This window comes from Chryseobacterium sp. CH21, from assembly GCF_004119445.1.
Taxonomy (GTDB): domain Bacteria; phylum Bacteroidota; class Bacteroidia; order Flavobacteriales; family Weeksellaceae; genus Chryseobacterium.
The window spans coordinates 1-57671 of sequence record NZ_QICI01000055.1; the positions used below are offsets into that span (position 1 = coordinate 1).

60 protein-coding genes (1 of these 60 running past the window's edge) are annotated in these 57671 nt (G+C 35.4%); 40 read left to right on the forward strand and 20 right to left on the reverse strand.

The window, feature by feature from the left end; all coding sequences use genetic code 11:
• Positions 1–111 precede the first annotated feature (111 nt).
• Positions 112–978, reverse strand: coding sequence for a T9SS type A sorting domain-containing protein (locus BOQ62_RS11840; RefSeq protein ID WP_129039723.1), 867 nt, complete (start codon positions 976–978; stop codon positions 112–114).
• Positions 979–1185: 207 nt separating this feature from the next.
• On the opposite strand from BOQ62_RS11840, the gene BOQ62_RS11845 reads away from it, so the two are divergent.
• A complete protein-coding gene (locus BOQ62_RS11845; protein ID WP_129039725.1) occupies positions 1186–3180 on the forward strand; it encodes a S9 family peptidase in 1995 nt (664 codons plus the stop codon).
• A 131-nt stretch (positions 3181–3311) separates the two neighbouring features.
• Complete coding sequence (locus tag BOQ62_RS11850; RefSeq protein ID WP_317127378.1) at positions 3312–3797, forward strand: DNA-deoxyinosine glycosylase; 486 nt, start codon at positions 3312–3314, stop codon at positions 3795–3797.
• 197 nt (positions 3798–3994) lie between these two features.
• Here the strand turns inward: BOQ62_RS11850 and BOQ62_RS11855 are convergent, their stop codons facing one another.
• From BOQ62_RS11855 to BOQ62_RS11880, 6 genes are all read right to left on the reverse strand, one after another.
• Complete coding sequence (locus tag BOQ62_RS11855) at positions 3995–4864, reverse strand: phosphotransferase enzyme family protein (protein WP_228414001.1); 870 nt, start codon at positions 4862–4864, stop codon at positions 3995–3997.
• Between the two features lie 174 nt (positions 4865–5038).
• Positions 5039–5953 carry a sugar phosphate nucleotidyltransferase gene (locus tag BOQ62_RS11860; protein WP_129039727.1) on the reverse strand — a complete coding sequence of 305 codons (915 nt, stop codon included), beginning with the start codon at positions 5951–5953 and terminating at the stop codon, positions 5039–5041.
• A complete protein-coding gene (locus tag BOQ62_RS11865; RefSeq protein WP_129039729.1) occupies positions 5943–7340 on the reverse strand; it encodes a Gfo/Idh/MocA family protein in 1398 nt (465 codons plus the stop codon). The genes BOQ62_RS11860 and BOQ62_RS11865 overlap by 11 nt, the downstream gene beginning before the upstream one ends.
• A gap of 281 nt (positions 7341–7621) precedes the next feature.
• Complete coding sequence (locus BOQ62_RS11870) at positions 7622–9157, reverse strand: peptidase M61 (protein WP_164976737.1); 1536 nt, start codon at positions 9155–9157, stop codon at positions 7622–7624.
• A gap of 53 nt (positions 9158–9210) precedes the next feature.
• A complete protein-coding gene (locus BOQ62_RS11875; RefSeq protein WP_105704470.1) occupies positions 9211–9903 on the reverse strand; it encodes an AIM24 family protein in 693 nt (230 codons plus the stop codon).
• A gap of 36 nt (positions 9904–9939) precedes the next feature.
• Positions 9940–10632 carry a hypothetical protein gene (locus BOQ62_RS11880; protein ID WP_129039733.1) on the reverse strand — a complete coding sequence of 231 codons (693 nt, stop codon included), beginning with the start codon at positions 10630–10632 and terminating at the stop codon, positions 9940–9942.
• A 174-nt stretch (positions 10633–10806) separates the two neighbouring features.
• Between BOQ62_RS11880 and queA the strand changes: the two genes are divergently transcribed.
• From queA to BOQ62_RS11910, 6 genes are all read left to right on the forward strand, one after another.
• On the forward strand, positions 10807–11856 hold the full coding sequence (gene queA / locus BOQ62_RS11885) for a tRNA preQ1(34) S-adenosylmethionine ribosyltransferase-isomerase QueA (protein WP_121488378.1): 1050 nt from the start codon (positions 10807–10809) through the stop codon (positions 11854–11856).
• 40 nt (positions 11857–11896) lie between these two features.
• Complete coding sequence (locus tag BOQ62_RS11890; protein ID WP_129039735.1) at positions 11897–12244, forward strand: four helix bundle protein; 348 nt, start codon at positions 11897–11899, stop codon at positions 12242–12244.
• Between the two features lie 34 nt (positions 12245–12278).
• Complete coding sequence (gene rlmN / locus BOQ62_RS11895) at positions 12279–13313, forward strand: 23S rRNA (adenine(2503)-C(2))-methyltransferase RlmN (protein WP_105704467.1); 1035 nt, start codon at positions 12279–12281, stop codon at positions 13311–13313.
• A gap of 74 nt (positions 13314–13387) precedes the next feature.
• Positions 13388–14338, forward strand: a complete 951-nt coding sequence (locus tag BOQ62_RS11900) for a sterol desaturase family protein (protein ID WP_129039737.1) — start codon at positions 13388–13390, stop codon at positions 14336–14338.
• Between the two features lie 289 nt (positions 14339–14627).
• Positions 14628–15539, forward strand: coding sequence for a hypothetical protein (locus BOQ62_RS11905; RefSeq protein ID WP_129039739.1), 912 nt, complete (start codon positions 14628–14630; stop codon positions 15537–15539).
• A gap of 73 nt (positions 15540–15612) precedes the next feature.
• Positions 15613–16590 (forward strand): polyprenyl synthetase family protein, encoded by a 978-nt coding sequence (locus BOQ62_RS11910; protein ID WP_129039741.1) that lies wholly within the window; start codon positions 15613–15615, stop codon positions 16588–16590.
• Between the two features lies 1 nt (position 16591).
• On the opposite strand, the gene BOQ62_RS11915 is transcribed toward BOQ62_RS11910, so the two are convergent.
• Complete coding sequence (locus BOQ62_RS11915; RefSeq protein ID WP_129039743.1) at positions 16592–16885, reverse strand: hypothetical protein; 294 nt, start codon at positions 16883–16885, stop codon at positions 16592–16594.
• 136 nt (positions 16886–17021) lie between these two features.
• Here BOQ62_RS11915 and BOQ62_RS11920 point away from each other — a divergent pair, with 136 nt between their 5' ends.
• Positions 17022–19454 (forward strand): thiamine pyrophosphate-dependent enzyme, encoded by a 2433-nt coding sequence (locus tag BOQ62_RS11920; protein ID WP_129039745.1) that lies wholly within the window; start codon positions 17022–17024, stop codon positions 19452–19454.
• A gap of 112 nt (positions 19455–19566) precedes the next feature.
• Positions 19567–20304: a methyltransferase domain-containing protein gene (locus BOQ62_RS11925; RefSeq protein ID WP_129039746.1), complete on the forward strand. Its 738-nt coding sequence runs from the start codon at positions 19567–19569 to the stop codon at positions 20302–20304.
• A gap of 44 nt (positions 20305–20348) precedes the next feature.
• Here the strand turns inward: BOQ62_RS11925 and BOQ62_RS11930 are convergent, their stop codons facing one another.
• Together BOQ62_RS11930 and BOQ62_RS11935 are read right to left on the reverse strand one after the other, a co-directional pair.
• The gene (locus tag BOQ62_RS11930; protein WP_129039748.1) at positions 20349–20765 is read right to left on the reverse strand and encodes a carboxymuconolactone decarboxylase family protein; all 417 of its coding nucleotides are present in this window, start codon (positions 20763–20765) and stop codon (positions 20349–20351) included.
• Positions 20766–20891: 126 nt separating this feature from the next.
• On the reverse strand, positions 20892–21284 hold the full coding sequence (locus BOQ62_RS11935) for a winged helix-turn-helix transcriptional regulator (protein WP_129039750.1): 393 nt from the start codon (positions 21282–21284) through the stop codon (positions 20892–20894).
• Positions 21285–21451: 167 nt separating this feature from the next.
• On the opposite strand from BOQ62_RS11935, the gene BOQ62_RS11940 reads away from it, so the two are divergent.
• Positions 21452–22531, forward strand: a complete 1080-nt coding sequence (locus BOQ62_RS11940; protein WP_129039752.1) for an NADH:flavin oxidoreductase — start codon at positions 21452–21454, stop codon at positions 22529–22531.
• A 207-nt stretch (positions 22532–22738) separates the two neighbouring features.
• Here the strand turns inward: BOQ62_RS11940 and BOQ62_RS22495 are convergent, their stop codons facing one another.
• Together BOQ62_RS22495 and BOQ62_RS11945 are read right to left on the reverse strand one after the other, a co-directional pair.
• Positions 22739–22903: a bacteriocin-like protein gene (locus BOQ62_RS22495; RefSeq protein WP_157885757.1), complete on the reverse strand. Its 165-nt coding sequence runs from the start codon at positions 22901–22903 to the stop codon at positions 22739–22741.
• 198 nt (positions 22904–23101) lie between these two features.
• Positions 23102–24304, reverse strand: coding sequence for an aminopeptidase C (locus BOQ62_RS11945; protein ID WP_129039754.1), 1203 nt, complete (start codon positions 24302–24304; stop codon positions 23102–23104).
• 196 nt (positions 24305–24500) lie between these two features.
• Between BOQ62_RS11945 and BOQ62_RS11950 the strand changes: the two genes are divergently transcribed.
• The 21 genes from BOQ62_RS11950 to BOQ62_RS23225 all read left to right on the forward strand — a co-directional run bounded on the left by BOQ62_RS11950 (position 24501) and on the right by BOQ62_RS23225 (position 45458).
• On the forward strand, positions 24501–25019 hold the full coding sequence (locus BOQ62_RS11950; RefSeq protein ID WP_129039756.1) for an RNA polymerase sigma factor: 519 nt from the start codon (positions 24501–24503) through the stop codon (positions 25017–25019).
• Positions 25020–25031: 12 nt separating this feature from the next.
• A complete protein-coding gene (locus BOQ62_RS11955; RefSeq protein ID WP_129039758.1) occupies positions 25032–25844 on the forward strand; it encodes a hypothetical protein in 813 nt (270 codons plus the stop codon).
• Positions 25845–25906: 62 nt separating this feature from the next.
• Positions 25907–26884, forward strand: a complete 978-nt coding sequence (locus tag BOQ62_RS11960) for a vWA domain-containing protein (protein ID WP_129039760.1) — start codon at positions 25907–25909, stop codon at positions 26882–26884.
• On the forward strand, positions 26884–27345 hold the full coding sequence (locus BOQ62_RS11965; RefSeq protein WP_129039762.1) for a T9SS type A sorting domain-containing protein: 462 nt from the start codon (positions 26884–26886) through the stop codon (positions 27343–27345). The genes BOQ62_RS11960 and BOQ62_RS11965 overlap by 1 nt, the downstream gene beginning before the upstream one ends.
• A gap of 65 nt (positions 27346–27410) precedes the next feature.
• The gene (locus BOQ62_RS11970; RefSeq protein WP_129039764.1) at positions 27411–30179 is read left to right on the forward strand and encodes a hypothetical protein; all 2769 of its coding nucleotides are present in this window, start codon (positions 27411–27413) and stop codon (positions 30177–30179) included.
• A gap of 3 nt (positions 30180–30182) precedes the next feature.
• Positions 30183–32132 (forward strand): hypothetical protein, encoded by a 1950-nt coding sequence (locus BOQ62_RS11975; RefSeq protein ID WP_129039766.1) that lies wholly within the window; start codon positions 30183–30185, stop codon positions 32130–32132.
• An 80-nt stretch (positions 32133–32212) separates the two neighbouring features.
• The gene (locus BOQ62_RS11980) at positions 32213–34705 is read left to right on the forward strand and encodes a TonB-dependent receptor plug domain-containing protein (RefSeq protein WP_228414022.1); all 2493 of its coding nucleotides are present in this window, start codon (positions 32213–32215) and stop codon (positions 34703–34705) included.
• A 131-nt stretch (positions 34706–34836) separates the two neighbouring features.
• On the forward strand, positions 34837–35340 hold the full coding sequence (locus tag BOQ62_RS11985) for a GbsR/MarR family transcriptional regulator (RefSeq protein ID WP_129039770.1): 504 nt from the start codon (positions 34837–34839) through the stop codon (positions 35338–35340).
• Positions 35341–35411: 71 nt separating this feature from the next.
• Entirely contained in the window at positions 35412–35843 is a 432-nt protein-coding gene (locus BOQ62_RS11990) for a hypothetical protein (protein ID WP_129039772.1), read from the forward strand.
• Positions 35840–36046: a hypothetical protein gene (locus BOQ62_RS11995; RefSeq protein WP_129039774.1), complete on the forward strand. Its 207-nt coding sequence runs from the start codon at positions 35840–35842 to the stop codon at positions 36044–36046. Before BOQ62_RS11990 ends, BOQ62_RS11995 begins: the two co-directional genes overlap by 4 nt.
• Before the next feature lie 427 nt (positions 36047–36473).
• Positions 36474–36884, forward strand: coding sequence for a hypothetical protein (locus BOQ62_RS12000; protein WP_129039776.1), 411 nt, complete (start codon positions 36474–36476; stop codon positions 36882–36884).
• Positions 36885–36940: 56 nt separating this feature from the next.
• Positions 36941–37885 (forward strand): hypothetical protein, encoded by a 945-nt coding sequence (locus BOQ62_RS12005; RefSeq protein WP_129039778.1) that lies wholly within the window; start codon positions 36941–36943, stop codon positions 37883–37885.
• The gene (locus BOQ62_RS12010; RefSeq protein ID WP_129039780.1) at positions 37878–38540 is read left to right on the forward strand and encodes a class I SAM-dependent methyltransferase; all 663 of its coding nucleotides are present in this window, start codon (positions 37878–37880) and stop codon (positions 38538–38540) included. The genes BOQ62_RS12005 and BOQ62_RS12010 overlap by 8 nt, the downstream gene beginning before the upstream one ends.
• Before the next feature lie 132 nt (positions 38541–38672).
• On the forward strand, positions 38673–39047 hold the full coding sequence (locus tag BOQ62_RS12015) for a hypothetical protein (RefSeq protein ID WP_129039782.1): 375 nt from the start codon (positions 38673–38675) through the stop codon (positions 39045–39047).
• A 46-nt stretch (positions 39048–39093) separates the two neighbouring features.
• Entirely contained in the window at positions 39094–39570 is a 477-nt protein-coding gene (locus BOQ62_RS12020; protein ID WP_129039784.1) for an SRPBCC family protein, read from the forward strand.
• Between the two features lie 17 nt (positions 39571–39587).
• Positions 39588–40292, forward strand: coding sequence for a YqjF family protein (locus tag BOQ62_RS12025; protein ID WP_129039786.1), 705 nt, complete (start codon positions 39588–39590; stop codon positions 40290–40292).
• A 110-nt stretch (positions 40293–40402) separates the two neighbouring features.
• Complete coding sequence (locus tag BOQ62_RS12030) at positions 40403–41302, forward strand: TIGR01777 family oxidoreductase (RefSeq protein WP_129039788.1); 900 nt, start codon at positions 40403–40405, stop codon at positions 41300–41302.
• A 49-nt stretch (positions 41303–41351) separates the two neighbouring features.
• A complete protein-coding gene (locus tag BOQ62_RS12035) occupies positions 41352–42797 on the forward strand; it encodes an alpha-L-fucosidase (protein ID WP_129039790.1) in 1446 nt (481 codons plus the stop codon).
• Positions 42797–43141, forward strand: coding sequence for a hypothetical protein (locus BOQ62_RS23215; protein ID WP_228414003.1), 345 nt, complete (start codon positions 42797–42799; stop codon positions 43139–43141). Before BOQ62_RS12035 ends, BOQ62_RS23215 begins: the two co-directional genes overlap by 1 nt.
• A gap of 11 nt (positions 43142–43152) precedes the next feature.
• Complete coding sequence (locus tag BOQ62_RS23220) at positions 43153–43899, forward strand: glycoside hydrolase family 3 protein (protein ID WP_262708331.1); 747 nt, start codon at positions 43153–43155, stop codon at positions 43897–43899.
• Positions 43845–45458: a beta-glucosidase gene (locus BOQ62_RS23225; protein WP_228414005.1), complete on the forward strand. Its 1614-nt coding sequence runs from the start codon at positions 43845–43847 to the stop codon at positions 45456–45458. The genes BOQ62_RS23220 and BOQ62_RS23225 overlap by 55 nt, the downstream gene beginning before the upstream one ends.
• A 55-nt stretch (positions 45459–45513) precedes the next feature.
• Here the strand turns inward: BOQ62_RS23225 and BOQ62_RS12045 are convergent, their stop codons facing one another.
• Together BOQ62_RS12045 and BOQ62_RS23230 are read right to left on the reverse strand one after the other, a co-directional pair.
• A complete protein-coding gene (locus BOQ62_RS12045) occupies positions 45514–46395 on the reverse strand; it encodes a hypothetical protein (RefSeq protein WP_129039792.1) in 882 nt (293 codons plus the stop codon).
• A 336-nt stretch (positions 46396–46731) separates the two neighbouring features.
• Complete coding sequence (locus BOQ62_RS23230; RefSeq protein WP_228414006.1) at positions 46732–46917, reverse strand: hypothetical protein; 186 nt, start codon at positions 46915–46917, stop codon at positions 46732–46734.
• Between the two features lie 176 nt (positions 46918–47093).
• Between BOQ62_RS23230 and BOQ62_RS12055 the strand changes: the two genes are divergently transcribed.
• The 4 genes from BOQ62_RS12055 to BOQ62_RS12065 all read left to right on the forward strand — a co-directional run bounded on the left by BOQ62_RS12055 (position 47094) and on the right by BOQ62_RS12065 (position 50012).
• Positions 47094–47357, forward strand: a complete 264-nt coding sequence (locus BOQ62_RS12055; RefSeq protein WP_129039794.1) for a hypothetical protein — start codon at positions 47094–47096, stop codon at positions 47355–47357.
• 228 nt (positions 47358–47585) lie between these two features.
• Positions 47586–48974, forward strand: coding sequence for a dihydrolipoyl dehydrogenase (gene lpdA / locus BOQ62_RS12060; protein WP_129039796.1), 1389 nt, complete (start codon positions 47586–47588; stop codon positions 48972–48974).
• 256 nt (positions 48975–49230) lie between these two features.
• Positions 49231–49485: a patatin-like phospholipase family protein gene (locus tag BOQ62_RS23235; RefSeq protein ID WP_228414007.1), complete on the forward strand. Its 255-nt coding sequence runs from the start codon at positions 49231–49233 to the stop codon at positions 49483–49485.
• Complete coding sequence (locus tag BOQ62_RS12065) at positions 49425–50012, forward strand: patatin-like phospholipase family protein (protein WP_262708332.1); 588 nt, start codon at positions 49425–49427, stop codon at positions 50010–50012. The genes BOQ62_RS23235 and BOQ62_RS12065 overlap by 61 nt, the downstream gene beginning before the upstream one ends.
• Positions 50013–50165: 153 nt before the next feature.
• On the opposite strand, the gene BOQ62_RS12070 is transcribed toward BOQ62_RS12065, so the two are convergent.
• Positions 50166–50603 carry a hypothetical protein gene (locus tag BOQ62_RS12070; protein WP_129039798.1) on the reverse strand — a complete coding sequence of 146 codons (438 nt, stop codon included), beginning with the start codon at positions 50601–50603 and terminating at the stop codon, positions 50166–50168.
• A 442-nt stretch (positions 50604–51045) separates the two neighbouring features.
• On the opposite strand from BOQ62_RS12070, the gene BOQ62_RS23240 reads away from it, so the two are divergent.
• From BOQ62_RS23240 to BOQ62_RS12080, 3 genes are all read left to right on the forward strand, one after another.
• Positions 51046–51450 carry a hypothetical protein gene (locus BOQ62_RS23240; RefSeq protein WP_228414011.1) on the forward strand — a complete coding sequence of 135 codons (405 nt, stop codon included), beginning with the start codon at positions 51046–51048 and terminating at the stop codon, positions 51448–51450.
• Entirely contained in the window at positions 51434–52981 is a 1548-nt protein-coding gene (locus BOQ62_RS12075; RefSeq protein WP_228414013.1) for an SPFH domain-containing protein, read from the forward strand. The genes BOQ62_RS23240 and BOQ62_RS12075 overlap by 17 nt, the downstream gene beginning before the upstream one ends.
• Positions 52982–53192: 211 nt before the next feature.
• Positions 53193–53462: a hypothetical protein gene (locus tag BOQ62_RS12080; RefSeq protein WP_129039800.1), complete on the forward strand. Its 270-nt coding sequence runs from the start codon at positions 53193–53195 to the stop codon at positions 53460–53462.
• A 39-nt stretch (positions 53463–53501) separates the two neighbouring features.
• Here BOQ62_RS12080 and BOQ62_RS12085 read toward each other — a convergent pair whose 3' ends face one another.
• The 5 genes from BOQ62_RS12085 to BOQ62_RS23245 form a co-directional block, all read right to left on the reverse strand.
• Positions 53502–54197, reverse strand: a complete 696-nt coding sequence (locus BOQ62_RS12085; RefSeq protein ID WP_129039802.1) for an ABC transporter ATP-binding protein — start codon at positions 54195–54197, stop codon at positions 53502–53504.
• Between the two features lie 79 nt (positions 54198–54276).
• Positions 54277–54837, reverse strand: a complete 561-nt coding sequence (locus tag BOQ62_RS12090) for a hypothetical protein (protein WP_129039804.1) — start codon at positions 54835–54837, stop codon at positions 54277–54279.
• Between the two features lie 381 nt (positions 54838–55218).
• Positions 55219–55914, reverse strand: coding sequence for a LytR/AlgR family response regulator transcription factor (locus BOQ62_RS12095; protein ID WP_129039806.1), 696 nt, complete (start codon positions 55912–55914; stop codon positions 55219–55221).
• Complete coding sequence (locus BOQ62_RS12100) at positions 55907–56644, reverse strand: sensor histidine kinase (protein ID WP_228414015.1); 738 nt, start codon at positions 56642–56644, stop codon at positions 55907–55909. Before BOQ62_RS12100 ends, BOQ62_RS12095 begins: the two co-directional genes overlap by 8 nt.
• A gap of 89 nt (positions 56645–56733) precedes the next feature.
• On the reverse strand, positions 56734–56970 hold the full coding sequence (locus BOQ62_RS23245; protein ID WP_228414017.1) for a hypothetical protein: 237 nt from the start codon (positions 56968–56970) through the stop codon (positions 56734–56736).
• A 182-nt stretch (positions 56971–57152) separates the two neighbouring features.
• Between BOQ62_RS23245 and BOQ62_RS12105 the strand changes: the two genes are divergently transcribed.
• Positions 57153–57671, forward strand: partial view of an acyltransferase family protein gene (locus BOQ62_RS12105; RefSeq protein ID WP_129039808.1) — the 5' portion only. The gene runs 597 nt beyond the window's last position; 519 of the gene's 1116 nt are visible here — the first part of the coding sequence; its start codon is at positions 57153–57155; the stop codon falls past the right edge of the window.

Sequence of the window (57671 nt, forward strand, 5' to 3'; positions counted from 1 at the left end):
AGTTCAATGCATTCTAATTTGAAAGCAATGCTAAATTTTTCTTTTCTATACATAAAAAATGCCCCTAAAAAGCGTCTAACTTTTTGGGGGCAGTCCAATTGAGCGGATTTTTTATTTTTTGATGAATTTCAATACAACTAAATCTCCCTGTTTATCTTTCAGTTTTAGAAAATAATTTCCGGAAGTAAGTTGATTAATTGCAATTTCCTTTGCAAATTGACTCTTTAAAATAATTCTTCCATTGATATCTATAATTTCATAGTCCTGAAAATTCCGGTCAGTATTCACCTTTAAAATATCTGAAACAGGATTCGGGTAAACTTTGATCAAAACAGTATTATTTTTAGGCATTGTTTCATGAGTTGCTAAAAATAAGCATGACGGTGGAGTTGTTATTGCTCCGTCTGTAAAATCATAATATAATGTACTTCCCATCGGGATTAAATTAGTACTGATGGTGGCGGGAATATTCTCAAAAGGAGTACAATTGTTAAAACGTACATTGGCGCTTTCAAAATTTCTGGTAGCCTTATACCATGATTCGCATCCTGCAGGCTGCATTACAACTCCCGGCCAGAATGTATCTATTGCAAATCCGTCAATTGAATTGGGACTCACCATGTCAACCATTACACAGCTTCCGGTAGTCCATGTAGATGGGATTTTAAAGTAAATAGTAGCCGTAGGAATACTCCCTGTATAATACTTTTTACTGATTACAGCTGAAGAATTTCCCTGTCCGTTCACCAGAAAGGCCTTGATTTCCTTATTCTGATCAATAGCAATCTGTACATTATTGATTGCCGAGGCCGAACTCAGTGTTGGGCTGCTTCCGTCCGTCGTATAGTAAATAGTCCCATTTCCTGAAATAGTAGCCTGATAAGCATTATAATAATGATTGGGAAAAGGACTTATCATTAGCTGTGAAAAAATAAATGAGGATATAAAAAATGAAGAAAAAAGTAGTAATTTTTTCATATAAATGGATATTAGTTTATTTCTTGTAAAATTAATAAAAATGCATCCATAAATAAGGTATTTATTTTTCAATTTTAAGAAACTTAAATGTTAATTCTTTCGTCCGTTTTTATTTTAAATATTAACTTTGGCAATCTTTGAATTTAATAAAAGGGTTTCATGGAATTTAAGTGATTTCATAAATCCGTTAAAAATGAATATCAACATATGAAACTTAAGTACAGTCTGCTGGCTTTGGCAGCTCCGCTTTTAATGAATGCACAACAAGTAATGACGCCTGAAATTCTTTGGACTTTGAAAAAAGTTGGAGTACAGGCAGTTTCACCAGATCAGGGTTCCCTTATCTATAAAGTAGGACAGGTAGATCTGAAAACAGAAAAAACAAAAAACGAGAACTATTTCTTAAATGTTCTTAATAATCAGTCTTCCAAAATTGATTTCGGAAAAAAGGCTCTTATTCAGTGGGATAAAAACGGAATTTATGCTCAGGAAGGTGACAAAATCTATCTTTCTAAAGACGCCGGAAAAACCTGGACAGAATTCTATACCATTGGTGAAGCAGACAATATCGTAATTTCTCCGGATGGGAAGAAAATTGCTTTCAGTAAGCAGGTGCTGGTAGAAAAAGTAATGGGTAAAGATAAATTCAGTGATACTCCTAAAACCACAGCTCAGGTATATACAGACCTGAACCACAGACACTGGGATTATTTCAATGAAGGAAAATACAACCATGTATTTGTTGTAAACACAGCCGATAAAGTAGAAGGAGCTAAAGACCTTCTGGAAGGGAAAACATGGGATTCTCCTCAGAGACCTTTCGGTGGTGCTGAAGACTTTATCTGGAGCCCGGATTCTGCACAGCTTTTATATGTTACAAAACCTAAAAGCGGGAAAGAATACGCAACTAGTACCAATACAGATATCTTTGCTTACGATCTGGCATCCGGTACAACCAAAAACCTTACAGAATCCAACAAAGGATATGATCTCAACCCAAAATTCAGCCCGGACGGAAAATCTTTAATCTGGCAGAGCATGGCCAGAGACGGATATGAAGCAGATAAAAATGATGTGAAAATCTTAGACTGGAAGTCAGGGAAGACTACTAATCTTACATCAGGCTGGGATGAAAGTGTGTCTGGAGATGTTCTTTGGGGTGCAGATTCAAAAACAATCTACTTCACAGCAGCATTCAGAGGTACAAAACAGCTTTTTGCACTGGATTCAAAATCTGCAAAAGTACAGCAGATCACAAAAGGAGATTTTGACGTCAACGAAATCTTCACAGATAATAAAACTTCACTTTTAGTAGGAAGAACAGACGTAAACCATGCTACAGAATTATTCTCTGTAAACGTTAAGAACGGAGAAATGAAGCAGGTAACTGAAGCTAACAAAGATGCTTATGCAAAAATGGCTCAGGGGAAATCTGAACTTAAAATGGTAAAAACTTCAGATGGTAAAGAAATGGGAGTTTGGTTCCATTATCCACCGAACTTTGATCCGAACAAAAAATATCCTACTTTGGTATATTGTCAGGGAGGTCCACAGTCTGCACTTACTCAGTATTTCAGTGTAAGATGGAACTTTGCCTTAATGACTGCTAACGATTATATCGTAGTGGCTCCAAACAGAAGAGGGATGCCAGGCTGGGGAACAAAATGGAATGAAGAGATTTCAAGAGACTGGGGCGGACAGCCGATGAGAGATTATCTGGCAGCAACAGATTTTGCGAAAACTTTACCCTATGTAGATGGTGACAGAGTAGCCGCTGTAGGAGCTAGTTACGGAGGGTACAGTGTATTTATGCTGGCAGGAATCCATGAAAATAGATTCAAGACCTTCATTGCTCACGATGGATTATTTGATATGAAATCCTGGTACTTGACTACTGAAGAACTTTGGTTTGCTAATTGGGATCTTGGTTCTCCATGGGAAAAACCACTTCCAAAAGCGTATACAGAATTCAATCCAAGCAACTTTGTAGAAAAATGGAACAAGCCGATTATGATTGTTCAGGGAGGAATTGATTTCCGTGTTCCTTACGAGCAAGGGCAGGAAGCTTTTCAGGCTGCAAAATTAAGAGGATTAAAATCTAAACTGGTGTACTTCCCGAACGAAAATCACTGGGTACTTCATCCACAAAACGGATTGGTATGGCAGAGAGAATTCTTCGATTGGCTGAAGGAAACTTTATAAGACACAAAACAATTTATGATCAATAGAAACGGGCTCTAGCCCGTTTTTTTTATAAGGAATAATCTGACTAACTTCTAACAACCCTCTTTCAGCTTCCTAATCTGCAAGCAATAAAATCTCTATATTTGAATATGCAAAACCGTATTTCTTCATTTCCACCTCTTATTGATCCCCAATCTGAAATTTTAATTTTAGGATCCATACCCGGAGTGAAATCATTAGAAAAGCAACAGTATTATGGCCATCCTCAAAATAAATTCTGGAAAATTATTTTTGAATTGCTGAACGAAGAATTCACAGATGATTACACTCAAAGAATAGAAATCATCAGGAAACATCATATTGCACTCTGGGATGTCATTGATTCCTGTGAGAGAAAAGGAAGCCTGGATTCTGAAATCAGAAACGAAGAAGCCAATCAGATTGCTGAATTACTGGAAGAACACCCAAATGTAAAAGCTATTTTTTGCAATGGTGGAAAATCTCACAAAAACTTACAGAAATTGCTAGGGAAAAATTATAGACTACCTATTTTTTATTGCCTTCTACAAGCCCGCTTCATACCGTTTCGTTTGAAAGGAAATTGGAAGAATGGAAGAGAATTCTGGAGTTTTTGAAGTGAAAAAGTTTGAGAGTCGGAGGGTATTAGAGTTTTAGAGTGGTTAAGAGATTTAGAGTTACGAGTTTTCGGGATGCGGGTTTGAGGGTGAAATTTTAGATTTTTTTATGAAAAGACAAACTACGCACTTTATTTATCCATCCACCTTGTCATTCCGCAGGAATTTATGCGCTTATAAACCAAACTCTCCGACCCTCAAACTCTCCGACTCTCAAACTCATTAGCTCCCAAGTATTCCCTCAATCCCTTCAACAGTTCCAGCTGATTTTTTGTTCTATCAAGGTTGTGCTCAGGATGTGTGATAGAATAGTAAGTACTTCCATTTAGATAATCCGTTAAAAAACGAAGTTCTTGTATATAAATGGTGACTTGTGCTGCATAATCAAGACTCTCAGATTCTTCCGGAGTCAATTTTTCTTTTAGATAAAATAAAAATCCTTCTTTTACAACCTTATACATTTCGGGATTGAAATTGTTTTTTGCACTTCCGTCATCCTCATGGGCTGCATTGGTATAGGACTGGATCATTGTTCCAAAATCATATAAAATTGTAGAAATCATCATGGTATCCAGATCAATCACAGCCAACGGTTGATGATTCTGATCGAAGAGAATATTGCTGATTTTTACATCGGCATGAATAATTCTTTTAGGAATCTGATTGGTTTTTTCCATTTCAATCCATTGATCAGGCAAGGATAAAAGCTGGTTGGTGATTTCTATTTCTATATTTGCATTTTCTTTTAAATGGGGAGCAGCATCTTTTAATGCATTTTTATAATCAGCAACCCTTTTCTCAAAATTAAGGAAATTAGGAAGAGAATCTTCAATGGCAGGCAGTTTTTCAGTATTAATGGTGGTCAGGAAATAACTGAAGGTTTTAGCCGCTTCAAAAGCCACCTGTAAAGATGGAGCGGAAAGAAAGGTGATACTGTTTTCTACGAAACTCAACATGCGCCACGGCTGGCCATTTGCATCTTCTATCAAAAGCCTATTGTTTTGAGAGGGGATAGGCTGAATAATTTGAAACTGATAATCATTTGCTTTGAGAATTTCATTAATCATTAAATGATTATTGACAATCACCTCCGGCTGTTTGAAAACATGGTTGTTGATTTCTGCAGAATAAACTTTTTTGCCTGATCTTTATCTTCCAAAAATAGGTTGTATTGATCAATCCGTCAGTAATAGGAGTGAGTTCATAATGATCTGTACCAATAAACTCATTAATAATATCATTTAATTCCATAAATCTTCCGGATATCTGTTGTTCTTAATCTCTGAAGTCAGAAAACCAATAATTTCCTTTTTGTCATCGGCATAAGTAACTCCCATCCATTGGGAGGGAGAGGCTTTTACCTTTACTTTTACTCTGTTTTCGTCCATCATTTTTTGTACTGCGGAAGGAATATAATATTCTTGATCAGGCAGCGGATCAGATTCAAGGAAATCATAAAAATAGGCTTCAAGATAACAGAAAATATGAGGATGAAAAATAAAAAAATTCATGGATACCAATGTTTCAGGATCCAGTTTTATATTCTCTCCGTTTTTAATATAAATGATGGAGCTATTTATTCTTTGAATAGAAGTTTGTTCCTCAACTTTGATCAGATAATTTTCAGCATCCAATGTACAAATTCCCCTTGCAACAGCACCGTTTCCACTTAATGTTGTTCCTACAGGATAGGCAATCATTCCTAATTGTATGTCTGAAATATGATGATGGTTAATCTCATGGGCTGCCAGCTGATAGGCTTCTTTTCCATAGAAATCATCCGCATTAATCATCACAAAAGGCTCCTGTATCGAATATTTAGCACAAAGAACAGCATGAGCAGTTCCCCAAGGTTTTTCACGGTCAGGATAATCAAAACCCTCTAATGATATAGGAATACTGTCTATCTCCTGATATACCCAATGAAGTTCAAAATCTTTAGCTTTTGAAATACCGTTGAGCCTTTCAATATAACTTTCTGGAATCAGTTTGTTGACAATAATAACAACTTTTTGAAAACCGGCTTCCAAAGCATCAAAGATAGAATACTCCAGAATCGGAGAACCGTTATTAAGTATTCCGTCTACCTGCTTGAGTCCTTTATACCTGCTTCCTAATCCACCTGCTAATATGAGTAATGTCTTTTTAGAACTCATCGGTCATTCCAAATACGGGTTTACGGGTTTTCCATTTTCCATTGGTGAAGTCAGGAATATCAACCACCTGACCGCCTTTGGCAATAGACTCTTCACTCAGTGGCGTAATGGAATACCATAAAGCAAGATCATACACATCCATTGGGAATTCTATATTTCGTTTGATACATTCTATAAAAGTATTCATCACAAAGAAATCCATTCCTCCATGTCCGGCTCCTGCAGCAGTATTTTCAAATTTCTTCCACATGGGGTGGTCATATTCTTTCATCCATTTTTCTGTATTGTCCCAGCGGTGGGTATGGTTCATTGTTTTTTCAAAATAAATATTACCCTGGTTGAATTCTCCCCATCCGAAATCCTGCCACAATCCTTCAGTTCCCTGAACTCTGAAGCCCAGGTCGTAAGGTCTCTGTAAGCTTGTATCATGAGTAAGAAGAATGGTTTCTCCGTTAGCACATGCTATTTGAGTCGTTACGATATCTCCCTGATTGAATTTTACTTTAGCACTTGGATGGTTTTCTCCGCCTTTTGGATGTTCAACAATATACTTATGAAGTCCTACAGATTTTGATGAGAATGAAGAAAGCCTTGTTAAACGATTTCCTCTGTTGATATCCATCATCATAGCCACAGGGCCTAAACCATGCGTAGGATAAAGCTCGCCATTACGCTTTACATAATGCTCAGTTCTCCATTTCGCTTCACTGAATCCTTTTTCTCCAAACTCAGCACCGGAATTATAAGGAGTAACCCCGTCATTGAAAAGGACTCCTCTCAGATCATGCTGATAGCCGCCTCTTCCGTGTACTAATTCCCCGAACATCCCTTTGCGGACCATATTCAGGATGGCCATAATATCTCTTCGGTAGCACACGTTTTCCATCATAAATATAGGAACTTTTGTTTCCTCGTATACTCTTACAAATTCCCAGCAGTCCTCAAGTTTGATGGCTCCGGAAACTTCCATGCCTACGATTTTTTTAGCACGCATTGCTTCTACGCCCTGTGTAAGGTGCCATTCCCATGGAGTAGCAATCACAACAGCGTCTATTGTTTTTAATTTGAGAAGATTTCGATAATCATATTCTCCATTGGAAAACTCCTGAGCAGCAGGTTTATTATTGTCTTTTAAGATTTTTTGAGACGCGGCAAGCATTCTTTTCTCCGGATCTGCAAATGCTACAATCTCTACATCATTACGTTTTGCCAGTAATTTTACATGTTCCTGACCACGAAGACCTACGCCGATAAAACCGACACGAACCTTTTTATCTGTTTTAAAATCATGAGAATAGGCAAATAATGAATTGGGTAAAACCAGTGCCCCAAAGCTCGCTAAAGCTGCTGTCTTAAGAAAGTTTCTGCGGGAGTTACTATTGTCCATCTATTTTTTTCTTAAATATATAAAAACTTTTGTAAATCCCGATGAGGTGAGAGAAATTGGGTGGGAGAGATGCTGGTTTGAGTGTTTGAGAGCGAGAATGAGAGACAAAATTTCGAGATTTGGGTTCGGGTTTTGGGATATGAGTAGTGAAAGTGCAGATTCCTTCGGAACGGATAAACGATGTGCTTTATTTATCCATTCACTTTGTCATTCCGCAGGAATCTAGATATGGTATCTAATACTTGAAAAATAGAGATTTCTTTGCCCTTTCGCCTAAAAATTTATTGGTTGATCCATGCTTTTCTTAGAGCCAGCTGTTGGGAGTCTGGATTAGTTAAAACAGTTACTTTTCCGGTGGCTTCATCATAGTTGAAACCAGCTTTTTTCAGGTATTCTTTCAAGGGAAGAGGTTGGGTACCTTCTATATAATCTTTGAAAAATGTACGTATTTCCGGATGGGTCATTTTAGCAATTTCATCGAAAAGATCATCGTCATTAAAATATTTACCTGCTCCGTATTTTTTCATAAGCATCTGCATCAGATCCTGAGTTCCCATTTTTCCGTTAGAAAGTTCTCGTAGCCTTATATCCAGACATAATCCAAGCAATGCCCCTTTCATATAAAAATTCATATACTGATCCTGTCTTTCCATAGATTTTTTACTCATTTCCGTAAAAGACAGCGTGTTGTCAAATGCTTTCATTTCTTTGATCTTTTCTTCCAGACTTTTTTCAAAATCCTCCAGGCCGATCATTCTTTGTTTAATGGGCATATGGATGGTAGCATACTCTGTCATCCCTTCATATAGCCAAAGATGTTTAGACATGACAGGATTCAGGAAATCATAATGCTGAATTTCTCCTGAATGAATATTGAGTGGTGTCACAACATGGAAAAATTCATGGGAAGCAACTCTGTTCAAAGCATTCGGCAGAAACTTCATACTTCCGGAACGGTACAGACATACTGTAGAGTGGGAGTGTTCCAGCCCGTCACCTAAATATCCATTCTCATTGGAAGATTCATAATAAATCAGAAAAGCATATTTGTTGACTGGTAATGTTCCGCCAAGATAATCCTGCTGATTTTTCAGGATATTTTCTATTTCGTGGGCAATCGTTTTGGAATAATGTCTTTCCTTCTTGTTGTAGAATGAAACAAGTACTTTGGTATGCCCTATTTTGAGCCATGTGGTATCGGGAACAGAATATAAAACAGGAGAATCTACCAATTCACGATAGTCCTTTGCCCAAACCATATCCGTAATATTATTTTTCTGTTGATAATCTAAGGCCGAAGAAGCATAGAAATCCTTGTTTTTTGTAATAGTAATCTGATAGGGAATATCTTTCATTTCTTCAAAATATCCTACTAAAGAATTATAATTGATGACAAAAACGCTGTCTTTTATAAACGTGCTGCCGGCAGATCGGGCTTCATTAGATTCTTTTTCCAGAGAGTCCCATCCGTCAGCTACCTGGTATGAAATTTTCTTTACACGGTTAAGATCATGCACCATCCAGCTGTTTTTGTCCAGACGTTCGGTCATGATTTTCTTACCGTTTTTATCAGTGGCTGTGAAATCAGAAACATACTGGCCGAAATTCATAGCCTGATAAAACCCGGGTACCAGTTTTGGAATGATAAATTTGCCCTGTTTAAGATTATTCTTTGGGGGCGAAAAAGATACCCGGACTTCATCATTAGACATATGAAGAAGATCTATAGAATATTCGTATTTTTTCTTTGAAGTCTTTGCCATCATTATGGTAGGTAGTAAGATGATCACAAAAAATAGCTTGATAAGAGTATTCATAAGCTGCATTATTTATTACGAATATTTTAAATCATTTCTAAATTGGGTCTGTTTTATTTTTCCATGTAATACACTTCTTCATAAGGCTGAATCAGTACCCATCCATGTCCTGAGAACTTCATCTGGAATTCTTCACCACTTCCTCTTCCGATAAGACTTTTGAATGAAACATTGGTTTTGAGTTCCGGGCTTAGATTTCCGGACCATGCAACAGTAGCATTAGGATCTGTAAATACTGGAGTGTCAGGAGTTACTAGTAAAGTTAAAGGATCTCCATGAGTGGTAATAGCAATATGCCCTGTTCCTGAAAGTTTTACCTGGAAAAGTCCGCCAGACATCATTCCTGCAATACTTTTCAGCATAGTGATATCACTTTTTACACTTTGTTCGTGAGCAAGAACGTCATTTCCGTTCACGCATACAGATTCATTATTCAGATATAGAATACGGACTTTCTTTCCGGAATCTGCTACATAAAGTTTTCCGGAACCTTCCGCTTTCATCAGCTTAGCTCCTTCACCACTGATTGCTTTCTTCAAAAGATTTCCAATTCCTCCGGACAACATTCCCTGTCTTTCAAAATTGATATTACCCACATAGCTCACCATACTTCCTCTTTTCGTCCATACTGCCTGATTATTAAGATTGATTTCCAGAAGGTGTTTGGTTTCCAGTTCAAAATAATCTCTTTGTTGTGGATTCTCTTTTGTTTCATTGATAAATGCTTCTATCGAATATTTACTCATAATGATAATTTTTAATTTGTTGTTTTTATAGTGTAGTTATTTTAGTTTGTCGAGTTTATACTCTCTTTTGTTACTTTTAGGATTCAGATCTACAAATTCATACTCTTCAAAGTGGGCAAGTTTTGCTTGGAATATTTCAGTTGCTTTTTCTACTGACCAGGTTTTAGGATAATGAAAGCCTTCAAACTCTGCATTGAAGATCTGTGCTTTGAATTCATGGGAAAACTCATTATCACCCGCATAGGTTAATGCTATTTTACCCGTCCATGAAATATCATACCGATTACCTTCTTTTTTTGAAAACCGGATGTGATGACCGGCACAGCTGTCATGTCCCAGCAGGTAAATATTGAAGGCAAGATCGTCATCATCAAAATGATTTTCAGAAGGAAGATCGTTACTGAAAAGATCATTTCTCACAACAGCATCGAAGTCCAGTTTTTCATCAAGGTTGTTAATTCTGATTCCTCTTTGCCCACCCCAATAATTTGAAGATAAAGTACAGGCATGGTAATTTCCCCATACTATTTTGGAATCCCAGTCAGGTAGTTCTTCCTCTTCTTCCTCATTGTTTTCCTCATCATTAGCATAATAATTTTCGGTTTTTAAATGAAAATCAAACCAGATAAATCCATATTCGTCAATTCGTCCACTCCAGTTGAATGTTTCAATTGTATGACCGTTAGGGTACGGATTATCAATAAAGTATATTTTGCCTGCAGTTTCCATGTGGGATTTATTTTTTCCAAAAATAGTCTTTTTAAACCTTGAAACTCCCCGTAAAATCACGGTTTTATATTTGATTGTAAATAATACTTGACAAAGGGGTATTCAATGTTGTATATTTGCACTCCGAAAATTACACCTTGTAATTTCAATAATTTTTAAACCGTAATTTAAAAAATGAAAACATCAGATTTTAATTTTGATCTTCCTGCGGAATTATTAGCAGAACACCCATCAGAGCACAGAGACGAAGCCAGATTAATGGTACTTGATAGAAAAACACAAACTATCGAGCATAAATTATTCAAGGATGTTGTGGATTATTTTGATGAAAATGATTTGTTCATCTTCAACAATACTAAAGTTTTCCCTGCACGTCTTTACGGAAATAAAGAAAAAACAGGTGCTAAAATTGAAGTTTTCTTATTAAGAGAACTTGATAAAGAAACGAGAGTTTGGGATGTTTTAGTAGATCCTGCAAGAAAAATCAGAATTGGTAACAAATTATTCTTCACGGAAGATGAGTCTTTGGTAGCAGAAGTTATCGATAATACTACTTCAAGAGGAAGAACATTAAGATTCTTATTCGATGGTTCTTACGACGAATTCAGAACGAAGCTAAAAGAATTGGGAGAAACTCCACTTCCAAAATACATCAAAAGAGCAGTAGAACCAGAAGATGCAGAAAGATATCAGACCATCTATGCAAAAGTAGAAGGAGCAGTAGCTGCACCTACAGCAGGGCTTCACTTCTCTAAGCATTTGATGAAGAGATTAGAGATCAAAGGGATCAATTTTGCTGAAGTTACGCTTCACGTAGGATTGGGAACATTCAACCCAATTGAGGTAGAAGATCTTTCTAAGCACAAAATGGAGTCTGAAGAGATCATCATTGATGAGAAAAATGCAGAGCTTATCAACAGAGCAGTAGATTCTCACAGAAGAGTTTGTGCAGTAGGTACTACAACGATGAGAGCATTGGAAACTTCTGTTTCTTCAAACAAAAAGATTTCTGCTTTCAACGGATGGACTAATAAATTCATTTATCCGCCTCACGATTTCGGAGTTGCTACTTCAATGATCACCAACTTCCACACACCGAAGTCTACATTATTGATGATGATTGCTGCATTTGCAGGAAGAGATTTCGTAATGCATGCTTATGAAGAAGCCGTAAAAGAAAAGTATAAATTCTATTCTTACGGTGACGCAATGTTAATTCTATAAAAAAGTAAAAAGAGCCAAGCTAAAGGTAATACAAGTAGAAATGAGACAAAATGATTTACTTATAAGAACTTTTACATTTGGAGTTAATTGTCTTAAGTTTTTAAGAACACTTCCAAATGATTCTGAAAGTAAATTAATAAGATTCCAGCTCGGAAAATCAGCTACTTCAATAGGCGCTAATTATGAAGAATCCCAAGCCGGATCTTCTAAAGCTGACTTTAAAAATAAAGTGAAAATTGCTTTAAGAGAAGCAAGAGAAAGTCATTTTTGGCTTCGTGTTTTAGAAGAATTAGATGGTTATGATTCTGAAGAATTTAAATTCTTATTGAATGAAAGTAACGAGTTGAAAAACATTTTGGCTGCAATAGTTAATAATACTAAACTTTAAAAACTTTTTACTTTTAACTTGGCTCTTTAATATTATGAAAGATATCCGTATATTATCACTAGACCAGCTTAAAGACTACTTTGTATCTTTAGGAGAAAAGCCGTTTCGTGCGAAACAGGTCTATGACTGGTTATGGAGTAAAAACCTCCATTCGATTGACGAAATGACGAATCTTTCGAAATCACTTCGTGAAAAAATTTCAGAAGAATATACCATTAACCCTGTTTCCGTAGACCTTCTTCAAAAAAGCTCTGACGGAACCATCAAAAACGGTGTGAAGCTTCATGACGGACTGATGGTGGAATCTGTTCTTATTCCTACAGAAACAAGAACAACAGCTTGTGTTTCTTCACAGGTAGGATGCTCATTAAACTGCGAATTCTGTGCAACAGCCAAACTGAAAAGGATGAGAAACCTTGAAGTTGCTGAGATTGTAGATCAGGTTGCCCTGATTGACAGCCAGAGTAGAATGTATTTTGAAAGACCGCTTTCCAATATCGTTTTCATGGGTATGGGAGAGCCAATGATGAACTACAAAAACGTAGTAGAAGCCATCAGGAAAATTACCCAGCCGGAAGGATTGGGAATGTCTCCAAGACGAATTACCGTTTCTACATCCGGTATTCCTAAAATGATCAAAATGCTTGCAGATGATGAACTGCGTGTGAAGCTGGCTTTATCCCTTCATTCAGCTATCGAATCCAAGCGTAATGAGATTATGCCTTTCTCTGATAAATTCCCGTTAACGGATATTATGGAGTCTCTTCAGTACTGGTATCAAAAGACAGGTTCTGTGATTACTTTTGAATACTGTGTATGGAAAGGAATCAATGATGGAGACGAAGATATTAAAGCCTTAATCAAATACTGCAAACAGGTTCCTTCTAAAGTAAACCTTATTCAATACAACCCAATTGGGGATGGAAAGTATGACCAATGCAACAAACAGGCGGAAGAAAATTATATCCGTCAGCTTGAAAATGCAGGCATTACGGTAATGGTCAGAAGAAGCCGTGGAGGTGATATTGATGCTGCCTGCGGACAATTAGCCAATAAAGCAACAGATTAAAATTTCCTTAAAAAAAGCCTAAAGCTTTCTTAAAAAATAGGTTAAAACCCTACCTTTGCACAAATTATTTTGTGATGATGGATTTTCTAATGAGCGAGGACGGGCTGGAAAATGTGTATGCATGGGCTATTCCGTTGCATGCTACTGTTATTTTAGCTGAAATGATTTACAGCCACGTTTCAGAAGCTAAGCTATATAGTGGGAAAGACCTTGCCACCAATGTTTATCTGGCATTGATGAATTTTGGCCTTGACCTTATCATGAAGGCATTTGCCATGGGCGTAATGTTTTTCTTTTACAATCACAGACTTTTTTCTTGGGATTTGAGCGTATGGTATCTGCTGGCATGTTTTATCATCACAGATTTTGCCTATTATGTCCTGCATTATGTAGATCACCGTTCCAGAGCATTCTGGGCAGTACATATCACGCACCACAGTTCAGAATATTTTAACCTTACAACAGGGTTCAGAAGCCCTGTATTGCAACCACTTTACAGGTACCTGTATTTTTCGCCACTTGCGTTTTTAGGATTTAATCCATGGCATATTATGGTGGCATACGCCATCGGACAAGTGTATGGAACATGGGTGCATACACAGACTGTGAAGAGTATGGGATTTTTAGAATATATTCTGGTAACTCCTTCACATCACCGTGTACATCATGCATGTAATGTGAAATATCTGGATAAAAATATGGGAATGTGTCTGATTATCTGGGATAAAATATTCGGAACCTTCCAGAAAGAAGATCCCAATATCCCTGTGAAATACGGAATCTATCCTAAAATGCCTGATAACAGACCAGATACTGTTCTCTTTTATGAATGGAGAAAAATCTGGAAAGACCTAAAGCAACCAGGATTAAAGTTCACAGACAGAGTTAATTATATCTTCAACTCACCGGGCTGGAGACATGACGGAACCGGAAAAACGGTAAGGCAATATCAGAAAGAGTATTTTGCAAAGCAAGCGAAAAAGAATGAACAACAGCAAAATCAGAAAGAGCAGAAATCTGCTTAACTTCTGATTTAAAATCAATAGAAATCTAAGTGAAAAACGGGCCAAAAAGCCCGTTTTTCTGTTTTTAAAATGGATATTCCCTTTTCAAAGACTGCATACAATATTTAGATTCCTGCGGACTGACAAAGTGATGGATAGATAAAACGCTTAATTAGTCCATTCCGCAGGAACCTAAACTTTCACTCACCAACTCGCATCCCGAAACCCCGAAATCTAGTATCCAATAACCACACTCAACCTCTCCAACCCTCAAACACAACAAACAGCTCAGAATAAAACCCTACTTTTGTTGTATGAAAAAATCCTTCTTATTGTTTCTCTTTTCGTATTTCAATCTGCAATTTCCCAGCAGGCTGACTTTCTGAAAATAAAAAGATACAGAGTTAATTATTTGGATGATAAGATTGAAGAAACCTCAGGACTGAATATTTTAAACGGTAAACTGTATACACTCAATGATAGTGGAAATCCGGCTGAACTTTTTGAAATTGATAAAAAGAGTGGGGAAATTATCAGAACACTGAAAACCAATTTGATCAATACAGATTGGGAAGCTTTGACCAATGATGGCGAAAATTTTTACATCGGAGACTTTGGAAACAATACCGGAACAAGAAAGGATCTCCTGATTTATAAAGTTCCTTACGAACGTCTTGATATGTCTAATGGAACTAAGATTCCTGGTTCAGAAAGAGCTTTAGATGGAACAAAAATTCTTTTTTATTATCCTGAACAGACTGAATTTATTTCTAAAAATACAAAAAATGACTTCGATGCAGAAGCCATGATTTATTTGAATGGAAAACTGCATATATTTACCAAAGAATGGGCTTCAAAAGCAACTTCTCATTATATTGTAGATCCTCAAATATCAGAACTGCAAAAAGCCGAAAAAACAGAAGCCTATAAAACAGGTTTTGTGGTTACGGATGCTTCTTACTTTGATAAAAAGCTTTATTTGATAGGGTATACCAAGAAAACAGAAGTCTTTTTGGATGTGTTTACAGAAACAGAACCTGGAATATTTTTTAAAGAAAAACCTAAGCATTATTATTTAGGAACAGCACTTTCATTGGCTCAGATTGAAGGTATAAGTGTAGATGAAACCGGAATTTATATCTCTGGAGAAAAGTTCCGATCTCCATTAGGAACTACAAAACCTTCTTTTTATTTTATCCCGAAAGATCAACTCCAGGATTAATTTTATCTTAAAATTGAGCGAAAAAAATTATCTTTGTGAGAATTAATAATTATTCACCCAGCATTCGCAGATTGTGGCAAATACAGTAGAAGAGATTAAACGACCGATCAATGATGAAATGAAACTTTTTGAACAGAAGTTTTATGAATCAATGCAGAGTAAAGTAGCTTTATTGGATAAAGTAACCCGTTTTATTGTTACCACCAAAGGAAAGCAGATGCGTCCTATGTTTGTGTTTCTTTGTGCCAAACTAGTGGGTGAGGTAACGGAAAAAACGTATCGTGGTGCTTCTATGATCGAACTGATTCACACCGCAACTCTTGTGCATGATGATGTAGTAGATGAAAGTTTCAAACGTCGTAATTTTTTCTCAATCAATGCATTGTGGAAAAATAAGATCGCTGTTTTGGTGGGAGACTATCTTTTGTCAAAATCCGTTTTATTATCTACAGACCACAAAGATTATGACCTGCTTGGGGTAATTTCCAGAACCATTCGTGAAATGTCTGAAGGAGAACTTCTTCAGTTGGAAAAAGCCAGAAAACTGGATATCACAGAAGATGTTTATTATGAAATTATCCGTCAGAAAACAGCCACTTTGATTGCTGCCTGCTGTGAAATAGGTGTTCTGTCTAACAACGCAGATGAAGCTCTTGCCAAAAAGATGATGGATTTCGGAACCTTTACAGGAATGGCATTTCAGATCAAGGATGACCTTTTTGATTACTTAAGTTCAAACGTGATCGGTAAGCCTGTAGGAATTGATATTAAAGAACAGAAAATGACCCTGCCTTTAATTCATACCTTAAAGATAGCCGATGAGAAAGACAGAAAGTATTATTTCGATACCATAAAACGTTATAATAACAATCCTAAACGTGTAAAAGAGCTTATTGAATTTGTCAAAAACTCCGGTGGATTGGAATATGCTATTACAGTCATGAAAGACTTCCAGCAGAAAGCGAAAAATATTCTGAATGAATTTCCGGATTCTGAAGCAAGAAAATCGTTACATATTATGCTGGATTACGTAATTGAGCGAAAATTTTAAATTAAATAATTTTCAGGGTTACAATAATAACAGCTAGGACTATACAAAATAAAGCGATTAAAAATAAATAATCCGCAATGTTCTCAAATGTGGATTCCCGCTTTATATTTCTCGTTCTGATCGCCAGAAAAGAAAAGAAGCAGCTGCATGCAAAAAGAATACAGGCAAAACCTGCAAATTCGTCCAAATGCGTATTCTGACTGATTTTAGAGATTTTCAATGACGTAATAATAATCAATGAAAATCCCAAAAGATTGCTGGAAGCGTTCAAAATGTGAGGTGACTTTTTTTCCATCATTACAATTTTTATCAAAATAAAGCACAATTTTTTTTATTATCAAATTTTTAAAAAAGATTATTAAAAATTAAAATTAATTTAAAAAGTGTATATTAGCAAAATACTTGAAGATTAAAAACTTTTTTACTTAGCTATGCAAACAACCTATATTGAAACACAGCAAATATCCTTTCAAGATTTTAAAAATCAAATACTTGAAGACTACAGGTTAGGAAGGATCTCTCGTGAAATGTCTTATCTCGGAAGGAGAGAAGTACTCACGGGAAAAGCTAAATTCGGAATTTTTGGGGATGGAAAAGAACTTCCTCAGCTTGCAATGGCGAAAGTTTTCAGAAATGGAGACTTCCGTTCAGGATATTACAGGGATCAGACTTTTGCATTGGCAATAGATGCCCTAACAGTAGAAAGTTTCTTTGCACAAATGTATGCTGATACAAGCGTGGAAAGAGAGCCTGCTTCAGCGGGAAGACAAATGAACGGGCATTTCGCAACAAGAAGTTTAAATGAAGACGGAAGCTGGAAAGATTTGACAGCTCAGAAAAATATTTCTTCCGATATTTCTCCAACAGCAGGACAGATGCCGAGATTATTAGGATTGGCTCAGGCTTCTACTATTTATAAAAGCGTACAATTTGACGGTTCTGAAAAATTCTCAAGAGAAGGAAACGAAATTGCTTTCGGAACCATTGGAGATGCTTCTACAGCAGAAGGGCACTTCTGGGAAACGTTGAATGCAGCTTGTGCGCTTCAGGTTCCTATGATTGTTTCTATCTGGGATGACGGATACGGAATTTCAGTTCCTACTAAAAATCAAAGAGCAAAAGGAGACATCAGCGAAATGTTGAGCGGTTTCCAAAGAAAAGAAGGAGAAAATCAGGGATGTGAGATTATTCAGGTGAAAGCTTGGGATTATCCTGCATTATTAGATGCTTATGCTAAAGCAGAACATTTTGCAAGAACAGAAAGTGTGCCGGTAGTAGTGCATGTGATAGATGTTACCCAGCCTCAGGGGCATTCTACATCCGGGTCTCACGAAAGATATAAAAATGAAGAGCGTCTGGCTTGGGAAGCTGAGTATGACGGGCTGGCAAAATTCAAAGAGTGGATTCTTAACTATTCTATCGAAATTGAAGGAAAAGAAGAAGTAATTGCCACTACTGAAGAGCTGGAAGCAATAGATGACGAAGCCAAAAAGATTGCAAAAGCAGGCCAAAAAACAGCTTGGGAAAACTATCAGAAAGCTATTTCAGAACTTATTCAGTCTATTTTACCTTTAGTGGAAAATCTTAAAGGTCAAAATGCTGAAGTGGAAACTTATATTGCTCAATTCAACAAATTGGTTTCAAAAGCTAAAAAAGATATCTTCCATTTGGTAAGAAAAGCTTTATTGGCAACAAGAGGAACAAACTCTGCAGAAAGAACTCAATTGATGCAGAAATACAATGAAGTGGCTGCGGTTGAAAAAGACAACTATTCTTCTCACTTATACTCTCAATCTGAATGGAAGGCTGAAAATATTCAGGAAATCAAACCTGTATATTCTGACAGCTCTGAAGATGTAGACGGAAGAGTAGTGATCAGAAACAATTTTGACAAAATTTTTGAAAAATATCCTGAAACCCTGATCTTTGGAGAAGATACCGGAAATATCGGTGACGTAAACCAGGGATTGGAAGGAATGCAGGAAAAATACGGTGCTCTACGTATCGCTGATACAGGAATCCGTGAAGCAACGATTCTTGGACAGGGAATTGGTATGGCAATGAGAGGTTTAAGACCCATCGCTGAAATCCAATATTTAGATTATGTTCTTTACTGTTTACAGGGAATGAGTGATGATCTGGCAACAGTACATTACAGAACCAAAGGAGGTCAGAAAGCTCCATTGATCATCAGAACAAGAGGTCACAGACTGGAAGGAATCTGGCATTCAGGCTCTCCAATGGCAGGAATTCTTAACCTTTCAAAAGGTATTTTGGTATTGGTTCCAAGAAGTTTAACGAAAGCAGCTGGGTTCTACAACACAATGCTTCAGGCTGACGAACCTGCAATTATTGTAGAATGTCTGAACGGATACAGATTAAAAGAGAAACAACCGGATAACTTAGGTGAATTCACAGTTCCTGTAGGAAAAATTGAAGTAACCAAGGAAGGAAAAGACGTTACTTTGGTAACTTACGGTTCTACATGGAGAATTGTAACGGAAGCTGCTAACGAATTGGAGAAATTAGGAATTTCCGCAGAAGTAATTGATATTCAATCATTAATTCCTTTCGATTTATCGCACGAAATTGCTGAAAGTGTTAAGAAAACCAACAGATTAGTAGTCATTGACGAAGATGTGGAAGGTGGAACTACCGGATTCATCTTACAGCAGATTCTTGAAAAGCAAAAAGCATTCAGATATCTGGATTCAGATCCGTTGACGATCTCCGCTAATGATCACAGACCTGCTTATGCAAGTGATGGTGACTATTTCAGTAAGCCTTCTACAGATGATATGGTAGAAAAAATCTACGCCATGTTTAATGAAACAAATCCTCAGAAATATCCGGCGATATTCTAATTGGGATTTTAGATAAATTTAAAACCGCTTCCTTTTGGGAGCGGTTTTGTTTTTTAGAAATAGACATAAAGTTGTAAATTTGAGAATTGGTCGCCTTTTTTAAAACTATTAAATGAAAATCACCCAACTCGTAATTCTTTTCAATTATAAAAAAATAGCACTTGGGATTTTGATCTCGTTATTTCTTTTTATACTCTCTATTCAAACGGATTCAAGCATGTGGATCATCTTCTTAAGAAGCTTTGGGTGTATTATTATTTTAAATATATTGGCTTCTATTGCAGCTTCTTATATTCTTTATGATAAATCAGGCTTATATGAACTGAATAATTTGCAGGAGTTTGTAAACTGGAATAAAGTTGAAAATGTAGTTATAATTCATGCAAGCTTTGATCCTTTATCAGAGAAGATGCAAAAAAAATATCCCGATATCAACTTTACAGTTTGTGATATTTTCGGAAACAGACATGAACATGAAAGTGGAATTGAGGTTTCAAAGAAAATGTTTCCTCCCAATCCCAAAGAAATACGAATTTCACCGGATAATTTACCTTTTGAAAATGAATCTCAGGATATTATTCTGGCAGTCACAGCACTTCATGAAATACTTGATCATCAGAAAAGAGTCTTGTTTTTTAAAGAAGCTAAAAGGATTTTAAAAAAAGGAGGTTTGATTATTATATCTGAACAGTTTAGAGATGTTACTAATTTTATATTCTTTAATATCGGGGCATTTCATTTTTTAAGTCAGAAACAATGGGAAGAATCAATTTCACCAGCAGAAATGGAAATAATAGAAAATATGAAAATCACTCCTTTTGGTAATATGTTAATTTTAAAGAAAAATTAGTATCAAAATTTTTTTACTGTCGTTTTCTGCTGGTGCTGTATATTTTAATCCTCTTCTACCAAAGTAATCCTCAATTTATTCAAAGCATTCATTAAAGTAATACTTGCTGTAAGTTCTACAATTTCACGCTCTGTAAATTGGTCTATTAGTTTTGCTTTGGTACTTTTCCAATCCCCTTTGCTGTAAATAATAGATTCTGCCCACTCCAAAACAAGCTTTTGTTGATCATTAAAGACATTCGTGTGTTTCCAGCCCGGGAGTCTATTGATGACATCTTGTTCAAAGCCAAAATCGGAGAGTTCCTTAGCATGATAGTTGCAGCAATAGGCACAACCATTGATTTGAGAAACACGAAGCTCCACCAAAGCTATCAGCTTTTCATCAATACCTGATTTTCTAATGCTGTGATGAGCTTTATACAGATTTCCAATGGTTTCTTTTGCAATTTCTTTGTAATTCATAATGAATATTTTTCTGCAAATTTGCGCCAGAAATAGTTTTGAACCTATATACTTACTTTTTCGTTCTATACTTACCTTTTGGAAAGTAACCTTATATGATATTGTATTTTTAAAAGCAAAAGGCCGTCAAACATTGACAGCCTTTTTATTTTTTACATCCTCATTCAAAAAAACACAATCTTTATCTTCATGTTGCCCTTTTACCTGATATTTAGCTTCCCATTCTTCCAGTAAATAAAGAATAGGCAACAAAGCCAATCCCTTTTCTGTAAGTGAATATTCTACTCTTGGAGGAAGTTCTTTAAACTCTTCACGGATAACCAGTCCATCGGTTTCCATTTCCCTCAGCTGATCGGTCAGTACCTTTCTGGAAATGACATTAATGCGTACTGCCAGTTCCCCAAAACGTAACTTCCTGTCTTTGATGACAAGAACAATAATAGGCTTCCATTTGCTTCCTAAAGCGGCCATTGCCTTGCCCAGAGGACAGCTGTATTGCATTAATTCATTCTTTTTCATAAGGAGAAATTTATTTTAAATAACAGTAAGGAACATAAGTTTCATACGTTACTTTGATGTTACTAATGTAAGTTACTGCGAAGTTACCACTATTTTTTTAATAAAAGATACAAAAATGAACTATTATTAGTTACTTTGTGTAACAATTATAAAATATAAATTTAAATATGAGTACATCATCATTATTTAAACCGTTTCAATACAAGAATTTACAGCTTAAAAATAGAATTGTAATGGCTCCTATGACCAGAGCACAGTCTGACAATGGAGTTCCTACACAGAACATCGCAGATTATTATGGAAGAAGAGCCGCTTCAGAAGTGGGATTGATTCTTTCTGAAGGAACAGTGATCAATAGACCGGGATCAAAAAATATGCAGAATATTCCTGATTTCTATGGAACAGAAGCTTTAAGCGGATGGAAAAACGTTATTGATACCGTTCATCAGAATGGAGGTAAAATGGCTCCTCAGATCTGGCACGTGGGAGATACAAGAATGTCTGAAGAATATCCATTAGTTCAAATGGAAAAGGCTTCCACAATGACGATTGAAGATATTCAGGATACCATCGCACAATTTGCAGCATCTGCAAAAGCAGCGAAAGATCTTGGTTTCGACTGTATCGAAATTCATGGAGCTCACGGATATCTTATCGATCAGTTTTTCTGGGAAGTAACCAATACAAGAACTGACGAATACGGCGGTAAAACATTAAAAGAAAGAAGCCGATTTGCAGTAGAAGTAGTAAAAGCGATCAGAGCAGCAGTAGGAGAGGATTTCACTATCATTATCCGCCTTTCACAATGGAAACAGCAGGATTATAAAACCAGACTGGCATTTACTCCAAACGAAATGGAAGACTGGTTGTTACCATTAAAAGAAGCTGGTGTAGATATTTTCCACTGTTCACAGCGTCGTTTCTGGGAGCCGGAATTTGAAGGTTCTGACTTAAATTTTGCAGGATGGGCTAAAAAAATTACCGGACAGCCAACCATTACAGTAGGTTCTGTTGGCTTAAACGGAGATTTCCTGAATGCTTTTGCAGGACAGGGAACAGAGAAAAAAGATCTTACAGAACTGATCAGAAGACTTGACAATGAAGAATTTGATCTTGTTGCAGTAGGAAGAGCCATCTTACAGGATCACCAGTGGGTACAGAAGATCAAAGACGGCAATACAGAAGCTCTTCTTGATTTTCAGCTGAAAGTATGGGCGTTTTATTTTAATATCAATAATGAATTGTAAATTCCGTTTCGCTGTGGTTTTTTAACAGCATAATTTATTCATTTGCGAAAAGGAATTGATCATTCAATCTGGTATTAAATCAGCATAATTCAATTTATTTTATATTTAATTTTCACCTATTTATTAAAGAACCCGATTTCAGAATTTCTGAAATCGGGTTTTTGTTGGCTTTTTTATAAACAATTTCTAAAAGCTTTGAATTTCATTTTATAAGAATCTGCATCCGGTTGCAGCAGGTTCGCATGACCAGTAGGCAGGAACACCATTTTCAGCTTTGTGGCGGCAGGCAACTGTGTCACCTTCACATTGTGGCGCATTTCCTCCGATGATGTTCTTTAATGTTGATTTTGTTAATTTCTTTAGATTTTTCATGTTAATTAGTTTGTTGATTTATACAAATATAATATTTTTTGGAAATGAAACAATACTTTGCACTTAAATGTGAAATATATTATTTTAAATAGTATATTCTTCTAAAAACAAACCCGCTTCAGGAATTTCCGGAAGCGGGCTTTAACAGATTTAAATATCTAAAACTGCCTTTCAACAGGCAGAAATGAATTCTTTATCTTATAAACCAATATTCTTAGTTGGTTTCAATTGTTTTAAGATGCTTTTTGGGATTGCATTTTTGTGAACAAGAATTGCTGTTGATTTATACTCCACATAAGGTCTTGTTACATAAATATATCCGGCGAAATCATTGGTTACTCCCCAAGAATTTTTCACCATATAATATTCTTTTCCTGTCTGGTCTTTTGCCAAACCTACGATGTGCATACCATGGTCATCCGTTGTAGAAAGGTTGTTAAGCGCTTTCTGACGCATATCTTCAGTGATGGTTTTATCCTTTTTAGGCTCGGTAAACAAAGTCTGCTTGTTCTCTGCAGTAATTTGATCAAGATTCATGTCCGGAACGTAAGCTACTCCGTTTTTATAAGAAAAATAAGGCTCAGAAACATCGGTTGCCCAACCTACAGAATATCCTTTAGTTACAGCATTGTCAATGATTACAGTAAGATCTTTCATCGGAACATTCCAGTCAGAATCGTGGCTCCAGTTATCAGGAATCGGAACTACAAATTTCTCAAAATAAGCATAATCTTTATAAGAAGATAATTCTACGTAATCTTCAGGATTGATTCCTACTACTTCTTTAGCAAATGTTTTCGGAGTATAGTTTTTCCCTTCATACGTGAAATTGGCAGGTACTTTTCCTAAATATTCATCAAGAATAGCATCTACAGAATCCATCCAGTTATCTGTCAGTTTTCCTTTCGAAGAAGCCTGAACAAGACTGTCAAGAACCGGCTTTAGTTTCCCTTGCATTTCCTTGAAGTTGTTCGTAGTTTGCCCGGACTTTAGTCCAGTATAAACATCCTGAGGAACTGCTCCATACTTTTTGTACATGTTGATTACATCGTGAAGTTCTCCTCCGTCTCCCCAGCTGATAGCACCATTATTCAAAACGTATAATTTTGCTTTATCGTAGTAAGAGTTTCTTGCTGTAAAGATTTCAGCAAGATCTACAGGCTTTTTGCCCATTCTCTGCATTTCAGATTCAAGGAAAGAGTTTCCTGAGTAGCTCCAGCAAGTTCCTGATGAACCCTGGTTCTTTACAGAAGTTGCGCCAACGTCTTTTAACGTTGTGAACTGAAAATTAGCATTTTGTGATTGGTTGTTTTTTAACTTGTTGATTAAGTCATCTTGGGCAAACATCATACTTCCTGCAGACAAAACAAAAAGTAATGATGCAATTTTGGCATTTTTCATTACTATAAAAGATTATTTATATTAATAGTCGTTGATAATAGAGATTTGTTACATAGGGAAAAGTTAAATTTGAAATTAAAAAAAATGCTGAAAAACTGATTTTTAAATTTATTTTTTCTCCATTTTACTAAAAAAGCTGATCATGTTTCCAACCCTTTTAAAAGTTTCTGCATCTATAATAGTATAACTCCTGACTATGGAACAAGAATTATTATTGGAATGCCAGCGTAGCAACCGCAATGCCCAGCGGAAAGTTTACGAGAAAATGGCGGGCAGGCTCTACGCAGTCTGCAGACGCTATTTGAAAAACGATGAAGATATAGAAGAAGTATTAGCCGATACCTTCTACAAAATCTTTACGAAAATTACCCAGCTTCAGAATGCAGATATCTTTGAAGCATGGGCAAGAAAAATTGCGGTAAACGAATGTCTGCAGAAATTAAGAACCAATAAAGGACTGTTTATTTCCCTGGAAGAAAACTTTATTGATCATTCTGAAGGAACTACAGAAAGCCTTTCCCTGGAAAAAGATATTTTGAGTTTGCTGAACTTTCTCCCGGAAGGCTGTAGAGCTATCTTTAATCTTTTCGCTATTGAAGGATATCCTCATAAGGAAATAGCGACCATGCTTTCCATCAGTGAAGGAACTTCAAAATCCCAGCTCAATTTTGCAAGAAAGAAATTGCAGGAACTTCTAGTGAATCAAAACATTTAAACTTTTACAACAATGGAAAATAATCATATAGACCAACAATTCAATGAAGCTTCTAAGCTTTCAGAAGAACCAACCGTTTTTCCTGGTTTTGAAAAAGTATGGGAAAAAATTGAAGAGAAATTAGAGAAAAAAGAAGAGAAAAAGAGAATGATTCCTCTTTGGCTGCCGTATGGTATTGCTGCAAGTCTGATGATTGGCCTTGGTGCTTTTTATTTTATGAATAAAAAAGAAGTTGCAGAGCCTTTGAAACCAATAATAGCAGAAAATACAAAGTCCAGAGGGCCGATAAACAAAACAGATATTGCAAAAATAGACCGTACCATAAAAGAGAATATCAGAAAAGAAGAGTTGCCTGTTTCTGTACCTCTTCCTTTACCAAACAAGCCCTCACCGGTAATAGGAATGAATGTATATAAATCTCATCCTACCTGCAATATACCGTCGGTACAAGCTCCTGATAGAATAACAACATCTTTACCCACAATATATAATGATACTTTAAAGACAAAAAGTATTGATGAAGTTGTAGTTACTGCTTTAGGGATTAAAAAGAGTTATAAATCTGTTACTGCATCTTCAACGGTTATGATTGCTTCTATAGATAAATCTTCTGTACGTCCTCCGGCTGCAGTATCTTCATTGTCAGGAAGTGTTGCTGGGATAAAATTAACAAGTAGGACTAAAGGATCTGGTGAAATACTGATTAGAGGAGCTAAGAGTATAGACGGTCGTTCGATGAGCCCTTTATATGTAGTTGACGGAGTTATAATAGGAAGGAAATCTGATTTTTTAATACACTTGATCCTAAAAAGATCAAAGAAGTAAAAGTCATAAAAGATGCAGAAGCTACAGCCTTATATGGAAGTAAAGCAACGAATGGAGTGGTTGTGATCACAACAAAAGGCCTATCCAGAGCAGAAATAGAAAACTTAAAAAAAATATCTTCAGATAGTTTAAAAGAATCCTCAAAAGAAGATGAAGAACCAGAGAAAATACTTCCTAAAGCAGGTCAGCTGACAGCCGGAGAAGTAAATGATTTTTCTAAATGGGAGTATTGGAAAGATATTGCAGTTCCAACTCTTGATCAATATAAAAATACCTGGAAGTTTTTTCCTGATAACAGGGTTTCTGTTCAATTGGTAAACCGAGATAAAAGACCAGTAGTGGGTGAAAAGGTAAAACTGTTGGATGATAGGAAAAATGTTATTTGGGAAGCCGTTTCAGATAATTTAGGCAATGTAGAACTATGGATATCACCAATGACAGATGAAAGCACAGACTCGGAAAAATATTATTTATCCGACGGTTCAGGGCAGGTAATCAGTAGTAATCTGAGAACATTTAAAAATGGGCAAAACCTGATTATTCTGGATAAGCACTGTCTGCAAAAACGTGTATTGGATCTTGCTTTTGTGGTGGATGCAACAGGCTCTATGGGTGATGAAATTTCTTATCTTCAATCTGAGCTTTTGGACGTGTTAAAAAAGATAGAAGGAAAACTTAAGAATACTACAGTAAGATATGGTTCTGTTTTCTACAGAGACCAAGGGGATGAGTATGTAACCCGGAAATTTGATTTTTCAGATAAAGCAGAAGATCTTATTGGATTTATAAAAAAACAGAGTGCCGGAGGTGGTGGAGACACACCTGAAGCTGTTGTGGAAGCTCTGAAAGTTTCTGTTGACGAGTTGAAATGGAGTAATGAAAATTCAACCAAAATTATGTTTTTAATTCTGGACGCGCCGCCACATCATTCAGAACAGAATATAAAGGAACTTTATAGTAAAATAAAGACTGCAGCAAAAAAGGTATTACAATTATTCCACTGGCTGCCAGTGATACAGATAAACAAACGGAATACCTGATGCGGACATTTGCTTTACTTACAAATGGTACCTATACATTCCTTACGGATGACAGTGGAATAGGAAACAGCCATATAAAACCTACTATAGATTCTTATGAAGTAGAAAAGCTGAATGATTTATTATTAAGATTAATCCTTCAAAAAGCCGTTTTGCCAGAATGCAGTGAAGGAATTTCAAATGATAATATCAATAAAAAAATGCAGACAGAAATTGACAGTCAGACGGATAGTAAAACTGTTATATTTCCAAATCCTACAAAAGGCTTACTACAGATAAAGACGAGAAAAGGAATTGATGAATTATTTCTTTATGATCTTGCAGGAAAAATTATTGTGAGAAAAGAAAAATTGCCAGAAGGTAAAAACACGATTGATTTAACTTATTATCCTCAAGGAATTTATCTTGTACGTATTAAAACCAATGATCAATGGGAAACGTTTAAGGTCATTAAAAATTAACTATCAAGGAAAAAGAAATTTCCCCGGAAATTTCTTTTTCCTTATTTTAAGCATACTAATAACTGATGAAAAAGAATTATTTGCTGTTATTACCGTTTACTATTACAGTTTTACAGGCGCAAAACTCACAACTTTATTATTCCGGAAAATTTTTAACTCCCAAAAATAAGGCACAGAATTTTTTAAAGGTTTATAATAAAAACAGTGGAGTTTATGAGCTCACTGATGATAAAGGATTTGCAATTATTGCCGCTAAACCCTATGATACGCTCGTATGGAATCAAGGGAAAAATACGCATGTTATTGCTGCTTACGAAGTAAGAGAATTAAAATCAATTTTGGAAAACCAGACGGTAAAGAAAAATGTAGAGAATATTTACAACAAAGCTTATGACAGCCTGGTTTCAAAAGAAACTAAAGATGAGTTCAGCATTGAAAAGACAAAGGCACGTATAAGTAAAAAATCCTATCCTTACTTTAGTGAAATAAAAAATATAAGACAAAAAGATGACAGTACTTATGTTTTAAAAAGCCTCAGTCAGAGAACATTCTTGTTGAATGGAAACTTTACCACCTCTCTTGATATTAAAAGCAGAAACAATATTCCGGGGATTCAAAATAAGTATGTACAGGGAAGATCAGAAAATGGAAGCCTGATTTGGAAAGGTCCGGAAACCAATGAAATGTTCAGCTTCGGACCCGATATTTCTACGTTGGGATTTAATGGATTACCTTATGAATATGATAGGAATGGAAGATTAATCCCTTGGATTGACGGACTTCAGCATGCCCAAAAATATAATAACAACCTTTTTAAAACTACAGTTGGTTACAATAATCAGCTGAATATAAGTGCTTTTATAAAAGAAGGTTATGATGAGAAAATTCGTCTTTCTTTCAATATAGGGCAGCAAAAAAATCAGATGTATTTCATCGATCAGTTTGATATTGCCAATACCTTTAAAACAAAGCTGAATACAAATTTTGGCGGCTATTTTATCAATCTTATTTTTAATTACGAAGAAGATAAAGCGACCAATACCAACAGAATAGGACTGTTCAACAGAGTCTATCAGAATTCATTGCTTACCCCCATTTCTTTTTCAAATGAACAGAATGCTTTCCTAAATAATGGTCTGCAGAGAAGTTACAGCCAATATGCAGACAATCCTGTATTTCTTTTTGAACAAGACAGCAAATACCGATATCAGAATCGTCAAAGACAGTTTAGCCTTAATCTTGTTAAAACATGGGGAGACTTTAGATTAAACCTTAACCAGTCGTATGAAAACAACAATATCAGAAACTGGGATCAGTATAAACCTTCTACGTATGGCTTCAGCAGCGGATCTTTTAACGAAAGGATTCAAAATAATGGTTTGTATCACTCTAATATATTGGGAACATATACATTAGGGGATTATAATTTTAAAAATACATTCAGTCTGAATTTTATTTTAAACGATAGAAAGTCAGATGTTTATAATAGTCTTATCAATCAAAAGTATCTCTACCAGAGAACTTCACAGGATCATATTTTTAATTATAATATGGATATCCAGGATCGTGATTTTGAAGCAGGTTTTAACCTTGGAAATTCATTCTATATTTCTAATACCTCCCTTAAAAACAGCTACTGGTTGCCAAGAACTAATTTCTATATAAAATTCAAAGATATCTTCGATTGGAATAATTACGATTTTAAACTGCTTGGAAGTTATACCCAATTAAGCTCCGAACCGGATATTACAAAATCATATGCATCATATGCCACAACATTATTGAATGCAGAAAACTATAATCAATATTTTCCGGTACAGGAAGTGGAAAGTTTCAGAGGGTTATCCAATATCAATACTAAAGAATGGAAAATAGGGGCGAAAATTAACCTTGGCTATAACATAAGCGTAGATGGAGAATATTTCAATAAAGAAAATACTGACGATATATTTCCTGTTTTTGAAAACAATCAGTTAAAATTAAAAAATATTGCCGATCACACGTACAGTGGGTATGAATTCAATTTTACCTATGAAAGGCTACGTCTTGGATATGATGTAAATACAACCCATAAAGTGTCCTTTTTCAAGTATAAAGATATCGTAGACAGGATAACTCCCGGATATCAGAATCTGGCCGTGTCAGGATTCAAAGACATTTACAAGACATTGTCGGAAGGACAGGTTCTCGGCGCTGTCATGGGAACTTATTTTGAAAGGAATGCAGCCGGACAATTGATTATTGATGAGTTCGGATTCTCTAAAAAAGCAGACGGAATGAAAATAATTGCAGATCCTACACCAGATTTTGTGATGAAATTCAACCATAATTTTGTGTATAAAAACCTTTCGTTAGATATCAATTGGGAATGGAAAAAGGGCGGTCAACTCTGGAACGGAACTCAGGCCGTTCTCGATTATTACGGCCGTTCTGAAAGCTCCGGTGAAGAAAGAAATAGTAAAAATTATATTTTTGAAGGCGTACATTCCGACGGAAATATCAATCAGATTCCTGTTGATTTTTATGATCCCAATCTTAATGTTCAGCAAAACAGATGGTCGAGATATGGATATCTGGGTGTGGCGGAAAATTATGTTCAGAAGGCAGATTATATCAGAATCAATAATATTTCACTGTCTTCCAATTTTCCGATTAACTGTGGAAAACAGAATCTCAAACTGACTTTTTACGTCAATAATATAATGCTTTGGCAGGCCAATAAAGGAGTGGATCCCAATCAGAATTTTTATGATATGGACCATGGAAGAGGGCTGGATTTTTTCAATCTTCCGTCTTTTAAAACTTTTGGATGCATTGTCTCACTTAGATTTTAACCTATGAATTTCAAATTTATATCCTCCTCTATCATCTTGCTGAGCTTATTCTTGTCAACGGTTTCTCTGAAAGCTCAACACTCATTTCAGGATTTTGAAAAAGAGAAGACCTACATTCAGACCAATCATGTTTTTTATAAACCTGGAGAGGAAATGTATTTTAAAATGTACGTGGTAAAAGGAAATAACAACCTTCCAACAGATGCCAGCAGGGTTGTTAATTTTGAAATCATTGATCCGGCAGGAAGTATTGTGAAAAAATTAAAATATGAAATTACTAATGGCTATGCTCAGGGCTATTTCTATTTTGATGAAGACATGAAAGGCGGGATTTATAAAATCAGAGCCTATACCAACTGGATGCAGAATGAAGAAGGGAAAAATGTTTTCGAAAAAGAAATTACCCTCCAGAAAATAGTATCCCCAAGGATTCTCATGAAACTGGATTTTCCCAAAAAAGGATATGGTCCGGGAGATGAGGTGACGGCCGACTTTTCAATGAGAAGTCTTAGCAGTCTTCCGATTCCTTTTTATGAAGCAGATTATACGGTAATGCACAATGGAGAGACCATTTCACAAGGAAAACTGATTACGGATAAAGAAGGTAAAAAAATGTTGATCTTTAAGCTTCCTGAAGTCTTAAAATCTTCTGATGCCCTTTTGAATATCAAAGTGAATTTTGACGGATTTACAGAATCTATTTCCAGAAATATTCCCATTGTTCTGAACAATCTGGATGTGAAGTTTTTACCTGAAGGTGGTACTTTTATCAATGGAATTAAACAGAATATCGCATTTAAAATCCTTGATGAGTTTGAAAAACCTGTAGATGCTGTTTTGGCTGTTTACAATCAGAATCATGAAAAAATAAAAGAAATTTCAGCCTATAATTTCGGGATGGGAAGCTTTCGTTTTACCCCTAAAAAAGGAGAAACTTATTATGCTAAAGTTCTAAAACCTGAAAATATAGCCCAGATTTTTAACTTACCAGTAGCAAAAAATGAAGGATTAGTGTTGAATGTTCAAAACGAGAACACAAAACTGAGCTTCACCATCATTTCAACAGAGGAAAAAACGATTACCCTGAAAGGGAGTTTTCGTGGAAAAGAAGTGTACAGCAAAGAAATTCTGTTAAAAAAAGGAACGAATTCTTTGGAAATTGAGGAGAAAGACTTACCCACAGGAATTTGCAGATTTACTGTTCTGGAGAATAATGTTCCAGTTGCAGAACGTATCGTTTTCACCAATAAAAAGAACCAGCTCAATATAAAGGTTATTCCGGTGAAAAAACATTACCAGCCAAGAGAAAAAGTGATTCTGAATATTGAAACTACCGATGAAAATAATAAACCTGTTCCTGCCAATCTCGGAATGAGCGTAGTAGATGATAAGCTTTGGACCTATGCAGACGATAAGCAGAATCATCTCATCTCATGGCTTCTGATGGACTCTGAACTGAAAGGGAAAATTGAAAAACCTCAGTTTTATTTCGACAAAAAAGAAGAAAAAGCAGACAAAAGCTTAGATCTTGTTATGCTTACAAACGGTTACAGATATTTCGAATTGATCCCCGAAGTACTGAAGACAAACAAATACAAATACCTTCCCGAAAAGAAAAATACAATTTACGGAGTAGTGGAAGATGAAAATAAGAAAACAGTGAAAGCCGATGTTTTCCTTCTAAGTACGAACGATAAAAAGATCCTTAAACAATCCGTTGCAGAAAACGGAAAATTTTATTTTTCAGATTTGAATGCAGGAAATTCATACAAAATTATTGCAAAATCTTATCAGCCAAAACAGAAACTGAAAATCAGAATTTTATCCTATAATCTGGATATTAATCCTTTAGAAAAACAAAAACTATCCAATATAGATGTTGAAGAAATTATAAAAGAAGCCGAAAAAAGGAAGAAACAAAAACAGAAAACAGAAACAATACCAGTCAGGTAAATCGTCCGGGAAGATCAAAAACAGATACAATCAGTAAAAATAAGAGTATTGAAGAAGTCGTAGTATTAGGATATAGTTCAATAGCTAAGAGCAAAAGTATTGTGACATCCAATACCATAGCATCTTCTTTAGAAATTCAGAACCCCAATATACCTTCATTATTAAACGGAAAAGCTGCCGGAATAATAGTAACCCCAGTGGGGCAGGCTGGTGCAAGTGCACAAATCAGAATAAGAGGAGCCGCTTCTATTGCCAATAAGAATCCATTATTTATTGTGGATGGAACTCCTGTAGAAAATTTCAATACCACGATCAATCCCAATGATATCAACAGTATTACCATTCTGAAAGACGCAGCCGCTACTGCCCTTTATGGTAGCAGAGCGTCAAATGGAGTGGTGATAATTAACTCATACAAAAGTGGAAGTTCACAAATTAAGTTGGATATCACCCCGAAATCTTATATTGCTGTAGAAAGTTTACCATCCGGAAGATTGGTGTCATATGCTGCTGCAAGAGAATTTGCCTATCCGGAATATGAAACAACCAATACTTCCTATCGTTTCGATTACAGAGAAGCTCTTTACTGGAATCCGGTGGTAGAAACCGATAAAAACGGTAAAGCGACAGTGGCGTTTTATAATTCAGATGCCAATTCTACGTTTAGAGTCATGACAGAAGGTATTTCTGCAGCAGGGCTTTTAGGAAGAGATGAAATCACATACGCTGCACAGAGCCTTATTTCACTGGATGCAAAAATTCCACAATACCTGACGAGAACAGATCAGATGATGATTCCTGTGGTCATAAAAAATAATTCTTCAGAAACCCGTAAAATGACCATGGATGTTATTGTACCCAATCATGTAAAACTTATCAGTTCTGATAGTCTGATTACCCTAAAACCACTAGAATCGGGAAGATTATTTGTTAAAATACAGACTGATGAGATCGTGAATTCTGATATTCAGTTTTCTGTGAGATCCGGAGATTTCAGAGAAACCATGATCCTTCCTTTTAAAGTAGAAGAAAAGGGATTTCCACATCAGTTTTCCATTATTAATAATAAAACAGAGGATATCAAAATCAACATCCCGGAATACATCAACGGAACTCTGTATTCATCCTATTATGTATTTGAAAATACTGCACTGAAGTTATTTGAAGATCTGGAACAGTTGAAAAGAGAGCCTTATGGATGCTTTGAACAGCTTTCTTCAACAGTATATCCTAATATTTTTATTCTTGATTATTTAAAATCAACTAAAAAAATAAATACTGCAACGGAAAATCTGGTGATTAAAAACCTGAAAAAAGGATTCCAGAAAATGCTGAGCTATAAAAATAAAGATGGAGGGATCGGATATTTCAGTTCTGAAGAATCAGATGTAGCACTTTCTGCATTTGCATTAATGGAATTTACAGAATTAAAAAAATACGTAAATCCGGATGCTAAAATTATTCAGGGACTTTCTTCATTTATTTTATCCAGAAAAAGCGGAAACGGATTATTTGAAGTCAGAAGACCCTATGAATCCAAAAAAACATATTCTGAATATTCCTGGTCGAGAAATATGTATGTTGTTTATGCATTATCCAAACTGGGCTTCAAGAATGAAATAGAAGATACTTTTCAGGTAACGCTGAAAAGAGCTTTGACTACAAAAGATACGTATCAGCTGGCTTTACTTGCCAATGCGGCTGCGGATCTTGGAAAACAACAGGAATATGATGATCTGATGAAGATTCTGGACAAGCAGTATGAAACGAAGAATATAAAATCTGAAATCACTTTTACAGGTTCATGGGGAAGGTCTGCAGAGGCGGAAACCCTTTCATTGTACATAATGGCACTTCAGAAAGATGAAAAACTAAACCAGTTGAAAATTGCAGAAGCAGTAGATAGGCTGATTGCTTTCGATGGATATTTCGGATTCGGTTCTACTCAGGCAACTACATTGGCAATACAGGCGCTGTCTGAGTTTTTCTCTAAAAATGAAAAAATATATGGAACTGAAAAGCCTGTTATCAAGATTAATCAGGCACAAATTTCACCTATGATCAGTTTTTCGTCAGCATTTAAAGCTGGAGAAAATGATATCAGTATTCATTATCCATCGCAAAAAGGATTGCCTTATAAACTCGGATACCAGTATTATACCCTGCAGGCTCCGGAAAGCAAAAATATTCCTCTTACCATGGAAACAAAACTGAAATCCGGGATATCAAAAGTAGGAGAGACCAACAGAATGACTGTTACTATTAAAAACAAAATAAATGGTCAACTTCCAATGACGATAGCAAAAATTGGTATCCCTGCAGGACTTACCCTTCAAAATGCCTTATTAAAAGATCTGATTGATAAAAAGCAGATCTCTTATTATGAGATTTTCGACAACTATTTGACTTTGTACTGGGAACATTTTGATGCTGAGGAAACGAAAACTATTAATCTTGATCTGAAAGTAGAGTTTGCAGGAACCTATACCGGAAAATCAAGTAATGTGTATTTGTACTACATGCCGGAATCCAAATATTGGAACCAGGGAATAACTACGAAAATAGAACCTTAATTTTAAATTTTATAAACCTCAAAACAGGCATTCTCAGTGATGTCTGTTTTATTTTAAAATTAATTTTCAAAAATTATTGAAAATTCAAAAATATAATTACATTTGTTATAGAAATTTAAAAGGCAAATACAATGCAACTTTCAGAAGCAAAAGAAAAATATATTCAGACCTGGGGAACCTTTGCTACCAATTGGGGAATCAACCGTACGATGGCACAGGTACATGCGCTGCTTTTGGCAAGCGGAAGACCTCTTTCTACCGATGAGGTAATGGAGCAGCTGGAGATTTCAAGAGGAAATGCCAATATGAATCTCCGTGCCCTGATAGACTGGGGAATTGTGAAAAAAGAATTTGTGAAAGGGGATCGTAAAGAATATTTCATAGCTGAGAAAGATGTCTGGTACCTGTTCAAACAAATTACGAAAGAACGCAGAAAAAGAGAAATAGAACCTGTGATTTCCTTTCTTGAAGAGCTTAAAAATATTGAGGATAAAGATTCGGAAGAAGCTCAGGAATTTATTAAGCTGATGAATGACTTCAGTTCTGTAACCGGAAAGATCAATAACATCATGGATCTGGCAATAAAAAGTGATGATCACTGGTTGGTAGGGAAGATTACCAATCTACTGAAATAAATTTTCAAAAAATGAGAAGTCTTTTATTACTATGTCTTTTAAGTCTGATAATGAGCTGTCAGAAAAATGTAATGGCAAATTTCGACATTCATATAGAAAACTATGATAAGTATGATGAAAGGCGCCACGATTTGTATAAAATTGAAATCTATAAGGATGAGAAGATCTTCAAAATTTTAGAACCTGAAGAGTATGCACCGGCCTTAAATTTCAATATAAAATTGGATAGTTTAAAAGAAGGAAAATATTCATTTGTTTACGAAAATCTTTTTGGAGAAACCATAAAAAAAGAAATAAAAGTTGATGAATCAAAAACATACAGGATCAGCATTACTCCTGACTATTTATTTAAAAAGAATAAAAAATCTGTTTTTGAAAATCTAAAAGACTCGGAAGCAAAATTGGTGTTTCAGTCCAGAGGATGTTTCCATCAGGATAAGGATTCAATAGTTGTCATTAACAAAGGAAAAGATTACTTTCTTCGGCAAAAAATGGTAGTTTGAAAGTTCTGGATAAAGCAGCATGGGCCTATTTAGTAAAATCGGAAAATATAATAAGGGAAATTCCTAAAGATGGAGGCTGTACCACAAGAGATGAATATATTTTCTATTATCAAGGAAAATCTGATACTATTAATGACGATACATGTGAATTTTCTACCTGGCATACACTGAGAGATTACCTGAAAAAGAATAAATTACAATAAAAATAAATCTGGATGAAAATCCTTTTTTATTTCAATTTAATTTTCAAAAATTACTGAAAATATAAAATTTATAAAATGTTTAATATTGTTTCATATGTGATTTTCCTTTGCATCAGTTCATACATAACAATTGATGTAGGAAGAAGATGTTATCACGAAGGGAAAGCCTATCTGAAATATTTACTTCACGATGATGATATTTGTCTGACAATTAACAGGATCCTCTTAGGATGTTATTATTTAGTAAACCTTGGTTATATCGCGATAAGTCTTACAACCTGGAGCACCATAAACAGCATAGAAGATATGATAACGGTTACAGCAACAAGAGTGGGATGCATCATTTTAATTCTCTGTTTATTACATTACTTGAACATTTTCATTCTTTACTTTCTTAGAAATAAATTAACATTAAAATAATACTATTATGGCAACTACAGTTTTAACCGCAACGTATAATTTTTCAGCGTACATGATCTATTTACCAATCGTAATTACCCTTACCATATTGGTATCCCAGTTTTTATTTAAAAATTCAAAAACATTCATGATTGATATTTTTCATCAGAAAAAAGACATTGCCATGGCAACCAATTCTCTTTTTAAAATAGGTTTCTATCTTTTAAATCTGGGATTTGCTCTTTGTATCATTGAATTTTTTCAAATTGAAACCATAGAAAGACTGGTAGTCGCTCTGAGTAAAAAAATTGGAGGGTTTTCAATTTATTTAGGCGTAATGATGCTTCTGAATCTATTATTATTCCTAAAAGGACGTAAACATGCATTGAGAAAAGAAAAAGAAGTAAGTGATCAAATTTCTGATTTTGAAAGAGACTGATTTTTTATTTGGAATCATATTTCAAATATTACTGAAAATATAAAACTTATAATATCATGAAAAATTTTTTCAAAAAATACCTCTATTTAAGCCTGTTTCTAACGGTTGTTTTAATTGTTGGTATATGGTTTTTTCTTGTTGCTGAAGGAGAATATGGTGTTACAATGTTCTTTACCATTCCGGTTTCTATAGGATTTATCATCGGGTATGTAAAGTATTTTAAAAGAATCGGGTTGGCGAATATTCTGAAGACCATCTTCAAAATAGTTTTAGGATTAGTCATTTTCTCTGTGATCCTGATAGCAGCCGGAACAAAAGGGGCCATTTGCATTATTATGGCAATCCCATTTATTGGCTTTGCCATGTTTGTAGGCTTCACTTTTGGATTTATCATTGGGGTACTCGATGAAAAAAGGCATACAGGAAGTGTTATCGTATTTCTTCTTTTCATCAATCCGGCATCATATATTTTTGATACCTATACAAAACCTATTGAAGAGACTATTACCACAGAAATGATTATAAATTCTTCAAACGAGAAAGTCTGGAAGCTTTTAAATACACAAATCAATTTCAATACCCCAGATTTTATACTGTTTGAAAAAGGAGTCAGCTATCCAAAGAATATAAAACTGATGAATAAAAATGGAAAATTAGGGTATAGCTGCCAGACCAACAATGATAAATTGCAGCTTAATATTAATGAGTTTGTAGAAAATAAAAAAGTAAAATTCTCTCTGGAAAACCAAACCGTTCCCATGAAAGAAATAACACCTTATGATGATATTGATGCCAAGCATTTACATGATTATTTTATCGTGAAGTATGGCGAAATTACTTTAGATAAACTGTCAGAAAATAAAACAAAGATCATTGCAAAAACAAAATACAGTTACAAAATAGCACCCACCTGGTACTGGAAAAAATGGTCAGGCTATATCATTGATAAAATGCAAACCCATGTATTACAATCTATAAAAACACAATCTGAAAATGAATGATCTGCAACAATATTTTGACCGCCTGCAACCCAGATATTACATTAATGAAATTGCATCTTTAGGGTTTACCAGACTGTTCAGAAAGATGGCCGTTCAAAAGGTAAAAAGTTATGGAGACAAAAGAGTTTTGGATCTGATGAGCGGACAGGGAGAAAATCTGGAGTTTATCCAATCTCACAATAAAAATACAGCAATTGTAGCACTGGATTATTCTTCAGCAATGCATATGAAACTGGCTGCAACATTTGGAAATAAGCTATCCATACAACAGATCCAGAAAGATTTTTTTGAAAGCCAGATTCCGGATCATTCTATGGACATTATCCTTTGCTCTTACGGAACAAAGACGATAGAAGAAGATCAGAAACCAATTTTTGCTGACAGACTGTCAAGAATCATTGATGAAAAAGGAGAAATCATCATCGTAGAATTTGTAAAACCAAAAACAAAATGGAGATTCAGTTGTGTGAAGTGGTATATCGAAGTACTTGTTTCAACGCTTTTTGGAAACGAATTTGGAAAACTGTTTCATTATATCAACAAAAATGAAAGCCTTGAAGATCTTAAAAATCAGTTCATCAATAATAAGCTTTCCATCATATCTCACAAAAGATATCTCGATCTGGTGGAAATCCTTCATGTGAGAAGAAATTAGTTTTTTATTTGAATTTATATTTCAAAAATTACTGAACATTTTAAATGAATAATAATTATGAAAAATTTAATCATTCACTTATTCCTGATTATTTATTTCAGAAGAAAAGGATCACTTTAAACGCTAACTGTCATGAAAATATTTGTAAAATATGATTACTTGATCCAATTGGTTATTCTCATAGTCTGTATCGTAGGAGCTGTGATGCATTACAAAGACTGGAAGTTTATAGAATTCTATTATGTGGTTGGAGGATCCCAATTGATAAGTTATCTGGTCAGGTTGTTTTTAAAAATCAAACAATCATCCGAATTTAGAGTGTATGGACTAACCGTCATGCCGGTCTGGATATGTCTGCTTTTGGTTGACCAGAAAATTTACAATGAATTGACAATGGCTCTCATGGGGATCTTCCTGCTTCTGTCATTGCTGTATACTCCGATAATGGCCATTCTGTATGTGTATGATTGCTACAATACCTATGAACCTTATAAATCATCATTTTGACAACCATTAAAATTAAAATATAATAAGCTTAAAAACCTTTTAAAAAATGTCAACCATCTATTTAAATACAGTCATCAAAGCAGACATTCACTATGTCTTTGATCTGGCAAGAAATATTGATCTGCATCAGGAGTCCACCTCAAAATCTCACGAAAAAGCAATTGCAGGACGTACCTCAGGGCTCATTGAAGAAAATGAAACCGTAACCTGGAGGGCAAAACATCTGGGAGTATATCAAAACCTCACCACAAAAATTGTAAGCATGGAAAAACCGGTTCAGTTCATTGATGTAATGCAAAAAGGAGCTTTCAAATCTATGCGCCATCGGCATATTTTTAAAACGGTAAACGGAAAAACTCTGATGACCGATATTTTTGAATTCGAATCTCCGCTGGGCATCATTGGGAAATTATTTAATGCCATTTTTCTTACCGAATATCTCAGAAAATTTCTGCTCAAAAGAAACGAAATGATCAAAACTATTGCAGAATCTTCAACCCGTGACGGAATAGCTATTTTTTAACCCTAAAACACATTGTTATGAATTTTTTACAAGCAGAATGGCGAAAACTAGCCATCATCAATTACGAAATAGATTCTCATATCTTATTGCCTTACCTTCCAAAAGGCACAGAACTCGATTTTTATAAAGACAAATGCTATGTAAGTCTTGTAGGATTCATGTTTTTAAATACCAGATTATTAGATTTTCCAATCCCTTTTCACCGGAATTTTGAAGAAGTGAACCTAAGATTTTATGTCAAGAAAAAAGAAAATGGTGTCTGGAAAAGAGGAGTAGTGTTCATCAAAGAAATTGTTCCCAAGCCTGCTTTAAGTCTGGTGGCTAACTCCATATACAAAGAAAATTATCATACCATGCCGATGAAAAACCAGATTCATGAAAGTGGCGATGAATTGCTGATCCGGTATTCATGGAAAGATAAAAGCTGGTATTCTATCCAGATTATGGCAGAAAATACAGCAAAGCCAATGGAGGAAAACTCAGAATTTGAATTTATCACAGAACATTATTTTGGATTTACAAAAAAAGAAAACACAACTTCTGAATACGAAGTTTGCCATCCAAAATGGGATTGCTACACCATAAAAGAATACCATTTAGAAATTGATTTTCAAAGGATCTACGGAAATGATTTTAAATGTTTGAATCACCAAAAGCCTATTTCCGTAATGCTTGCCGAAGGCTCAGAAATTCAGGTCAAAACTAAGAAATACATCACTTAAAAACAATAATATCAAAAACACCTTTCATTATACACCATCATCTGCGAAAATCTGTATCATCCATGGTTAAACCTTACACATTGAATTCAAAAACTTCAAACTTCAAAACAATGAAAATAATCATAGCAGGAGGAACCGGATTTCTCGGCGAAAACTTAGAAAAATTCTTTACAGAAAAAGGAAATCAAGTCTACATTCTTACCCGAAATCCTAAACGTAAAAATGAAATCTATTGGGATGCTCAAACCATAGGCGAATGGAAAAACAGTCTTGAAAAAGCAGATGTTCTGATCAATCTGACAGGAAAGTCCGTAGACTGCCGTTATCATGAGAAAAATAAAAATGAAATTTATTCCTCAAGAATTGATAGTACAAGAGTATTACAGAAAGCTGTAGATCTTTGTTCTGAAAAACCAGAAGTTTGGCTGAATGCCAGTTCTGCAACTATTTATGTTCATTCCGAAAAACATATCAATACAGAAGAAAACGGAGTTATCGGAGATGATTTTTCCATGAATATCTGCAAAAGCTGGGAAAAAGAATTTTTTAAAGTTAGAAATGAAGGAATACGAAAAGTTGCTCTTCGAACTTCTATTGTTCTCGGGAAAAATGGTGGTGCTTTTCCAAAACTGAAAATGATTACAAAGCTGGGATTAGGTGGAAAACAAGGAAGAGGAAATCAAATGGTAAGCTGGATTCATATCGAAGATTTTTGCAAAGCAGTGGAGTGGATAATTCAGAATGAAACTATTTCAGGGACTATTAACATAACTGCTCCAGAGCCTGTTTCCAATGAAAATATGATGAAAAAGCTTAGAAATAAAATGAAAATGCCTTTTGGGCTCAATGCACCGGTGTGGCAGCTGGAAATAGCATCCATATTCCTGAATACAGAAACAGAATTACTTTTAAAAAGCAGAAACGTTTATCCGGAAAGACTCATAAAAAATGGATTTCAGTTTTCATATCCCGGATTTGAGAAGGCCATTCTTAATCTCTTGGAATCTTAATATTTGCGGGTGTCCCAAGGATAATTAAATTAGCGGAAAACTATACCATATGCCGGTTATTTCCAAGGTAAAACCCCTTTTTCTTTCCTCCTTTTTGATAAGTTCAATAGCATTTTCGCAGGCTCATAATGTGTCTGACGGTTATCAGAAGCCAACGGATCCTCTTGTTGCCCAGAATCTGGAGCAATGGCAGGATATGAAATTCGGACTGTTTATGCATTGGGGAACCTATAGCCAGTGGGGAATCGTAGAAAGTTGGAGTTTATGTCCTGAAGACGAATCATGGACACAGAGAAAGCCCGAGCATGGGAAATCTTACTATGAGTATGTGAAAAATTATGAAACCCTTCAGACAAGTTTCAATCCAACCCGGTTCAATCCACAAAAATGGGCTGATGCCGCCAAAAAAGCCGGAATGAAATATGTGGTTTTTACTACCAAGCATCATGATGGGTTTGCTATGTTTGATACGCAACAGTCTGATTATAAAATCACATCTTCCAAAACACCATTCTCAAAAAATCCAAAATCTGATGTGACGAAAGAAATTTTCAATACGTTCAGAAAAGAAGGATTTAAAATAGGAGCTTACTTTTCAAAACCTGACTGGCATTCCAATGATTACTGGTGGTCTTACTTTCCACCCAAAGACAGAAATGTCAATTATGATCCCAAAAAATATCCGGAAAGATGGGATAATTTTAAAAAATTCACCTTTAGCCAACTGAACGAAATCACTTCCAACTATGGTAAAGTGGATATTCTCTGGCTGGATGGAGGATGGGTGCGTCCTTTTCATACCATAGATCCGAAAGTAGAATGGCAGCGCACCATCAAAGTAGAACAGGATATCGATATGGATAAAATAGGAACGATGGCCAGAAAAAACCAGCCTGGGATAATCATTGTAGACCGCACTGTTCCCGGAAAATGGGAAAACTATGTTACCCCTGAGCAGGCCGTTCCGGAACATGCCCTTTCTATTCCATGGGAAAGCTGTATCACAATGGGAGATTCTTTTTCTTACGTTCCGAATGACAATTATAAAACCTCTCAGAAGATCATTGAAACCTTGGTTAAAATCATTTCAAGAGGCGGAAATTATCTGATGAATATTGCTCCGGGCCCCAATGGAGATTATGATCCAATAGTCTATGAAAGATTACAGCAGATTTCCGGTTGGATGGAGAAAAATCAGTCTGCGGTTTTTGCAACAAGAAGTATTGCTCCATACCATGAAGGAAATTATTATTATACCCAAAGTAAGGACCATCACACCGTAAATGTATTTCATCTCAATGAGCAGTCAGAATATCAGGCTCCGGCAGTTCTTACCTTTTCTATTCCCGAAAATTTTAAACCAAAATCTTTGAAAGTTTTAGGATTATCAAACAAAATTCAATGGAAGAAAACAGCAGAAAGTACCCTTGAAATCAAATTACCTGAAGAAAGGAAAAAACTGAAACATGCTACTGTAATTCAAATCGTTCAATAATGAGATGTATTAGTTTTAAACTTGCTGGGATAACATTATTGTTGAATGTTGTGATTACTTTTGCTCAAAAACCCTTATATAAAGATCCGAAACAACCTGTTGAAGCTCGTGTTCAGGATCTGTTGAAGAGAATGACCCCGGAAGAAAAATTCTGGCAGTGCTTTATGATTCCAGGAGATTTGGATAACGTCCCGAAAGGACAGTATTCTCATGGAATTTTTGGATTGCAGGTAAGCGCGGGAAACCAAGGGGGAGGAGTGGCTGGGCAACTGTTGAAATATAATGCCAATGAAGATGCAGAGAGGCTGGTGAAAAAATCAATACCATTCAGAAATATTTCGTAGAAGAATCAAGATTGGGAATTCCTATTATCCCTTTTGATGAAGCCTTACATGGATTGGTTCGGGAAGGGGCAACAGCTTTTCCGCAGGCCATTGGTTTGGCTGCCACTTTTAATCCGGAATTGATGGCTCAGGTTTCAACATCGATTGCAGCAGAGTCGAAATGGAGAGGAATCCGTCAGATTCTGACACCCGTAGTCAATCTTGCAAATGATGTACGATGGGGAAGGACAGAAGAAACCTATGGTGAAGATCCCTTTTTGACATCCGTGATGGGAGTCAGCTTTGTCACTTCATTTGAAAATATGGGAATCATTACCACTCCTAAGCACTTTTTAGCTAACGTAGGAGAGGGAGGTATAGACTCATACCCGATTCATTGGAGCAAAAGATATCTTGAGGAAACTCATTTAATTCCTTTTCACCATGCTTTTACAAAAGGAAAAAGCCGTTCCGTAATGACTTCTTATAATCTGCTGGATGGAAGACCTTCTACCGCAAATCACTGGCTGTTAACAGATAAATTAAAAAAAGAATGGGATTTCAAAGGCTTTGTCATCAGTGATGCCAGTGCAGTAGGAGGAGCAAATGTGCTGCATTTTACAGCAAAAGATTATGATGATGCTTCTGCGCAGGCAATCAATGCAGGCCTTGATGTGATTTTTCAGACAGAATATAAACATTATGAACTCTTTATGCCTCCTTTTTGGATGGCAGAATCTCAAAAGAAAGAATTGATGATGCTGTTTCAAGAGTACTGAGAGCCAAATTCGAACTCGGATTATTTGAAGCCCCCTATGTTTCATCTAAAGAAATTGAAGCACTAAAGAAATTGAATCATAAACCTCTGGCAGAAAAAGCAGCTGCAGAATCCTTTGTTTTGCTTCAGAATAATAATCAGACACTTCCTGTTCCTGAAAATGTAAAAAAGATTCTGGTAGTGGGCACAGATGCTGTGGATGCAAGATTAGGTGGCTATTCTGGGCCGGGAAACAAGAAAATCAATATTGTAGACGGGCTTAAAAATTATACTAAAAATAAAAATATTGAAATCATGTACTCAAAGGGTATTGATTGGAATATAAAAGATTTTACCACCATTTCCAATGAATATTTATCCTCTGAGAATAAAAAAGGATTAAAGGGAAGTTACTTTTCCAATACAGAGTTAAAAGGAAATTCAGCTTTCGAAAGACAGGATGAACAGCTTAATTTTAAATGGACATTATATTCTCCCGATCCGGAAAAGTTGCAGGTTGATCATTATAGTATTCGATGGATCGGAAAACTGGAAGCTCCGGAGTCAGGGAAATACCAATTAGGATTGCGTGGGAATGATGGTTTCAGACTATATCTGGATGGGAAATTAGCCATTGATCAATGGGAAAAATTAAGCTATTCAACAAAAACCGTTGAATTAGATTTTGTAAAAGGAAAAAAATATGATATTAAGATTGAATTTCATGAAAACCGTGGAGAAGCCAATCTAGAACTGATCTGGAACTATGGCCTGCATAATTATCAGAAAGATTTTAATGAAGCTTTAGATCTTGCTCAGAAAGCAGACTATATCATCATAACAGCCGGAATTCATGAAGGGGAATTTCAGGATCGTTCATCACTGAGTCTGCCAGGAAATCAGGAAGCATTTATTCATGAAGTTGTAAAATTAAATAAACCAATTTCGGTTGTATTAGTAGGAGGTTCAGCCATAAAAACAACAGCATGGAAAGATAAAGTAGGAGCTATTTTAGATATTTGGTATCCTGGCGAAGAAGGCGGAAATGCTGTTGCAAAAATATTGTTTGGGGCTGAGAACCCATCAGGAAAACTACCCATTACTTTCCCGATTGAGGAAGGACAGCTCCCTTTAATTTATAATCATCATCCAACAGGAAGAGGAAACGATTATCATGACCTTAGTGGTGAGCCTTTATATCCGTTTGGCTTTGGATTGAGCTATACTACCTTTGAAATCTCAGGTTTACAGTTGAATAAAACTCAGTATTCAGAAAATGATACCATCATCGCTAAAGTGAATGTGAAAAATACAGGTTCAAAAACAGGAAATGAAGTCGTTCAGTTATATGTAAAAGATTTGCTGGCATCAGTTTCAAGGCCGATTATTGAGCTTAAAGGATTTCAGAAAGTAGAATTGAAACCCGGAGAATCAAAGTCCGTTACCATCGAAGTACCAGTAAAGCAACTACAGTTCTTAAATGAAAAAATGGACTGGATTGTAGAAAAAGGGACCTACAGAATCATGGTGGGTAACTCATCAAAAAATCTTCCTTTGAAACAGAATATTGAAGTTTTATAACAATAAAAAAGAGCAGAAAAATCTGCTCTTTTTACGTATATATTGTTGAAGATATCTAGTATTTTCTGGCTAATAAAACGTTCAGTAAGAATGTTCCTGCCCAGTTACTGTTATTGGATCCGTTATTTCCCATAAAATCAATACGTGCCACAGATACAGTAAGTCTAGTTCTTCCGGCAGTACCATTATTGGCAAGGCTTACAAATGAAGCTGTAAATACATCCGGGAAACTTGAGTTGTTTCCTGCCGTAAGAATTGGATACATATTGGTAACATTAAAAGGAGTACCTTGATATTCATAAACAAGCGTCATTCTACTAGCATTGGTATAGGTGGCAGTATGTGCATTGTCTACAGATGTTTTACTTATGATCCACCATCTGTCGGTTGCAGTACCCGAATCATAACCTGCATTACCATGAGCCGTCCAGTCTGAAACAGGAGCTGTTCCCAGTGCATGAGGCGGAATAAAAAGCTGTGTACCATAAATCTCCACATTACTTGGCTTAGGAAGAACAGTAAAAGACAAATCCCAGGTTCCTCCTGTAGTATTGCTGTTGTTCACTACTTCAGCATAAGCCCCTGTAGGAATTACAAAAGAAGCAACCGGAGTATTATCAATCCTTAAAGTATTGCCGCTGGATGCCTGAAGCGTAATTGCATTCGCGGAGATGTTTTTGATTTTATAAATTCTCCCTGTAAAACTTGTCGTTCCTGCTCCAACAACAGGAAGGGTAAATGTAGCATCAGCCGTTCCGTTATAGGTAATGTAATGATCAGTGGCCAGAATACTATACGTTGTAGCAGTGATTTGTGTGTATCCGGCCCTTAGTGAACCGTTTATGGCGAGAGTACTGTTTGGAGTCAGTGTATTAATCCCTACTTGTGCGGTTAAAGGGATGCCACAAAACAAAAGGATTGAAATGTATTTTTTCATATTTTATAAAATTGATTTTAAACAAAAATACAAAAAATCACTTAAAATTTACTTATAATAGAATAATTGATATGTTTTTAATATATATATAGTAATATGAAGTGAAAATAGGTAAATAGTGTTAAATCAATTGGTGTTAAATCAATCTGCACGGTACTTCCAAATCTTCAATAAGATAGTAGCTGCAGCATAACCGATGATAACCATCCGCAATAATGAGTTCATGCTGACCTCTTATGAGTAGGATAGGAGAAAGCTTCTTGTTTTTTTCTACTTTTTTCAGATTTTCTTTTACGTGGATATTGGTTTCCGGAAGCAAAGCAAGCTTACTGGCTCTTAAGATATCTTTCGATTTTTTTGTGTGGGAGGTGCCGATTTTAATTTTTCAACCATCTTTTGGGCTTCATCCGGTTCAAAAAGAAGATCCAGATAATCCAATGCTGCAGGAAAATCATGATCTTCCGGTTTTTTCATCCAGATACTGTCTTTAGTGAGATTCTTTTTTTTCGTGGAAGTCTTCATAAACGCTGATTTTAAAGGGAAATAAATGTATGAAAAATAGTGCACCTTTTAATGTTACGAAATAGGTTGTACTTTAAAAAAATATTGGTATGATATATGCAAGATTGTTGGTGAACCGGAATGAATTTCATTAAATAATATTGAATTAATTGAAATCATTCAAAAATAAGAACATTATGAAAAAGTTATTAATTTCAACAGTATTGTTACTAGGTTTATCCGTGAATGTTTCAGCTCAGAAGCACCCGCCAGTACCACCACATCCTTCAAAAAGTGAGTTGGTCAATATTAAAATGCAGGAGCTTACTAAAAAATATAATATAGAGAAAAAACTCATCCTTAATCACCCTCTTGCCACCAAACAGATGAAGAGAGATCAGATGAAAGCTTTAAACCAAAGATATGCCACTGAAAAGCGATTACTTAGACAGGCAAAATAATACATAATTTTTACGGTAATTAAAATAGAAAAAGCCGTTTTTTATAGATTGAACTTTGAGAATTTTTCAATGTAAAAGAAAATTTATTGAAAGAGAATGCGTTTTGTGTTCTCTTTCTTTGTTTAAAATTGAATAAAAATAGCTTTATTAATGCATTTTAAGATCGGTTTACAGAAACATGAAACATCCAATATTTTTCCTTAAATTCGCATAAAAATTTTTAAAGTAATGAATTACGATATTATTGTCATTGGAAGTGGTCCTGGTGGATATGTTACTGCGATCAGAGCAGCGCAATTAGGTTTCAAAACCGCAATTATCGAGAAAGAAAATTTAGGAGGAATCTGCCTTAACTGGGGATGTATTCCAACTAAAGCTTTATTGAAATCTGCTCAGGTTTTTCATTATATCAACCATGCTGAAGATTATGGTTTAAATAAAGTGGAGGCAAGCTTTGAATTCCCGAATGTAATTCAGAGAAGCCGTGGTGTTGCCAGCAAAATGAGCAAAGGAATCGAATTCTTGATGAAAAAGAATAAGATTGACGTAATTCTTGGTACTGCAAAAGTACAGAAAGGAAAAAAAGTTTCTGTTACAGATAAAGAAGGAAAAGTAACCGAATATACAGGTACTCATATCATTATCGCTACAGGAGCCCGTTCAAGAGAATTACCAAACTTACCACAAGATGGTAAAAAAGTAATCGGATACAGACAGGCATTATCTCTTCCTGAGCAGCCAAAATCTATGATCGTTGTAGGTTCTGGAGCTATCGGAGTAGAATTTGCTGACTTCTATAACACAATGGGAACTAAAGTAACTGTTGTTGAATTTATGCCAAACATCGTTCCTGTAGAAGACGAAGAAATCTCTAAACACTTAGAGAAATCTCTGAAAAAGACAGGAATCGAGATCATGACCAACGCTTCTGTAGAAAGTGTTGATGCAAGTGGAGAAGGCGTAAAAGCTACTGTGAAAACAGCGAACGGAAACATTACTCTTGAAGCTGATATCTTATTATCTGCTGTAGGTATTGCTGCTAACATCGAGAATATCGGGTTAGAAGAAGTGGGAATCCAGACAGATAAAGGAAGAGTATTGGTAAACGAATGGTACGAAACTTCAGTACCTGGTTACTATGCCATCGGAGATATCATCCCAACTCAGGCATTGGCTCACGTTGCTTCTGCAGAAGGAATCACTTGTGTTGAGAAAATCAAAGGAATGCACGTTGAGAAAATCGACTATGGCAATATCCCTGGATGTACTTACTGCCACCCTGAAGTAGCTTCTGTAGGTCTTACTGAAAAGCAGGCGAAAGAAAAAGGATACGAAATCAAAGTAGGTAAATTCCCTCTTTCTGCAAGTGGTAAAGCTACTGCAAACGGAAATACAGACGGATTTATCAAAGTAATCTTTGATGCTAAATATGGTGAGTGGTTAGGATGCCACATGATTGGTGAAGGAGTAACGGATATGGTTGCTGAAGCTGTGGTAGCTAGAAAATTAGAAACTACAGGTCACGAAATCATCAAATCTATCCACCCGCACCCAACAGTTTCTGAAGCTATTATGGAAGCTGCTGCTGCTGCTTACGGTGAAGTGATTCACATTTAATCTGAAATACAGAAATCTATATGATAAAAGCCTGGAAAAATCCAGGCTTTTTTTGATGTAGAGCAGAAGTATGCGTAAATTAAACCTAACAGGTTTCAAAAACCTGTTAGGTTTATTGTTTATTATCCATTTTTCTTAAAAGGCTTCTGATGAAATTTTAGCTTGTATACAATGGAATTTCTTAAAATAACTTTAAAATTAGCATATTTATAAAAATTAACTTAATTATCTCAGGCCGTTTTCTTACATTTATTCTATGAATTTTGAGAGAGTAGGACTTGTTTTATCAGGAGGCGGTACCAAAGGAATCGCTCATGCAGGAGTATTAAAATTCTTACAGGAAAAAGATATTGAAGTAGATATCCTTTCCTGTTGCAGTGCCGGATCTATTGTAGGATGTCTTCATGCTATCGGGAAAACTCCGGAAGAAATCCTGGAATTTTCAATTCTGTGTATTTTTTCAACTGGAAACACTTTACATTCAACCAGCCGGGGCTTGTTTCTTCGGTGATCTTCAGAAACTATCTGAAACCGATTTTCCATGAAATGAAACTGGGAGATCTCGATATCGAAGTTAAAATTGTCGCTACAGAGCTTGTTGCCGGAACCCAGAAAATTTTTGATAAAGATTTTGAAATTGTGGATGCCATCATTGCTTCATGTTCCATTCCTGGAATTACAACACCTTATATCATTGGTGATGAAATGTATTGCGATGGAGGAGTTCTGAATAATTTTCCGGCAGATATCATCAGAGAAGACTGTGAAAAGCTGATTGGCGTATTTGTCTCTCCGCCCAACGAAGCTAAGATTAAAGATCTGAATTCCATTAAAGCAATCGTTTCCCGTTCTTATGATCTTCTTTCTTATAGGATTGAAAAAGTAAAATTTGATTACTGCGACTGGTTTATTTCTTCCCAGAAACTATCGTCCTACGGAACTTTTGAGCGCAGAAAAGACAGATTGGAAGAGATTTTCAATATCGGTTACAAAGCAGCCAAAGAAAGCTATGAAGAAAGTACTTTTTTACAGAATTAAGACAATCCGGAACATAAAAAAATCCCGCATCAATATGCAGGATTTTTATTTTATAAGAAGAGTTGGAAGGACTTTATTTGAGATTTTAAAAGCAAAATTATCAACAGTATACACAACATCCTGCCTCTCTCCTCCATCTTCCCGCTTTTATACTTAATTTTTCACTACGTACCCATCCTGACGAACAATTTCCTGGTCATTTGCATCATTTACAACCAAAGTATAAGGTGCTTTTTTCGGAGAGTCGGTAAGATAATTTCTCCAGATCTGATAGCTGTGACCCTCATTATTGAAGTTGATGTAATAATTTCCTCCAGAGCCATCAGAAATCAGTTCCCCATCACTGATGATCATGCTTGGTTTAGCCGTAATTTTTGCATTGGCATTCCAAGACTGATAAAGATACTTACCATTCGGCTGTTTGTCAATTCTGATTTTGAATTTTTTGGTTTTGATAATAACAGTCTTCGGGACCTGCTGAAGGATAGAAGAGGTTATAAAACCTTCTGTTGTTGGAGTAGGGACCTCTTTGGCATAAACGAAAGAAAACTGAGCTAAGCAGAACGTTCCTAATAAAATATGCTTTATCATATTGAGTGGTTATTGGTTAACATTTCAGACTCTATCAAATATGAAGCCATTTTTTATTAAAGAGAAGACTTATCGTTCTGAAAAAGAAGTTCTTAAGACTTTTATATAGAGGTTCTGAAAAATAATAATATTGATTTTCAATTGATTACCATTTGTTTGTGAAATAGTATCAAATTCTAAAACAACTGAATACTTTTCTTATGTACATTTGTACCATCAAAGGATCTCGTTCCTTTATTATCAAAATGAAACTAATTAACTTTAAGTTTTTTCTATTAAAAGTATCAGAAATTATCTTCACGATTTTTAATACTTCTCCTCCTGTAATTTCTTAATTTTTTTCGAAAGAATTATCACATAATTCGTACTCTGTTTTTTCATATTCTGAAGAATCAGAGCGCAATCCCTTTTTTAAAATTTAATCAAAAACAAAAAACAAACTATGGAATTAGCTTTTCATGGCTGGATGGTTCCGGCCGTAATTGCGCTTTTATGCGTACTTTTTTACAAATTCATTTTAAGAATTTTCTTTGGATTAATCATTGTTCCTCAGGATAAAATTGGTTTGGTTACTAAAAAATTTGTGTTGGTAGGTAAGCAGGAACTTCCTGAGGGAAGGATTATCGCCACCAATGGAGAAGCTGGTTTTCAGGCTCAGACATTAGCTCCGGGAGTCTATTTTGGAAAATGGATATGGCAGTATTCTATCGATTTTCAACCTTTTACAGTGATCCCGACCGGTAAAATAGGATTATTACTGGCAAAAGACGGGATAGAACTGGAAACCGGACGAATTTTAGCCAGAAAAGTCGACTGCGATTCTTTTCAGGATGCAGAAGCTTTTTAAAAACGGAGGAAGGAAAGGCCGTCAGACTGCAATTATTGCACCAGGATCTTACAGGATCAATACGTTACTATTTGAGATAGAATTAACGGATATGACTCAGATTCCTGATAATGCCGTTGGAATTATTACAACAATGGAAGGAAGTCCTTTAGAAGAGGGACAGATTGCGGGTAAAATTATCAATGATCACAATAAGTTTCAGGATGTTGATACCTTTTTAAATAATGGAGGATATAAAGGTCTTCAGGAACAGGTAATCCTTGCTGGTTCCTATTTCCTGAATCCCTGGTTCACAAAAGTGGAAATGGTAAAAATGACGGAAATCCCAATTGGTCATGTGGGAGTCATTATCAGCTATGTGGGGGAAGATGGAAAAGATCTGAGCGGCGTTGATTTTAAACATGGAAACATTGTTGAGAAAGGCCATAAAGGGGTTTGGGCAGAACCTATTGGTCCCGGAAAATATCCTATCAATCCATACATTATGAAAGTGGAGCTTGTTCCTACGACCAATTTAGTACTGAATTGGGCTTATGAAAGAAGTGAATCTCACCAACTCGATAAAAACCTTTCAACGATTACGGTACGAAGTAAAGACGGATTCCCTTTCAATCTTGATGTTTCGCAAATTATTCATATTCCTACCTATGAAGCTCCCAAAGTAATAGCTCGTTTCGGAAATATGATCAATCTTGTGAGCCAGGTTCTAGAGCCAACGATTGGAAACTATTTCAGAAACTCAGCGCAGGATAGTGATGTGATTGCATTTTTGGGAAGCAGAAAAGAAAGACAGCAATCTGCCAAAGACCACATCAGCAGTGTTTTGGAACAATATAATGTGAACGCTGTCGATACTTTGATAGGTGCTATTGTTCCACCGGAAAGTTTAATGAAGACCTTAACAGACAGAAAACTGGCAGAAGAACAGAAAATAACTTACGAAACTGAAATGCTGGCTCAGGAAACCCGTCAGGCTCTGGAAAAAGAAACGGCTGTTGCGGATATGCAGAAAGAAATTGTAAAAGCAGATCAGGGGGTTGTGATTGCAGAAAGAATTGCTGATGCATCCGTGAAAAAGGCAACCGGAGATGCCAATTCCGTAAGATTGCAGGCGAATGCAGAAGGAGACAGGTTGAAGCTGTTAGCAACCGGAGAAGCAGAAAAAACAAGACTTCTTGCAAAAGCTGAAGCAGAAAAAATCGAATTACTGGCAAAAGCAAGTGCTGAACAGATTTCATTAACCGGTAATGCAGAAGCAGAAAAAATTCTGGCCATCGGTAAATCTAATGCGGAATCCTACAAACTGTCTGTAGAAGCAATGGGCGGAAATAATTTTACCCAATTAAAAATCATGGAAAATATAGCGAACCAAAACGTAAGAATAATGCCTGAAGTATTAATCGGAGGAAGCGGAGATTCTGCCAATGGAGGAATCAGCGGGCTTTTGGGACTTCAGTTGTTGGAACAGATTCAGAAGAAAAATATTGAAACAGTTGCTGCTACTGAAGAGAAGACAGATAACAATTCTTAACCCAATTGACAAATAACTTAAACTTAACTCAAATTTTGAATTTTTAAAATGATTTATATCGTTCAGCTCATTATAGCACTACTGATTATTAGTTTTTTTGTTTTCTCCATTATTGAAATCTATTGTGAAATTGTGAAAAAAAGTTCTAAGGCCTTTTTGGTATGCTTGTTAGCTTGATTTTATTTTTTTAATGATTACAGTACGCAATCATTTGGTTAAAAATAAACTTGTAGAAAATATAAAAACTTCAAAAATAGAACAGAGCAATTCATCTTTTTCAAAAAAGGAATTGTCAGATATTCATATTGTAAGTGAGAAAATGAGAGTTGTTGATAAGGATATTTATATTGTGCTTATGCCTCAAAAAGATACACTTTACATGAATCAGGATTTCAATGATCAACATAAATTCTGGGTTCACTATAAAAAATATGAGATTTTAAAAATTACAGAACCTGTAGGATATATTATTAAAAACTAAAAAAATCGCCCGAAAAACTTTCGGGCGATTTCATATTTTTTACGCAGTATAACTTGCAAAAGCATCTTCCAAGCTTTCAAATTTGCCTTTAAATTCGTCAATAGGGCAATCCTGAAGAATATTTCCTTTGTGTATAAGAATAACTCTTGAACAAAGCGCTTCTACTTCCTGCATGATATGGGTTGAAAGTAAAACAGTCTTTTGCTGTCCGATTTCCTTTACTACATTACGGATTTCTATGATCTGGTTAGGATCCAGACCATTCGTAGGTTCATCCAGAATCAGTAGATCAGGTTGATGAATAATGGCCTGCGCCAATCCTACACGTTGTTTATACCCTTTAGACAACTGTCCGATTTTTTTTGATTTTTCTGGGGTAATTCCTACCAGTTCTATGACTTCATCTACTCTGGATTCAGAGATTTTATGGATGTTGGCTACAAACTGAAGGTATTCTTTCACATACATTTCCAGATAAAGAGGGTTGTTTTCAGGAAGAAAACCGATTTTCTTTTTGCTTTCAATCTCATGCTGGGAAATATTCATCCCATTGAAAATAATTTCACCCTGATCAATTTTCAGTGCTCCGACAATGGATTTCATCAAGGTAGATTTCCCGGCACCGTTTGGACCAAGAAGACCAATGATCTCATTTTTATCAATAGAAATATTGATATGGTCTAGGGCTGTCTGCTCACCAAATTTTTTGGTTAAATTGATTATCTGAAGCGGCATATGTTTTACGATGTTTTGCAAAAATAAAATAAAAAAACTCATCCGATAGAATGAGTTTCGCAATATTTATAAAATATAATTATTTTCTTGATTTTTTCTTGGCTCCACCTGCTGCAGGAACAGCATTAGATGCTGTATTTCCGTTTCCTTTATTCGCTGCAGGATTTACAGAAGCGGGTTTATCATACATCGCATACTTTCCATTGGTTCTTCCGAAAACTTTCTCCACCTGTTTTTGAGTTAAAAACTGTGATTTTCCAATGTATTTTCGGTTTTTGTTGATCACCTGGATAAACTGCACGGTCTGCTGTCCGTAATTCTTTTCATAATGAAGCTCAATAATATCATTAGGAAGTTCCAATACAATATTCTCCTCCGGAGGAGTAACAAAGCCATCCATGATCAGTTTAAATAATCCGGCAACATCCCCGTTAAGGTTCTGAAAAGAAAAAGATCGGATTGTATTTAGGTTACTGGTGTTCAGATCCTGGTAGTTGACTGTAAATTTATCTTCCTTTTTATATAGACCAACGGAATTATCTTTACCAATTTCCACCAAACTTTCATTCTTCAACACTTTAATCTGTGAGAAAACTGAAATACCGAACATACATGTAATAAGTAGAATTATTTTTCTCATAAAATCAATTTTAATGTTTTATTACTTGGTGTACATAAATTTACTAATAAAAAAGCAAAAAACAACTTTATTAGTTTAAGCAAAAATAACATTTTTTTTTAATATCAATAGGAGATTATCTGTGGATAGTATGGATTTCATTGTTTATTTAATGATTTGATAATCATTTTATTAATTGTTTTTTGTGAAAAATTGTTGATTCTCATTGAAGTCAGATTTATAATAGTTAATATAATGTAATGTACTGAAATACAGATTAAATATTACTCAGATATGTTTGAATTAAAAATTAATTTGAAATAAATGTTAAAAATAAGGCTTTGTAGATTAAATTCTAAAAAAGAAGTGAGAAATTGAATATTGAAGTTTTTATAAATAGTTTCATAACAGCTTATTTCTGGAAACTGAAGATATGAAGGTGTCAAACTCATGCTTATAGCTTCTTCCCACAGGAATCTGATAATTAGAGACCACAATCTCATTATTACTGAAAGCAGTCACAAAAGCAGAATTGATAATAAAAGATCTGTGAATTCTTACAAAACCTTTGCCCGATAAAGTTTTTTCCAGATCCGCAATCTTATTTTTTGAAATACAATTTTCATGATTGGTGAGTACTATTTTGATATCATTTCCCTGGCTTTCAAAATAAGCAATCTCCGAAAGGGAAATTTTGCGGTGCATTCCTTCGGTTTTGATGATGATAAAATCTTCGTTATGGTCCTGTGTATTTCTGAGTATCCGTTCTACAGATTTGAAGAACCGTTCGAAAGTAATAGGTTTCAGAAGATAATCTACTGCTTCCAGCTCAAAACCTTCAATAGCAAAATCCCGGTAGGCTGTCGTGAAAATGGTTTTAGGCTTTCGGGGCAGTGATTTCAAAAAATCTATTCCGTTCAAATGAGGCATCTGAATATCAAGAAACATCAGATCCACAGTCTGATTTTGTAGGATTTTATAAGCCTGCATTGCATTTTGGGCTTTTCCTGCCAGTTTTAAATCGTCAATCTTAGAGATATGATTTTCCAGCAATGAGGCAGCCAGAGGTTCATCATCTACAATAATACAGTTAATCATAATGGGGAGGAGTGATTATTTCAACTTTAAAAATATTGTTTTCCTGTGAAACCCGGAAGGTAAAATTTCCTTGATAATGAAATTGTAATTGTCTTTGTATATTCTGCAGTCCGATTCCTTTTTCGTTATCTTTCAGAGGATAGGAAAAGGTATTTTCAATTTTAAAAACAGAATGCTGCTGATTGGTTTCTATCTCAATCTTTATTTCCGTTATTTCCTGGTTTTTTCCTGCTCCATGTTTAAAAGCATTTTCTACCAAAGTAAGATACATCAATGGTGGAATGGTATTTGGGGAGTTTAATATAATATGTTTCTGAATTTTTAATCTTTCCTCATGATACCGAAGACTTTCCAGAGCTATATAATTGTCAATAATATCCAGTTCATCAGAAACCGCTGCCCATTTTTTCTGTCCTTTGTACAGAATATAATCCAGAATATCAGAAAGCTGGCTGATAGATTGAGAGGTTTTATCAGAATGATTGATGGACAGAGAATAAATATTATTCAGTGTGTTAAAAAGAAAATGAGGATTGAGCTGAGATTTAAGAGATTGCAGTTCCAGTTCGGTTTTTTCCTTCTGCAGTTTGATGGTATGCTCCTTTTCATCTTTATACCGTATGATAAACATGATGGAGATAAAGATAAAGGCACCGCTGATAATCGGAAATGTATAATGGAGTAACAAATAAGGGATATCTGTGAAAATTTCAAAAGGAGTGTCTTTCAATTCATTGATGAAAAGAGGTTCTGCAATATAAACGATAAAAAACCGATTAATGACAGAAATAATATAAAGACTGAGAAGAATAGACAGTATTAATTTAACATACTTTTTCTGATCAAAAAATGACGGATCAGAACAAAATAAATAAAATTGGCTCCTGCAATCTGGAAAATCCAGTGGCAAAAATTGTAAATGATCAGCTCTTTAAAAGCTTCTCCATCGTACTCGCCATACATTCTTACTGTTCCGAACAAAAATAAAGCACTCCAGAAAAGCAGCTGGAAGTATAGATTTTGTCTGATCTGAATTTCTGACGGAGTTTTCAACATCTTCAAAAATATAAAATCTTAAGGTACCTTAGAAGAATGTCATGTTAAAGGATCTAAAATAATGGCAGATTTCATCATTTATAATGCGAACGACGTATTTTACCATTGATACGAAATATATCGCTGTCTGGATCGTAGTTTCGAAATAAATCTGAAAATTGTCAAGATTTGCACAAAAAATAATGACAGAACGTTCTGAAAGGCTTTACGGATTAGATCATCTGAGAGCTGCTGCTATTTTACTCGTATTAATGTACCATTACCGTGCTTTTAAACATCCGGATTGGATAGACAGTATCGGAAGATTTGGATGGACCGGTGTGGATCTCTTTTTTGTTCTAAGTGGCTTTCTGATTTCTAGTCAGCTGTTTAAAGAAATAGAAATTAAGGGAAAAATCCATTTGAAAACATTTTATATAAAACGCTTTTTCAGGATTATTCCGGCTTATTTGTTTACACTTTTCCTGTATTTTACATTTCCTTTTTTCAGGGAAAGAGAAGCTTTATCTCCATTGTGGAAGTTTATGAGCTTTACCCAAAATTACGGTTTGGATGTGATCAATCGCGGAACATTTTCTCACGCATGGTCATTGTGTATTGAAGAGCAGTTTTATCTCATTCTTCCTCTCTTTCTTTTGATAGTAATACCAATAAAATTGTTCAGATATCTGGCAGTTCTGATGATGATGGTTATCGGATTT

Excerpts from the sequence above, each read along its gene's own strand:
- BOQ62_RS11850 (WP_317127378.1), top strand. The coding sequence starts at position 3,312 with ATGCAAAACCGTATTTCTTCATTTCCACCTCTTATTGATCCCCAATCT.
- BOQ62_RS12000 (WP_129039776.1), top strand. The coding sequence starts at position 36,474 with ATGGCAACTACAGTTTTAACCGCAACGTATAATTTTTCAGCGTACATG.
- BOQ62_RS11970 (WP_129039764.1), top strand. The coding sequence starts at position 27,411 with ATGAAAAAGAATTATTTGCTGTTATTACCGTTTACTATTACAGTTTTA.
- BOQ62_RS11930 (WP_129039748.1), bottom strand. The coding sequence starts at position 20,765 with ATGAATTACAAAGAAATTGCAAAAGAAACCATTGGAAATCTGTATAAA.
- BOQ62_RS12075 (WP_228414013.1), top strand. The coding sequence starts at position 51,434 with ATGCAGAAGCTTTTTAAAAACGGAGGAAGGAAAGGCCGTCAGACTGCA.
- BOQ62_RS11925 (WP_129039746.1), top strand. The coding sequence starts at position 19,567 with ATGAAAATCACCCAACTCGTAATTCTTTTCAATTATAAAAAAATAGCA.
- BOQ62_RS11990 (WP_129039772.1), top strand. The coding sequence starts at position 35,412 with ATGGCAAATTTCGACATTCATATAGAAAACTATGATAAGTATGATGAA.
- BOQ62_RS12025 (WP_129039786.1), top strand. The coding sequence starts at position 39,588 with ATGAATTTTTTACAAGCAGAATGGCGAAAACTAGCCATCATCAATTAC.
- BOQ62_RS11965 (WP_129039762.1), top strand. The coding sequence starts at position 26,884 with ATGCGGACATTTGCTTTACTTACAAATGGTACCTATACATTCCTTACG.
- BOQ62_RS11985 (WP_129039770.1), top strand. The coding sequence starts at position 34,837 with ATGCAACTTTCAGAAGCAAAAGAAAAATATATTCAGACCTGGGGAACC.
- BOQ62_RS23235 (WP_228414007.1), top strand. The coding sequence starts at position 49,231 with ATGAATTTTGAGAGAGTAGGACTTGTTTTATCAGGAGGCGGTACCAAA.
- BOQ62_RS12055 (WP_129039794.1), top strand. The coding sequence starts at position 47,094 with ATGAAAAAGTTATTAATTTCAACAGTATTGTTACTAGGTTTATCCGTG.
- rlmN (WP_105704467.1), top strand. The coding sequence starts at position 12,279 with ATGAAAGATATCCGTATATTATCACTAGACCAGCTTAAAGACTACTTT.
- BOQ62_RS11855 (WP_228414001.1), bottom strand. The coding sequence starts at position 4,864 with ATGATTAATGAAATTCTCAAAGCAAATGATTATCAGTTTCAAATTATT.
- BOQ62_RS11860 (WP_129039727.1), bottom strand. The coding sequence starts at position 5,953 with ATGAGTTCTAAAAAGACATTACTCATATTAGCAGGTGGATTAGGAAGC.
- BOQ62_RS12035 (WP_129039790.1), top strand. The coding sequence starts at position 41,352 with ATGCCGGTTATTTCCAAGGTAAAACCCCTTTTTCTTTCCTCCTTTTTG.
- BOQ62_RS12010 (WP_129039780.1), top strand. The coding sequence starts at position 37,878 with ATGAATGATCTGCAACAATATTTTGACCGCCTGCAACCCAGATATTAC.
- lpdA (WP_129039796.1), top strand. The coding sequence starts at position 47,586 with ATGAATTACGATATTATTGTCATTGGAAGTGGTCCTGGTGGATATGTT.
- BOQ62_RS11845 (WP_129039725.1), top strand. The coding sequence starts at position 1,186 with ATGAAACTTAAGTACAGTCTGCTGGCTTTGGCAGCTCCGCTTTTAATG.
- BOQ62_RS11890 (WP_129039735.1), top strand. The coding sequence starts at position 11,897 with ATGAGACAAAATGATTTACTTATAAGAACTTTTACATTTGGAGTTAAT.
- BOQ62_RS11870 (WP_164976737.1), bottom strand. The coding sequence starts at position 9,157 with ATGAATACTCTTATCAAGCTATTTTTTGTGATCATCTTACTACCTACC.
- BOQ62_RS11935 (WP_129039750.1), bottom strand. The coding sequence starts at position 21,284 with ATGAAAAAGAATGAATTAATGCAATACAGCTGTCCTCTGGGCAAGGCA.
- BOQ62_RS23230 (WP_228414006.1), bottom strand. The coding sequence starts at position 46,917 with ATGAAGACTTCCACGAAAAAAAAGAATCTCACTAAAGACAGTATCTGG.
- BOQ62_RS12030 (WP_129039788.1), top strand. The coding sequence starts at position 40,403 with ATGAAAATAATCATAGCAGGAGGAACCGGATTTCTCGGCGAAAACTTA.
- BOQ62_RS11975 (WP_129039766.1), top strand. The coding sequence starts at position 30,183 with ATGAATTTCAAATTTATATCCTCCTCTATCATCTTGCTGAGCTTATTC.
- BOQ62_RS11880 (WP_129039733.1), bottom strand. The coding sequence starts at position 10,632 with ATGGAAACTGCAGGCAAAATATACTTTATTGATAATCCGTACCCTAAC.
- BOQ62_RS11955 (WP_129039758.1), top strand. The coding sequence starts at position 25,032 with ATGGAAAATAATCATATAGACCAACAATTCAATGAAGCTTCTAAGCTT.
- BOQ62_RS23215 (WP_228414003.1), top strand. The coding sequence starts at position 42,797 with ATGAGATGTATTAGTTTTAAACTTGCTGGGATAACATTATTGTTGAAT.
- BOQ62_RS23245 (WP_228414017.1), bottom strand. The coding sequence starts at position 56,970 with ATGTTGAAAACTCCGTCAGAAATTCAGATCAGACAAAATCTATACTTC.
- BOQ62_RS22495 (WP_157885757.1), bottom strand. The coding sequence starts at position 22,903 with ATGAAAAATCTAAAGAAATTAACAAAATCAACATTAAAGAACATCATC.
- BOQ62_RS11840 (WP_129039723.1), bottom strand. The coding sequence starts at position 978 with ATGAAAAAATTACTACTTTTTTCTTCATTTTTTATATCCTCATTTATT.
- BOQ62_RS12070 (WP_129039798.1), bottom strand. The coding sequence starts at position 50,603 with ATGATAAAGCATATTTTATTAGGAACGTTCTGCTTAGCTCAGTTTTCT.
- BOQ62_RS11915 (WP_129039743.1), bottom strand. The coding sequence starts at position 16,885 with ATGGAAAAAAAGTCACCTCACATTTTGAACGCTTCCAGCAATCTTTTG.
- BOQ62_RS11875 (WP_105704470.1), bottom strand. The coding sequence starts at position 9,903 with ATGAGTAAATATTCGATAGAAGCATTTATCAATGAAACAAAAGAGAAT.
- BOQ62_RS11940 (WP_129039752.1), top strand. The coding sequence starts at position 21,452 with ATGAGTACATCATCATTATTTAAACCGTTTCAATACAAGAATTTACAG.
- BOQ62_RS12045 (WP_129039792.1), bottom strand. The coding sequence starts at position 46,395 with ATGAAAAAATACATTTCAATCCTTTTGTTTTGTGGCATCCCTTTAACC.
- BOQ62_RS11950 (WP_129039756.1), top strand. The coding sequence starts at position 24,501 with ATGGAACAAGAATTATTATTGGAATGCCAGCGTAGCAACCGCAATGCC.
- queA (WP_121488378.1), top strand. The coding sequence starts at position 10,807 with ATGAAAACATCAGATTTTAATTTTGATCTTCCTGCGGAATTATTAGCA.
- BOQ62_RS12020 (WP_129039784.1), top strand. The coding sequence starts at position 39,094 with ATGTCAACCATCTATTTAAATACAGTCATCAAAGCAGACATTCACTAT.
- BOQ62_RS11920 (WP_129039745.1), top strand. The coding sequence starts at position 17,022 with ATGCAAACAACCTATATTGAAACACAGCAAATATCCTTTCAAGATTTT.
- BOQ62_RS11865 (WP_129039729.1), bottom strand. The coding sequence starts at position 7,340 with ATGGACAATAGTAACTCCCGCAGAAACTTTCTTAAGACAGCAGCTTTA.
- BOQ62_RS12005 (WP_129039778.1), top strand. The coding sequence starts at position 36,941 with ATGAAAAATTTTTTCAAAAAATACCTCTATTTAAGCCTGTTTCTAACG.
- BOQ62_RS23240 (WP_228414011.1), top strand. The coding sequence starts at position 51,046 with ATGGAATTAGCTTTTCATGGCTGGATGGTTCCGGCCGTAATTGCGCTT.
- BOQ62_RS12015 (WP_129039782.1), top strand. The coding sequence starts at position 38,673 with ATGAAAATATTTGTAAAATATGATTACTTGATCCAATTGGTTATTCTC.
- BOQ62_RS11945 (WP_129039754.1), bottom strand. The coding sequence starts at position 24,304 with ATGAAAAATGCCAAAATTGCATCATTACTTTTTGTTTTGTCTGCAGGA.
- BOQ62_RS12090 (WP_129039804.1), bottom strand. The coding sequence starts at position 54,837 with ATGAGAAAAATAATTCTACTTATTACATGTATGTTCGGTATTTCAGTT.
- BOQ62_RS12095 (WP_129039806.1), bottom strand. The coding sequence starts at position 55,914 with ATGATTAACTGTATTATTGTAGATGATGAACCTCTGGCTGCCTCATTG.
- BOQ62_RS12085 (WP_129039802.1), bottom strand. The coding sequence starts at position 54,197 with ATGCCGCTTCAGATAATCAATTTAACCAAAAAATTTGGTGAGCAGACA.
- BOQ62_RS11900 (WP_129039737.1), top strand. The coding sequence starts at position 13,388 with ATGATGGATTTTCTAATGAGCGAGGACGGGCTGGAAAATGTGTATGCA.